Source organism: Tolumonas lignilytica (genome assembly GCF_000527035.1).
GTDB lineage: Bacteria > Pseudomonadota > Gammaproteobacteria > Enterobacterales > Aeromonadaceae > Tolumonas > Tolumonas lignilytica.
Genome location: NZ_AZUK01000001.1, coordinates 2,094,701 through 2,152,371 on the forward strand (window position 1 = coordinate 2,094,701; position 57,671 = coordinate 2,152,371).

Genomic DNA, 57,671 nt, shown 5'->3' on the forward strand with positions numbered 1-57,671 from the left:
ATGTCATCGGCCTGTCGTTCTACACCTACTGGAACGGCCCGATCAGTGCCCTGAAATACAACATGGACGACATCAGCAAACGCTACAACAAAGATGTGATCGTCGTTGAAGCGGCTTACGGTTACACCACCGACAACTGTGACAATGCCGAAAACAACTTTGGACAAAAAGAAGCAGACGACGCGGGTTATCCGGCAACCGTACAGGGGCAGGCCAACTTCTTACACGATCTGATCCAGAGCATTGCCTCAGTCCCTGATCAGCATGGGAAAGGCATTTTCTATTGGGAACCGGGTTGGTTGCCAACACCGGGTGCCACCTGGGCGACGAAAGCGGGCATGAAATACAACAACGATGACTGGAAAGAAGGCAACGCGCGTGAAAATCAGGCGTTGTTCGACTGCCAGGGTCATGTGCTGCCTTCCATCAAGGTCTTCAACTAATTAAAAGCGCTGCGCCGGCAGGAGAGAGGCCGGCCAGCCACCATTTTGTTTTTCTGGGAGCAATGAGATGCAGAAGTTTCCTCCTCTGAGCCACAAGATCCCGGCATTGCTGCACGGTGCCGATTACAACCCGGATCAGTGGCTGGATTGTCCGGAAATATTAGAAAAAGACATCGAAATGATGAAGCAGACCCGCTGTAACATCATGTCGGTCGGCATTTTCAGTTGGGTCAAACTGGAGCCGGAAGAGGGGCGTTATGAGTTCGGCTGGCTGGATCAGGTGTTAGATCGCCTGTATGCCAACGGCATTTATGTGTTTCTGGCCACCCCCAGCGGGGCACGCCCTGCATGGTTATCTCAGCGTTTTCCGCAAGTGTTGCGCGTCAGCAAAGAAAAAGTACGGGCGCTGCACGGTGGTCGTCATAACCACTGCCTGACCTCGCCGGTCTATCGCGAAAAAGTCCGTCAGATGAATACCGCCCTAGCGAAGCGCTATGCTCATCATCCGGCGGTCGTAGGCTGGCACATTTCCAACGAATACAGTGGCGAATGCCATTGTGATCTCTGCCAGAATCAATTCCGCGACTGGCTGAAGGCGCGTTATGGATCGCTGGACGCGCTGAACCATGCCTGGTGGAGCGATTTCTGGAGCCATACCTATACCGATTGGGCACAAATTGAATCACCGTCATCAATTGGTGAAACATCGATCCACGGTTTGAATTTAGACTGGAAACGCTTTAACACCGCACAGGTGACCGATTTCTGTGCCGAAGAGATCAAACCGCTGAAGGCGGAAAACCCGGAGTTGCCAACCACCACCAATTTCATGGAGTATTTCTATGACTATGATTATTGGCAGCTTTCCAAGGTCATCGACTTTATCTCCTGGGACAGTTATCCACTTTGGCATAACGACAGCGATGACTGCACGCTGGCAGCGTACACCGGGATGTATCACGATCTGATGCGTACTCTGAAGGGTGGCAAACCGTTCTTTTTAATGGAATCAACCCCCAGTCTGACCAACTGGCAGCCGATCAGTAAACTGAAAAAACCGGGCATGCATATCCTGTCTTCACTTCAGGCAATCGCCCATGGTTCCGATTCCGTGCAATATTTCCAATGGCGCAAGAGCCGGGGTTCGGTCGAGAAATTCCACGGTGCGGTGGTGGATCATGTCGGCCATATCAACACCCGTGTCGGTCAGGAAGTGCAGGCGCTGGGTGAGATCCTGGCTTCGTTGTCGTCGGTCGTCGGTTCCCGGGTAGACGCCGAAGTGGCGATCATTTTTGACTGGGAAAGTCGCTGGGCGATGGACAACGCACAAGGGCCTCGCAATGCCGGTCTGTTCTATGAGAAAACCGTGACCGAACATTACCGTTCGTTCTGGGAACAGGGGATTGCCGTTGATGTGATCAACGCCGACTGCGATCTGAGCCAGTACAAACTGGTGATCGCACCGATGCTGTATATGGTGCGCGATGGTTTTGCCGAGCGTGTCGCTGCCTTTGTGAAAGCAGGAGGCAATTTTGTCACGACCTACTGGTCTGGCATCGTCAACGACAGTGACCTGTGTCATCTCGGTGGTTTCCCCGGGCCGTTACGTCCGATCCTAGGCGTGTGGGCGGAAGAGATCGATAGTCTGTATGACCATGAAACCAATAGCATCAACGGTCTGAGCGGCAACGAACTGGGCTTATCCGGTCCTTACACCGTGACGCATTTGTGTGACCTGATCCAGCTGGAAGGGGCTCGAGCACTGGCTGCGTATGGTTCCGATTTCTATGCTGGTCGTCCAGCCGTGACGGTGAATGATTACGGGCAGGGTAAAGCGTATTACATTGCTTCGCGGAATGATCTTGCGTTCCAGCGTGATTTCTTCGGGCAGTTAAGTAAAACACTGCAGCTGAAACAGGCACTGCCAACCACATTGCCGTTGGGTGTCACCGCACAACGGCGTACGGATGGTGAGCAGGAGTTTATTTTCCTGCAAAACTACACCCAGAATGAATGCTTTGTGACGCTGCCTGCAACCTATCAGGATATGGTCACCGAGAAAACGATTTCCGGATTAGTGGCACTGCCACCATTCGGCATCCGAATTCTGAATAACGCCCTATAACCCATGATGGTAAACAGCCTGCCGTGGCAGGCTGTTTCAGATCGGTGAAATCTATTTAAGGATAAATGCATGGTAAATATGAAGGATTTTAAACGTTTGTTTACGCAGGCTTTAGGTCGTAAATCAGAAGAAAATGAAATTGTCACATTTGATTCTGATGTTTTAGCCTTAATTTCCGCGTTTGGTGGTAAAGAAAATATATTTAGTTTTGATGCCTGCCTGACACGCCTGCGTGTTGAGGTCAATAATCTGGCATTAGTGAATATTGATAAATTACAGCAGGCTGGGGCAATTGGCGTCGTGACGGTCGGCCATGAGGTACAGGCAATATTCGGCACCCGTTCTGATAATCTGAGAAAAGATTTGGAAAACTGGTTCGGTTTGTGGCAGGAATAATTCTGTTTCACAGAAATGCCTTTTTATAGCATTTATTACTAATGTTTGCTTATTTCTCCTTTCGGTATGTGGTTGTAGTGTCGAACCAATAAAATAATTACTGGTGAATCGATTAATCTATATGGGCTTTTTGAGATTGATTCACTCCTTCTTTTACTGCTCAATCAGAGTCTTGCTTATTTCCCGCTTTTTGATGCCCAATCCTGCATCGGCAAATGCCACAAGCTGTAGCATCAATAATCTGCCGTATTCCTATGTAAATTATCAGCTTTTTAATATCGATGATATTTGAACGGACGTTGTTTAGGGGCTTTCAAATAACCCAAGAAAGACACCAGATATTATCGAGACAATGAGGTGTTTGTTAATCGTGAATCTTGTATCAGAATGCAAAAAATGAATTCGGAGGGATTCACTTTCGGCTTAATCATTTGATTTTGGTCATTATTAATCAAGATTTTAAGGTAGATCGCTTTTATTGTGTAAACGTTTACTCATTTGGTCTTTCAAATATATAGAAGCATGCTATCATGACCACATACATATCAATGTATCTCATAGCTGGATTTTATTTGCATGATTCATATTGCTTTAACTTTCGTATGCTATGGAAATAGCTATGTATTTTGGTGTCATTGAGTCTCTTTGTTTTTATGCAAAGAGGAATGCATTTGCGTTGAATGATCGATGTCGTATACGTAAGGTTTACGGGATAGCTTAAATAAGATGGCCACAATAAAAGATGTAGCTCTGTTATCTGGAGTTTCAGTAGCAACAGTATCAAGAGTCATTAACAACTCACCGAAGGCGAGTCAGGAATCACGTGACGCTGTATTTAAAGCTATGGCGGAACTTCAATATCATCCGAACGCAAATGCCAGAGCACTTGCCCATCAAAACGCCCAGACACTCGGCATCGTCGTCGCAGATGTGTCGGATCCTTTTTTTGGTGCGATGGTAAAAGCCGCAGAGCAGGTGGCGCAAGCGGCCGGCAATTTCCTGCTGGTGGGCAATGGTTATCATGATGCCCAGAAAGAAAAGCAGATGATCGAGCAGTTAATCAGACATCGCTGCGCGGGTTTGATTGTTCATGCCAAAATGCTTTCTGACGATGAACTCAAGCTGTTTATGAGCCATGTCCCTGGCATGGTGTTGGTCAACCGGGTATTGAAAGGTTATGAAACGCGCTGCATCTCGTTAGATGACCGATATGGTTCTTGGCTGGCCACACGTCACTTGATCCATGAAGGGCACACCCGAATTGGTTTTTTATGTTCCAATCACGACATCTCTGATTCGCATGATCGGCTGCAAGGCTATATCGATGCGCTGCAGGATCACTCCATTCCGGTGGATGAACGCCTGATCTCTCGTGGCGAACCGGATGAAACCGGTGGCGAAGCCGCGATGACCGATCTGCTCGGTCGTACCCATAACCTGACCGGTGTGGTCTGTTATAACGACTCCATGGCTGCCGGTGCGTTGTCGGTCTTAAATGACAATGGGATTTCAGTACCCAAAGATATCTCGCTGATCGGTTTTGACGATGTGTTGATCGCCCGATACCTGCATCCGAAATTGACCACCATTCGCTATCCGGTCGTGGCAATGGCGACGCAGGCGGCACAACTGGCACTGGCGTTGGCTAATGGTGAAACCTTACCGGATGTCACCAACATGCTGACACCGACCCTGGTTCGACGGCACTCGGTTGCCAATCTGGATTATCGTAACGCCTGACTAGCCAGCGCTTCTTAACCAAGCCCGCCATCTGTGCGGGCTTTTTGTTTTCCGAAATACTGAGGGAGTTGGCAAAAAGCCATTGTAACAATCATTACACACAATTTGATGTTGTTGTGATTTATTGTGAAATTATTACACTGGCGTGATGTTCCTCAATTTCGTTCAATGGTAATAATAATTACCTCTTAGATCAAAAAAACCTCATATATCAGCATTTACAGACTCTAATAAGTCTCATTTTCTGTGCTTTTAAAACAAAAAGTAAGATTGAAAGCCAAATTTCCGTTTAATAATTTAGTGTAAGCGATTACACTGTTGTGCGTTAGATCACGGTCTGCCGGTATAGATTTCGCTATTCTGGCTAACAATTACCGTAACCAGAAATTTTGATTGTCATGAAGGAATGTTGCATGAAGATTCTAGTGACCGGCGGAACAGGGTATATCGGCAGTCATACCTGCCTGGCCCTGATTGCGGCAGGGATCGAACCGGTGATCCTCGATAACCTCTCCAACAGCAAGTTGGCTGTCTTGAACCGGATCGAAGCCGTCTCCGGCCAGCGCCCGCTGTTTTATCAGGGTGATATCCGCGATGCGGCCCTGTTGGATCGTATCTTTCAGGAACAGCCCATCGCGGGCGTTATCCATTTCGCTGCCCTGAAAGCGGTCGGTGAATCCACCCAAAAACCGTTCGAGTATTTCGAGAACAATATCGCCGGTACGCTGACTCTGCTCGGTGCCATGCGCCGTGCCGGTTGTTTCCGCTTCATCTTCAGCTCGTCGGCCACCGTCTATGGCGACCCGAAGACCGTGCCGCTGCGTGAAGATTCACCGCGCGCCAGCTTAAGCCCGTATGGCCGTACCAAGCTGATGATCGAGCAGATGCTGGAAGATATGCAGCAGGTCGATCCACGCTGGAGTATCACGCTGCTGCGCTATTTCAACCCGATCGGGGCACATGCCTCCGGCCAGATGGGTGAAGATCCGCAGGGGATCCCGAATAACCTGATGCCGTATATCACGCAGGTGGCGATTGGCCGCCGCGATTGCCTGAATATCTTCGGCAATGACTACCCGACGAAAGATGGCACCTGTGTGCGCGATTACATCCATGTCATGGATTTGGCCGAAGGGCATGTCAAAGCCTGGCAGGTCTGTGGCGAACAGGCCGGATTGCACATCTACAATCTTGGCACCGGACAGGGCGTGAGCGTGCTCGAGATGGTGCATGCTTTTGCCCGCGCCAGCGGTCTGGAAATCAATTACAAAATCGTGGCACGACGCCCGGGCGATGTTGCCGAATGCTGGGCTGACCCAAGCAAGGCACAACGCGAACTGGGTTGGAAAGCGACCCGCACCCTGGATGACATGACCCGCGATAGCTGGTGCTGGCAGCAGGCAAACCCGAATGGTTACGAGGAAGAAGCCCATGTTTGATCCGATTGATCATCCCCATCGTCGTTTTAATCCGCTGACCGGCCAGTGGGTGCTGGTTTCGCCACACCGTGCTAAACGGCCGTGGCAGGGACAGGTTGAGAAAGCCGCCCCGGACGATCGTCCGGCGCATGATCCGGAATGCTTCCTGTGTGCCGGCAATACCCGCGTCAACGGCGAGCAGAACCCGGATTATCAGGGCACCTTTGTCTTCACCAACGATTTTGCGGCGCTGATGACCGATACCCCGGCTTCGCCGCCGTCAGCCGACCCGCTGTTCCAGTGTGAATCGGCCCGCGGCACCAGCCGGGTGATCTGTTTCTCCCCGGATCATAGCAAGACCCTGCCGGAGCTGCCGGTTGCGGCGATCCGCCGGGTGATTGATACCTGGTGTGAACAGGTGGCCGAACTGTCGCAAACCTACCCGTGGGTTCAGGTATTCGAGAACAAGGGCGCGGCGATGGGCTGCTCCAATCCGCATCCACATGGCCAGATCTGGGCCAACAGCTTCCTGCCGAATGAACTGGCCCGTGAAGCGCAGACCCAGCAGCAGTGGCTGGCGGAAAAAGGTACGCCGATGCTGCTGCAATATGCGCAGCAGGAGTCGCAGTCCGGTGAGCGGACCGTGGTGGAAACCGAGCACTGGATCGCCGTGGTGCCGTACTGGGCGGCCTGGCCGTTTGAAACCCTGTTACTGCCCAAGGCCCACGTCACCCGTCTGACCGAACTGAGCGAGGCCCAAAAGCAGGATCTGGCACTGGCGCTGAAGCAACTGACCAGCCGTTACGACAACCTGTTCCAGTGTTCGTTCCCGTATTCGATGGGCTGGCATGGCGCGCCGCACACTGCGGACGATGCCCGTCACTGGCAGTTGCATGCCCATTTCTATCCGCCGCTGCTGCGTTCAGCGACGGTCCGTAAATTCATGGTGGGGTATGAAATGCTGGCGGAAACCCAGCGTGATCTGACCCCGGAACAGGCCGCAGAGCGTCTGCGTGCCGTGAGCGATATTCATTACAAAGAACAGGCTTGAGGAACGCGCGATGTCATTAAAAGAGAAAGTACTGGCTGTCTTTCAACGCAGCTTTGGTGGTGAGCCCGATTTGTTTGTCCGGGCACCAGGGCGGGTGAATCTGATTGGGGAACACACCGACTACAACGACGGCTTTGTGCTGCCGTGTGCCATCGATTACGAGACCGTGGTGGCCGTACAGCGCCGCGATGATGACCAGGTCGTCGTGGTGGCGGCCGATTACGCCAATCAGCGCGATGAGTTTTCGCTGACCCAGCCCATCACGGCGCACGCCGACCAGCTGTGGAGCAACTACATCCGCGGTGTGGTGAAGTACCTGCTGGAGAAAGGGCTGGCGCTGAAGGGGCTGAACTTAGTGGTCTCCGGTAACGTGCCACAAGGCGCGGGATTAAGCTCATCGGCGTCTCTCGAAGTCGCCATTGGCGAAGCGTTCAATCAGGCGTATCAGCTGGGTTTAACCCCGGCGGCGATTGCCCTGAACGGTCAGGAAGCCGAGAACAAATTTGTCGGCTGTAACTGCGGCATCATGGATCAGATGATCTCCGCCAGTGGTGAGAAAGACCACGCGCTGCTGCTGGATTGCCGTTCCCTGGAAACCCGGCTGGTGAAAATGCCGGAAGATCTGGCGGTGCTGATTGTGCACTCGAATGTGAAACGCGGACTGGTTGACAGTGAATACAACACCCGGCGGGAACAATGCGAAGCGGCGGCCCGGCATTTTGGGGTGAAAGCCCTGCGGGATGTGAATCTGGCGCAACTGCAAAGTGCGGCGGAGCAGGGCAAGCTGGAACCGGTGGTGTATCAACGGGCCCGGCATGTCATTACCGAAAATGCGCGGACGCTGGCGGCGGCGGATGCGCTGGCAGTGGGCGATTTGGAGAAGATGGGCGTGCTGATGGCTGAATCGCACCAGTCGATGCGCGATGATTTTGCCATCACCGTGCCGGCCATTGATACGCTGGTTGAGATTTTACAGCAGGCAATTGGTCGCGAGGGCGGTGCCCGTATGACCGGCGGTGGTTTTGGTGGTTGTGTGGTGGCGCTGCTGCGTCCGGCACAGGTAGACGCGGTCATTGCGGCGGTGGCGGAAGAATATCCGGCGAAAACCGGGCTGAAACCGACTTGCTATGTGTGCAAAGCGCGGGCCGGCGCTGGGATCTGCTAACGCCACAGGAGGCGAAGATGCAACACATCAGGTTACATAATCCGCAAGGGATGACGCTGGAACTGATGACCACGGGGGCGGCCCTGTTGTCATTGCAGGTGCCGGTGGGAAACGGTCAGCGTAACGTCCTGCTGGGTTGTCGGCCGGAGGATTATGCCCGCCAGCACTGCTATCTCAATGCGATGGTCGGGCGTTTCGCCAACCGGATCGCCGATGCCCAGTTGACGCGTCAGGGGACGACCTATCCACTGACGGCCAATCAGGGAACAAACTGCCTGCATGGCGGGGTGGAGGGGTTTGACCGTCGCGAGTTGCAGGTTGTAGACCAGCAGGCCGACCGGGTCACGCTGCAGCTGCATTCGGTGGACGGCGACCAGGGTTTTCCGGGTGATTGTGACGTGACACTGACCTATGCGCTGGAGCAGCGTGAGCTTGTGATTGATATCCAGGCGACTGTAAACCAGCCTTGTCCAGTGAATCTGACCAGTCACGCGTACTTCAATCTCGATGGCAAACGCAGTGATATTCGACATCACCGTCTGCAGGTGAACGCCAGCCATTATCTGCCGATTGATGCGGCGGGTATTCCGCTGTCGGCCGCACAGCCGGTGGAGGGGGCGCTGGATTTTCGTAGTGAACGGCAATTAACTCAACAGTGGCTGGCTCATCCACAACTGATTTGTGCCAAGGGGCTGGATCACTGTTATCTGCCGGATATCAGCGAGGCTGACCCGGTGGCGGCCCGGCTGACTTCGGCAGATGGGCAACTGGTGATGGAAGTGCGGACCAATCAACCGGGGCTGCAGATTTACACCGGCAATTATCTGGCGGGAGAACCCAGCTGTGAGAATGAACCCTATCATGACTATGAAGGGATAGCGCTGGAAGCGCAGCAGCTGCCGGACAGCCCGAACCGGCCCGAGTTAGGCGACCCATGGCTGCTGCCCGGACAAATCTACCATCATCAGACCCGCTATAGCTTTTTGACTCACGTCAACAGTTAACCAGTCTCATGAATATACCGCCTGTCTGAGCGTCAGGCGGTTTGGTTGCGTCTTCTTGAACTTGGTGAACATAATTTACTGTATTTATATGGATTTAAAATGCTGAGAAGAACCAAGATTGTAACCACCCTAGGTCCGGCCACAGATCGTGAAGGCGTGCTGGAAGGGATCCTCCAGGCCGGTGCCAACATGGTACGTATGAACTTTTCCCATGGCACCGCCGAAGATCATATTGCCCGCGCCAAAGAAATCCGCGAACTGGCCGCCCGTCTTGGCAAATCCGTGGCCATCCTCGGTGATTTGCAGGGCCCCAAAATTCGTGTCTCTACCTTTAAAGACAACAAGATCCAACTGAAAGTCGGTGATAAATTCCTGTTAGACGCCGAATTGGGCAAAGGCGAAGGCACGCAGGAACAAGTCGGGATCGATTATAAAAAACTGCCGGAAGATGTGGTCGCGGGCGACATTCTGCTGCTCGACGACGGTCGTGTGCAGTTGAAAGTCGACAGTGTTGCGGGCAGTAAAATTTTCACCACTGTGACCGTCGGTGGCCCGTTGTCAAACAACAAGGGCATCAACAAGAAAGGCGGTGGCCTGTCTGCTCCGGCACTGACCGACAAAGACAAAGCCGATATCAAAACTGCTGCGCTGATGCAGGTTGATTATCTGGCCGTTTCCTTCCCGCGTAACGGCGCTGATCTGAATTACGCCCGTGAACTGGCGCGCGAAGCCGGTTGCAACGCCAAAATCGTCGCCAAGGTGGAACGCGCTGAAACGGTAGCCACCGATGAGGCCATGGAAGACATCATTCTGGCTTCGGATGTCGTGATGGTGGCGCGTGGCGATCTGGGTGTCGAAATCGGTGACTCTGAGCTGATGGGCGTACAGAAAAAACTGATCCGCACCGCACGTAAGCTGAACCGCGTTGTCATTACTGCCACCCAAATGATGGAATCGATGATCAAAGCACCGATGCCAACCCGTGCGGAAGTCATGGACGTAGCGAACGCCGTACTGGATGGTACCGATGCGGTGATGCTATCTGCTGAAACAGCAGCGGGTGACTTCCCGATTGAAACCGTGACTGCGATGGCCAGCGTCTGTCTGGGTGCGGAAAAACACCCGAGCGTCAACGTGTCCAATCACCGCATGACCTATACCTTCAACTCGATCGAAGAAACCGTCGCCATGAGCACCATGTATGCGGCTAACCACATGCAGGGGGTTAAAGGGATCGTTGCGATGACCGAATCAGGCACCACGCCACTGCTGATGTCACGTTTAAGCTCCGGGCTGCCAATTTTTGCGTTGTCCCGCCACCAGCAAACCCTGAACTGGTGTTCGCTGTATCGTGGTGTCACACCGGTCTTTTTTGATGCCGATGAAACACAACCCGTGATCCTCAATTGTCTGGATGCCATTGATGCTCTGAAACGCCGGGGCTATTTCGAATCCGGCGATCTGGTGCTGATGACATATGGCGATCAAATCGATGTGGAAGGTGGCACAAACACCTGCAAACTGCTCACCGTGAAATAAAATCAGGTTCCACGTCTCCGTAATTGGAGGCGTGGATCTGCAAAAATCACAATTAAACCGCCTTCCTTTTTCTCTTCTGCGTTTTGCCGTGTATGATGTGGCGCTTGCCAGATGAATGAATTTATACGCGATATTGACCTAAATCATCTACATGGATTGAGTTGATACCGTGAAGAGTTATGATCGTATCTGGATGTGTTTGATTATTGCAGATGGGTTGATAGGGTCACAGAAGCATGAAATTTGCTGTTTTGATTTCCGGTTTATTGCTTGGATTCTCGGTTCACGCTACCGGCATAATGCCGAAAGCGGATTTGGTTGTCGTAAAAAAATCACAGTATAGCCTTACTTTATACTCGAAAGGCGTAGCGCTGAAGCGCTATTGGATTGCACTGGGGCCGAATCCGAAAGGAACCAAAGTTCGGGAAGGCGATATGAAAACGCCGGAAGGCCGGTATTTATTAGACTATAAAAAAACGGATTCGAATTACTACAAAGCCTTTCACATTTCCTATCCGAGTGTGGCAGATATGCAGCGGGCGAGAAAGCTGGGCGTTGACCCAGGTGGTCAGGTTTTGCTGCATGGTCAGCGCAAGGGCTCTATCATGAGCAATGAAACCTTGCAAAACTCTAACTGGACCAATGGTTGTATCGCATTAATCAATGCCGACATGGATGAGCTGTGGCAATCCGTGGCACCTGGAACACCAATCGAGATCCGGCCCTGATTTTTTTGATGAAAAAGCCAGCAACGCTGGCTTCTTTTTTCATTAGTGTTGTAACATTTTGTCGCAATTATCATTAAATCAGACATAAATTTACACGGTTTCTCCGTTAATTTGTCTGTGCTCGAATAATCGGAGAGATATACATGAAAGTGATGGGCGCTACGCTACTGGCAACAATACTGTGTGTACCTGTTTATGCTGCTGAAGCTCCGCAGGCCAAACCGGCTCCGGTGAAAGCGGATACCCTTTTTAATCAGGCCGATAAGAATCACGATGGTAAATTGGATCCGCAAGAATTTGAAGTTTACAAAAAGCTGCAGGAAGAACGTCTGATAGCGCAAATCAAGCAGCGTATCGACAGCATGCAGTTCTCATCATTTGATAAAGATGGCGACAAATTTATCACTAAGGATGAGTTAAAAGCGGCACGCATGGAAGCACAACAAAAGATGATGCAGAACATTCGTAATCGCCAACAGTTACAGATCAAGTCGGTGACATCAACACCGGCATCAGCACCCGCCGCAACAGATTCTTCCAAGAAATAAGCAAAAAGCCCCGTCAGGGGCTTTTTGTTGGGCTATTTATTTTGTAACCAGCCAGCAGCCCGTTTTGCAAAATAGGTCAGAATGCCGTCAGCCCCCGCGCGTTTGAAACAGAGCAGTGATTCCATGATGCATTCCTGTTCTTTCAACCAGCCATTCTGAATGGCTGCCATGTGCATCGCATATTCGCCACTGACCTGATAGGCAAAAGTGGGGACGCCATATTGCGATTTCACCCGTTGCACGATATCAAGATAAGGCATGCCCGGCTTCACCATGACCATATCGGCACCTTCCTGTATATCCAGCCCTACTTCATGCAAGGCTTCATCGCTGTTGGCCGGATCCATCTGATAGGTATTTTTGTTGCTCTTACCCAGATTGGCAGCCGAGCCGACCGCATCCCGGAAGGGGCCATAGTAATTAGACGCGTATTTGGCCGAATAGGCCATGATTTGGGTATTCACCAGATTCTGCCGTTCCAGTTCGTGCCGGATAGCAGCGATACGGCCATCCATCATATCGGAGGGCGCCACCACATCCGCCCCGGCCTTGGCATGACACAACGCCTGACGAACCAGAATATCGCTGGTGATGTCATTCAGAACATAGCCCTGATCATCAATGACACCATCCTGACCATGTGTTGTGTAGGGATCCAGCGCGACGTCGGTAATGATCCCCAGTTCCGGGAAATGCGCTTTTAATACCCGGACGACACGCGGGACCAGCCCGTCTTCGTTATAGGCTTCTTCTGCGAGCAGACTCTTTTGTTCTGCAGGAATAACCGGAAACAGCGCAATAGCCGGGATGTTCAGCGCAACCAGTTCTTCCGCTTCCTTGAGCAGCAGATCGAGAGATAAACGCTCAATCCCCGGCATACTACTGATGGTTTCCCGGCGATTCTCACCTTCCAGAACGAACATCGGATAGATCAAGTCGTCGACGCTCAGTTGGTTTTCCCGTACCAAACGGCGGCTGAATTCATGTTTACGCACCCGGCGCAGACGGCGCAGCGGGAATGGGGAGGAAACAAATTGTGGCATGAAACGCTCCTGTAACTGTCCAGTTAACGGCGGGAAATTTTCCACCAGCCGTTTATCCAGCAAAGAACACTGATCGTTAATCCTACGGTGGCTAATTGTTCATGCGCTGACAGCAGCAGAATGCTGCCCAGCATCAAGGTGGCCCCCGTACCTAATAAATAACGCGCCTGTGCATGGCGGCGGTGTTGCTGATGGTATTGCTGATACAACCCCTTCACCATGTGGTGCTGGTGTTGCACCTGAGTCAGGGTATCAAAAATCAGATCCGGCATTTCGGGCAGTTTTTCCACCCAGAACGGGCCTTTTTCTTTTATCGCCCGCCAGGCGGCCTGTGGCCCGATCTGCTGTCGCATCCAGTGTTCGAGGAACGGCTTGGCGGTCTGCCACAGATCCAGTTGCGGATAGAGATGCCGTCCCAATCCTTCGATATACAACAAGGTTTTTTGCAGCAAAACCAGTTGTGGCTGCACATGCATATTGAAGCGGCGGGCAGTATTAAACAGATTCAGGAGCACATGGCCAAATGAGATTTCGGCAAGCGGTTTGGCAAAGATAGGCTCAAGAACTGTGCGCAACGCTGACTCAAACTCTTCTACTTTGGTATCGGGCGGCACCCAGCCGGATTGCACGTGCAACTCGGCCACCTTGCGATAATCGCGATTGAAAAAGGCCAGAAAATTCTCGGCCAGATAGCGTTTATCCTGCCGGTTCAACGTGCCGACAATGCCGCAGTCAATGCCGATCCACTGCGGATCATGCGGATGTTCATAAGAGACAAACACATTGCCCGGATGCATGTCGGCATGGAAAAAGCTGTCACGGAACACCTGAGTGAAAAATACCTCGACCCCGCGTTCGGCCAGCAGTTTTAAATCCGTGCCGTTGGCTTCCAGTGCGTCACGGTCAGAGACCGGGATCCCATATATGCGCTCCATGACCAGTACATTTTCCCGGCAATAGTCGGAGTAGACAAACGGGACGTACAGATGCGGTGAGTTTTCAAAATTGCGGCGTAGCTGAATGGTGTTGGCGGCTTCACTCATCAGATTGAGTTCATCCAGCAAGGTCCGGCGATATTCCTCAACGACCTCCACCGGGCGTAACCGGTTATTCGGCATCAGGAACGCAATCATCCGGGCAACTAACCGCATCAGGCGGATGTCATCGCCAATGACATGTTTGATATCCGGGCGGATCACCTTGATGACAACATCCGCCTGATTGGATTTGAGCCGGGCCGTATGCACCTGCGCCACTGATGCCGAGGCCAGCGGTTGCAGGTCAAAATCGGTAAACAGCGCCTCGATGGGCTGACCCAGTGCCTGTTCGATTTGCTGACGGGCCAACTGCCCGTCAAATGGTGGCACACGGTCTTGCAACAGTGCTAATTCTTCCGCCAAATCAGGAGGCAGTAAATCCCGACGCGTCGACAGCATCTGGCCAAATTTGATAAATACGGGGCCTAAATTTTCAAAGGCATGGCGTAATCGGGCACCACGTGATTGTGTCGGATAACGATTACGAAGCCAGAACAAACTTTTCCGACATAAACGTACGGGCCAGGGTTGCCACTGGCGTGGAATTAATTCATCCAGCCCATGTTGCAGTAAAACCCGTCCAATTTTATAAAGACGTCGCCATTCACGTAAGATCATGCCTGGCTCCGCTGCAATAACCGCGCGGCGCGTTGTAATAGCTGCTCGCTCTCCTGCGCCAGCTCCGTGACGTCATCGCAGAAGGCTGCAACCTGTAAGGCACCGGGGGCCAGTTGCCATTCCTCGGTGATGGCTTCCCGGAGATCCTGCCGGGTCAGCTGTCCCTGATTGCATACCGCTTGTTTGACCTGACGGACACCGCGGCAGAACCAATGGGCCAAGACATCACCGGTATAGGCCGATAAATGTTCTTCCCAGTCGATATCTAATGCATTGAATAAATGGCTGAAGGCATGAAACAAGGCGGGATCGCCTTGCATGTCGAGGCGTTCTTCGCGGATATAGCGGCTCAGATTTTCTGGCTGGCGCAAGACTTGTAATCCCTGCCATTTGAGACTGATGCTGGCATGTGCCGGATGCTCAAAATGCGTCAGCACATCGACCCGTTGCGCTGAAAAACAGAGCCACAGAGCAGGGATCCCTTGAAGTTCGAGTTTCAGTATTTTGCCAAATAGAGCCTTACTGCGTTCCCTTGATTGCGGATCAAGAGACAATAACTGATTCAACCCGGTTTCCAGCAAAGCGGCTAAGGTGACGCTCAGGGGGGACGGAGTCATAATGTGCTTCCCGTTCATGCTCTTTTTCAGAATTTAAAGCCACGGTGCAGGGCAACAACACCCTGAGTCAGGTTGTGATAAGTCACCTGTTCAAAACCGACTGTTTCCATCATGGTTTTCAAGGTTTCCTGATCCGGATGCATGCGGATCGATTCTGCCAGATATTGATAACTGTCGCTGTCTTTAGCAACCAGTTGACCCATTTTGGGCAGCACTTTGAAAGAATAAAAATCGTACAGTTTTGACATGACGACGTTAGTCGGTTTGGAGAATTCCAAGACCAGCAAGCGTCCGCCCGGTTTGAGTGCCCGATACATAGAAGCCAGCGCCAGTTCCTTGTGGGTGACATTCCGTAAGCCAAAACCGATGGTGATCAAGTCAAAATAGTTATCCGGAAACGGTAAGTTTTCGGCATTGGCCTGCACATAGCGGATATTGTTGACCAGACCCAGATTCCGCAGTTTTTCACGCCCGACCTTCAGCATCGAATCATTGATATCGGCCAATACGACTTCGCCGGTTTCACCCACCAGTCGAGAGAATTTGGCAGTCAGATCACCGGTACCGCCGGCCAGGTCCAGCACTTTCTGGCCTGGGCGAACGCTGGCACAGTCAATCGTGAATCGTTTCCACAGACGATGAATACCGAATGACATTAAGTCATTCATCAGGTCATATTTTTCCGCAACAGAATGAAATACATCTGCAACCAGCTGTTCTTTTTCAGTTTCCGGGACGGTTTTAAAGCCGAAATGAGTATTGTCCGACATGTGCAACGATTCCTTATGCCAATAACATGAGCAGTGTAACGTAATTTTAACCAGACTTCAGAAGCGATTTATCATTGGGGTAGGTAAAGAAATCATTGGCATGAAAAAATGCAGAAATTAAAAGGGGCCCGGTGGATGGGCCCCAAGAAAGCGGTTTTACTTTGCTAACTAACTAACTAACTAACTAACTAACTAACTAACTAACTAACTAACTAACTAACTAACTAACTAACTAACTAACTAACTAACTAACTAATAACTAAAACGCATTCACACTTACTAGCTAATAATTAACACTGGATAACTCTTAAAAGATGTATCAGGGTGCTGCCTCCTTAGTTTAGGAAGAGCCGTCCTTACTCGTTGCAATGCTATCCGGTCTTTCCCGACAGCCAACTTTGTAAAGCGCTCCCAGATTGTCTTTCTGATTGTTATTGTGACTGTGCATGGCATCATCATGTGGCCTGATCGGGTCTGGCATAAAGCCTGCTCACCAGAACGTTTGCGACAGAACGAATAACAACCACCCAGTCGGTCAACAAGTCGGTGCGTTGTGAACGATTCACTTCGTCATCCTTCGGGTGCGAAATGGAATCCTGACGCCCGAAAAGCTTGTTGCTCGCTTAAATTAAGCATGGTCCTGACCCACTGGTTTCGCAAGTCCGAGGCTTATATTTTATGAGAAGTTTGATGTGTGGCTTGTTTCTGGTTTCTTTATCGGTATAATCCCGCGCCTCGCTATGCGCCACCGCTATTTTGTGTGCAAAATAGTGAGCTTAACGCGAACGTTCATGGGTTCCCTCACCCCATTTGTTATCCAAAAAGGAAAAAATCATGTTGCTGACTGAAAGCCAATCACGCTTTGCGTTGTGGCGTTTATCGCTGTTCCACATTTTGATCATTGCCTCCAGTAATTATCTGGTGCAATTGCCGATAGAAATTGTTGGTGTGCATACCACCTGGGGAGCTTTTAGTTTCCCGTTTATATTTCTGGCCACTGATCTCACGGTGCGTATTTTTGGTTCTGCCTTGGCCCGGCGCATTATTTTTTGTGCCATGCTGCCCGCACTGGTGATCTCATATTTGCTGTCGGTGTTGTTCCATGCCGGTCATTTTGTGGGTCTGGCTCCGGTCATGCAGTTAAACCTGTTCGTAGCCAGAATCGCCTGTGCCAGCTTTATGGCTTATTTACTCGGGCAGATCCTGGATATTTCGGTGTTCAGTAAATTACGGCAACTGCCCCAGTGGTGGGTGGCTCCAACGGCCTCTACGATCATTGGCAATATGTTGGACACCGTTGCCTTTTTTGGCATCGCGTTTTATCACAGCCCTGATTTGTTTATGGCTACACATTGGGTTGAAATTGCGTGCGTTGACTATGCGGTGAAGCTATTCATCAGCATTGGCTTGTTTGTTCCGGCTTACGGAGTGTTGTTGCGTTATCTGACCAAGAAATTGCTGGGGCAGCATCAATCTGACTGGCAGGCCATCTGAATCAAATGATGCCAAAGATCAAGTGTTTTTGGCATCAAATTGGTAATTTTTTTAAAAAATCTCATATTTTTTCCACATTGACATAAATCATATTTCTTGTTAATTCATGTTTTGTTTTTGTGTAACTTATTGATATTTAAGTTAATAAATATTGGTTTGGTGAGTTTTACAGAGTGCTTAACAGCTTCTACCAATTTCTTCAACAAACTTATCCACAATATGTCTTAGTTATCCACAGATTTCGGACATGGAGCTGAATGGTCAGCTGTGGCATGCTATCGCGATTCTCTTTCATCGATTGAAATACAATGACACAGACACCTCCTTTGATTCTGGTTGATGGTTCTTCTTACCTTTACCGGGCTTTTTTTGCCTCGCAACAGGCCGATTTACGAACCTCGCTGGGTGAACCGACCGGCGCAATTCGCGTCGTCACGAACATGCTACGCAGTTTGCTGAAACAATATCCAGATTCAATTGTTGCGGTCGTGTTTGATGCCAAGGGCAAAAGTTTCCGCAATGACCTTTATGCGGAATATAAGGCGCATCGTCCGCCAATGCCGGATGACTTACGCAGCCAGATTGAGCCCATTCACCAAATCATTCGGGCCATGGGGCTGCCGTTATTGGTGATTGATGGCGTGGAGGCCGACGATGTGATTGGCACCTTGGCGCGACAAGCCACCGAGTCGCAGATCAATACGCTGATCAGTACCGGCGATAAAGACATGGCACAGTTGGTTTCTGAACATGTCACCCTGATGGATACCATGAAAGATCAACTCACCGATCGTCAGGGGGTGATCGATAAATTTGGTGTGCCTCCGGAACTGATCATTGACTATCTGGCCCTGATGGGCGACAGCTCAGATAATATCCCCGGCATGGCAGGGGTCGGTGAAAAAACGGCAGTGGCTTTGCTGCAAGGGGTAGGGGGCATTGATACCATTGCGGCCCATCCGGAACGTATTGCCGAGCTGAGCTTTCGCGGCGCCAAAACCTTTGCGGCCCGCTTCAAAGAACAGGAAGCGATGGTGCGTTTGTCACAACAACTGGCCACCATCAAAACCGATGTCGAATTGCCCGTATCCCTGACAGAACTGCGCCGCGGTGAATTACAGAAAGAGGCTTTGCTGGCGTTATACCGTCAGTTTGAGTTCAAAAATCTGGTTCAGGAACTGGAAAGTGCCGTCGACGTGACGACGAATGTGCCTGAAACGCCCGTTATTGTCGCTGCCTATGAAACTATTCTGATCGAAGAACAACTGACGGACTGGATACACAAATTACAGCAAGCCGCACTTTTTGCTTTTGATAGTGAAACTGATTCACTCGACTATATGCAGGCAAAAATTGTAGGGTTGTCGTTTGCCATTACCCCCGGTGAAGCGGCTTATTTACCATTAGCCCATGATTATCTGGGCGCACCGGAACAGTTGGATCGCGAAGCGACATTACTGCGGCTAAAACCACTGTTGGAAGATCCGACCTGTTTGAAGGTTGGACAACACCTGAAATTTGACCGGAATGTGTTACGCAATCACGGTATTGAACTGCGCGGTATCGCATTCGATACCATGCTGGAATCCTATGTGCTGAATTCGACCGCTTCACGGCACAACATGGATGATCTGGCGAAGAAATATCTCAACTACACCACGCAGACATTTGAGGATGTGGCCGGGAAAGGGGTCAAACAACTCACTTTTAATCAGGTCGAACTGGAAAAAGCCGCATTCTATGCAGCGGAAGATGCCGATATCACCTTAAGGCTGCATGAAGTGCTCTGGCCACAAGTGAAAAAAGAACCGGCACTGAAATCACTGCTGCTGGAGATGGAACAGCCATTGGCACTGGTGCTGTGCGATATGGAGAGAACCGGTACACTGATTGATCCATTCCTGCTGCAAAATCAGAGTCAGCAAATTGAAATCCGTTTAGCCGAACTGGAGGCCGAAGCACATACTCTTGCGGGTGGGGCCTTCAACCTCAGTTCGACCAAACAATTGGGCGAAGTTTTGTTTGAGAAACTGCAGTTACCTGTGATCAAGAAAACACCGAAAGGGGCACCTTCAACGGCGGAAGAGGTGTTGCAGGAACTGGCATACGACTATCCGTTGCCCAAATTGATTCTGGAACACCGCAGTCTTTCCAAGTTGAAATCGACCTATACCGACAAATTGCCATTAATGATATCGCCGGTTACCGGACGGGTTCATACCTCTTATCATCAGGCTGTTACCGCGACCGGACGTTTGTCTTCCACGGATCCTAACTTGCAGAATATACCGGTACGGACGGAAGAAGGCCGTCGGATCCGTCAGGCTTTTGTGGCGGCTGACGGCTTTAAGATCGTGGCGGCTGACTATTCTCAGATTGAGCTGCGGATCATGGCGCATCTGTCAGAGGATGCTGGCTTACTGGATGCCTTTGCTCACGGCAAGGATATCCACCGGGCTACGGCAGCGGAGATCATGGGAGTAGAACCGGAGGCGGTCACCAGTGACCAACGACGCAACGCGAAAGCGATCAACTTCGGTTTGATCTATGGCATGAGTGCTTTTGGTCTGGCCAAACAGTTAGGCATTCCTCGCGGTGAAGCACAGCGTTATATGGATCGCTATTTCGAGCGTTACCCGGGCGTGCTGACCTACATGGAACGTACTCGCCAGCAGGCAGAAAGTGCGGGTTATGTCGAAACCCTGTTTGGTCGTCGCCTCTACTTGCCTGATATTAAAGCGAAAAACATGGGGCTACGGAAAGCAGCAGAACGTGCTGCGATCAACGCACCGATGCAGGGAACGGCTGCGGATATTATCAAACGAGCGATGATTAAACTGGCCGATTGGATTAAATCCTGTGATGCTGACACCATCCGCATGGTGATGCAGGTACACGATGAATTGGTGTTTGAAATCCGCGAAGACAAGTTGGATGCCTATCTGCCCATGATCAGACAATACATGGCGGAAGCGGCCAATCTGAAAGTGCCGTTGGATGTAGGAATTGGCGTCGGCGATAACTGGGAGCAGGCCCACTAACCCCGAAAGAAAAACGCCGATGGCTTTCGCTATCGGCGTCAGATTATTCCTCTTCAGGTAAATCTTCTGGAGTATCTTCTGTCTGATACCACTTTGAAAGAATACGGGTGACCTCTTCCACGCCAGTTCCTTTCAACGATGAGAAGGCTTCAACCAGCACATTATCACCGAATACCTGAGTCGCTTTACGTACCTGCAGGACGACGTTTTTCCGCGGCCCCGGGTTCAGTTTATCTGCTTTCGTCAGCAAGACCAGGATCTTAAGATCGCTGTTGGAAGCCCATTCCAGCATTTGTAAATCCAGATCTTTGAGCGGATGACGGATATCCATCAGCAGCACCAGGGCTTTCAATGATTCGCGGCGTTGCAGATACTCCGACAGTGATGCCTGCCATTTCAACTTCATATCCAGCGGAACTTGCGCATAGCCATAACCAGGGAGGTCGACCAGCCGCTTACCCGGCTCGAGCTCGAACAGGTTGATTAACTGGGTACGTCCCGGTGTTTTACTGGTACGGGCTAATTGTCGATGTTGCGTAAGAGCATTCAGTGCAGATGATTTACCTGCGTTGGAACGACCGGCAAACGCGATCTCAATGCCACCGTCATTGGGTAGATGACGAATGTCTGGTGCACTGGTAACAAAATGCACCTTACGAAAATTCAGCAGCGGTGTGTCCAAAGTCGCAGTCCTGACTAAAAAATGATTTAAGGGCTATGTTATCACAGACTACAGCATAGCCCCAATGATAGGAGGAGTGCGAAATGAAGAGTTATAAACCCAGTGAGGCTAACAGATCATCGGAATCACTGTTGGCATTGGTATAGGTGTCTTTACTCTCAATCGTGTCTTGCTTTGAGGCTTCAGCGGCCAAAATGGCATCCGGATCCAGTTCTTGGTCAGTCTCAAAATCATGTAACTGGAGAAATTCAGTCTTATCAATCGCCAGCTCCAGATAGAAGATATTGTTTTTGCCGGTATAAAACGACACTCGGCGTGCCTGCGGGCGATCCAGATTCGTATCGATAGACAGCAGAACCTGTTTATTGATGGTCAGCATTTTCGGCTGACTTTGGGTGATGTGGGTTTTTAATTCATGGCTCACTTTGCCGGTAAAGTCACCCAGGATCTGGTTCATCAATTCACCCATGACGTTCCCGACTTCATCCGAGGTATGTTGGGTTGCCAACTCCTCTTTTGGGATACCCATTTGCATCAAATAGCTCTGATAGACTTCCAGTGCTGCATCGGCGGTAAAGTTGATCACGACTAACCCGGAAAAAGCACCATCAAATAACACAAAACAGCCAATATCTGGTTTCAAGCTGGTCTTACTGATCCGTTGGATCATCGGTGAATAATCTATGGGGGTTTGTGCGGCGGTGGAGAGCACGTTTTTTACTGAATTACATAGCTTGATCAGAATGTCTTCGGTGGTGATGGGTTTATTCTTTTTCATCGTAATGCCCTGTTTACAGCGAATTGACTATCAGAAATCGGAATGATACCGCTTACTTTATTCACAATCCTGCACTTTGCCTGCAGGATGTGATGCTGTCCAGTTGGGAATGAAATTGATGTGGAATAAATCCATTACTGCTGTGTTTTTTTCACTTCTTGAATCTTACGCATCACGGCCAGCAATAACATAACCTGATAAGGCGTCATCATAAAGAAACCGACCATCATGAGTAACAACTCATAGTAAGGATAGTGCCAGGCTGCAGGCCACAGATGTAACCAGCCGAAATATTCCATTCCTCCCCACATGACCAGCAAAATACCCGCCATATCCAGTAACAGCCAAGGAAGAGGCACCAGTAATTTATTTTTATTCATCAGACAACCCCAAGAAGACATTATTGAGTCTCAGTATTCATTTGACCAATCATTATGAATTCTATACATTCGCGTCGGCTTTTTTTCTGAGCCTGGATAAATTAACTGGAAATATATCAATGAAAAAAATTATTTTTGCGGGATCATTACTGGTCATGACAGGTGTAGTGCATGCGGGATTGCTGGATGCCGTCACGGATACGGCTACGGCGATCACCTCAGCGAAGAGCTCAGGCGTGTCTGCTGATCAAGCGGTAACGGCATTACTGAAAACGAAATTTCAGGAAAATGTCACGACCAAAGCACAAGTGAAGGCGAGCCTGGGCGAACCGAAAGCAACCGTGAAGGAAAATTCGCTGGATGTCTGGACATACGACATGGACAGCGTTAACAAAAAATTGAGCACGATTACCGGGGTTGCTAAAGCATTTGGACAGAACACGTCCAACGCTGAAAAAGTGGTTGAACTGAGATTCGATGGTGATGTCATGAAAAGCTATGCCGTGGTCGATGCTACGGCGGGTTAAGCTCCTTCCTTAAGTTATAAGGCGAGCTGTTCGGGCTCGCTTTTTTATTGCAGCCTTGGCCTGTGCCGGATGCCATTTACGCATGAGGTGTCACCACGAAATGCAGAAAATCAAGCAGCCGCATTGGTTTGGCAAATAAAAAGCCTTGTACATAATCACACTCAATCTGACGTAGTAAGTCATGCTGTGGTGCAGTCTCAACTCCTTGGGCCATGACTTGTATACCCAGCTTGTGAGCCATGGAGATGATGGCTTCTATGATGGTCAGATCTCGGGGGTTCTCAGCTAATTCACTGATAAATGAGCGATCAATTTTCAAATAATCAACATCAAATTTTTTAAGATAAGACATGGCAGAATAGCTGCTGCCAAAATTATCAATACTGAGAGACACACCGCCTTCACGAAACAAGAGCAGACGTTGAATGACATCGGGCCGATCATCAAGTAATAAATCCTCGGGAACTTCCAGAATCAATGACTGTGTCGAGACTCCCATCTGCTTCAGATGATCAAGCCAATAACTATCCGTATCCGTCATAAATTGTTTTGCTGAAATGTTGATACTAATCTGTAGCGCGTTGTGATCTGTTGCGTCTTCCTCAATGGGCTGAGGTTGTTGTGCTTGCCAAAGGCTTATTGCACTGATGACCTGTTCAAACACCCAGTTATTGATTTCACCGATCAAACCGATTTCTTCTGCGATGGGGATAAATTCGATCGGGCCGATCACACCCAGGTGCGGGTGATTCCAGCGGATCAAGGCTTCAGCCTTGAGGATGTGGCCCGTGGGGATATCAAGAATGGGTTGATAATACATTTCAAACTGGTTTTCGAGTATGGCTTGCCGTAATGCGCTGCTTATTTCAAGACGACGAAGCGTCTGTGCCTGCATGGCACTGGCAAAGAGGCAAAAGCGACTGCGACCGAGAGATTTGGCTGCATACATGGCCTGGTCGGCATAACGGATCAAGGTTTCCATTTCTGAGCTATCATCGGGATAACAGGCAATACCGATGCTCGCAGAGATGTGTGCTTGCTGGCCGTTCAGGTCATAAGGCATGGTTAATGAGCTGATAATTCTTTTGGCAACCAGTTCCGACATGGCGGTATCTGAGATGTCAGGCAGTATTACAATAAATTCATCGCCGCCTTGTCGCGCAACGGTATCTGAAATTCGCAGCACGGTCCGGATACGTTGAGCGGCCTGGATCAGTAGCTTATCGCCTTCATTGTGTCCCAGCGTATCGTTGATCTCTTTGAAACGATCAAGATCAATAAACAATACCGCTAATTGATGATTGTTGCGGTGAGCTCGTTTTAACTCCTCGTTTAACCGATCTTGCAAAAGGCGACGGTTGGGCAAACCGGTTAAGGCATCATAGTTAGCGTCATGCCAGATGGTTTCCTCCATCTGTTTACGCTCGCTGATGTCGAGGATCACGCCCACCAGCCCGCCAAGATTGCCATCACTTTTATTGAAGGTTGCTTTATAAAAAACCACATTATGTCTGCTGCCGTCAGCGTAGGTTACAGAGGCTTCATAGTTTTGTGTGCCGGGATGCTCAAGCAGTGTTTTATCGGCGGCAAAATAGATATCGGCCAAGTCTTTAGGCGATATATCGTAAACGGTACGCCCAGTCAGATAATGTCGGTCATAGCCAATATAATGTTCAAAAGCGGCGTTACAACCGAGGTAACGGCCCTGTTCATCTTTGTAAAAAACCGGATTTGGAATGGTTTCTACAAGTTTTTCAATGAAATGCAGTTGATCCAGCACCTTCCGTTCCGCATTTTTTCGTTCTGAAATATCATGCAAAATACCAATAATGGCGGGTTGCCCCGCAAACTGGGTTACGAAGCCATACACCTCAATTTCAAACATATAGCCATTTTTACGGACTGCACGAAAAACGTAGCTGCTGGAACTGATCTCGCCGCGTAAACGGCGATCTATTTCACGTTGTACTATGGGTTGGTCTGCTGGCATCGCTACATCAAGAGGGCCTTTACTGGTGCATAATTCGTCTTGGGTGTAGCCCAGCATGTCGGCGAACCGCTGATTCACAAAAATAAAATGCTCACGCTGGATCAGATAAACACCAAATAAAGGGTTGTTCAATAGCCCTAGCAATAACACATCTGATTCATTCAGTAGATCTGTGACGATGGATTTCATCTTGCTCATATATGCCACTGATTACGTAAGAAGTGAATTTAAGTAAACCGTACACGTATTTATTAGCCTTTCAGCATTATTATAGTGTGTCTGCAATCAGCTGTTTTTTCCCCATGCTCTTTCCTGTTCTTATCTTGTGTTTTTTGATTATTTTTCGCACAGGGTGGTCGGCAGTAACGTGTCTGCCAGAGATGGTGAGTGAGCGGGCGATGCTGCTCCACCAGAATTAATGCGGATGCTAGGCCCTTGCAGTTGAATGCTGTTGCTGTTAATCAGTAAGGTGCTGCCTCCGGCATCAAAACTCATCGCTGAACCCGCTTCAAGAATCATCATTTGCCCTGCTTTGACATGCAGTTCCTGATCAATTCTCGTCAGCCATTTATGGTCGATATGCAGGTGTTTGTTCTGCATAACATGCAGCTCCTGATTGCCAGTGATTTCAAACAGCCGGTTTTTATCGACCGTCAGATGTTCTGCACCGGCAATTTGGCGTTTATCCTCACTACCAATCCACAGATGTTCATGACCACCGATATCAGTGCGGCTGTTACGTTTGACTTTGCGATACCAGTTACGCTGCGCGTGCAGCACAATTTGCTCTTTCCCTTTTTTATCCTCAAAACGAAGCTCATTGAAACCATCACCCCCAGGGCTGGAGCGCGAACGGAAACCACTTTGAGAATGGTTCGCCGGATATGACACCGGAGACGTGTTGGCGACGTTGTAAACACAACCGATCACCTGTGGACGGTCAATATCCTGCTCCTGGAAAGCGACAATGACTTCCTGCCCAACCCGGGGCAGAAAATATTGGCCATAAGAAGCACCGGCCCAGCCTTGTGCCACACGCAACCAGCAACTGCTTTTTTCATCATCGGTGTCGGCTCTGTCCCAGTGAAATTGGACTTTGATACGGCCATATTCATCGGTATAGATTTCTTGCTGTTCCGGACCTGTCACCAGTGCTGTTTGAAAACCAATGACCGAGGGTTTGTCATGTGTTCGAGGGAGAAAAAAAGGGACATCTCTATGATGTAACACCAACTGATTTTGATAGTGACTGTGGCCGTTTGCTAACTCCTGCAAGACTTGTGGTTGCTCACCGCTATGCCAGATACTCACCACCAGCCAGTCGGTGTTTAAGTCTGCCAGCGGATGCCCGCTTACAGGTAAGAAATCGCCAGGACAGACACTACGGATGTTGCCCGATGCATAGGTACGCTGACGTTCATGTTGTTGCTGATCCAGAAACAGGGTAGCACGCGAGCTTGCTTGCTGTTGCGAGCCCTGTTGGGTGGCATATTCATACCACTCCGATAAGCAAGGTCGGGTTTGTGCGGTCAGACTGAATGTGGGGCGGGTAAAATCATATTCTCTGATTTCTACCCCATCAGTTGTTGTCTGAAATTGCCAATCCAGTTGATGGAGTACCGGCTTGTCCGGATTCAGCCCGGTGTCTGGCTGATAACTAACCGGATCGGTTTTAGGGCAATTTTCTTTGCCATCCACAAAGACCATGATGTGCTGGGTGGCCGAATGTTCAAAATAATAGAAGAAGCCATGAAACTCACACAGACGCTGAATAAAATGCATGTCGGTTTCATTGTATTGCACACAGTAGCTTAACGGAGAAAAGGGTTTATTGAGTTGGAAACGGATAGCGTCAGGATTCAATCCTGAGGTCTGCCAGACTGCCCGGATAATATCGATGACAGATTGCGTTTGAAAAATACGCTGGTTGGTTCGATATTCCAGCAGTTGTGTTTGTGGTCCGAGATGAAACCGGTAGTGTTGATAACGATCGTCCTGTTTGAGATGAGCTGCCCCTAACACCACACCATGGATATAGCGTGGCCCTGCCGGGCTTTGGAGTGTCAAACAGGCGGTCTGGTGCTGTAAGGCATTGATATCGAGTGATTCTGAATCACTGACGATGTCAATTTCAAATTGATAATTAGAGCCGAGTGCTTCATGACCGGAAAATCGAGCAACGCCAAGTGTTGCGGAACAACCATCAATCGAAAATAGAAATTGTGCATCATTGGCAGAAAGAAACCACATGCAACCTATCCTCAGTAAAAAACAAACCGCATTTCAGGTGAGTCAATGCGGCGTTGACAACGGGCGGCGATCCGCCCGTCTGGTTTCTTAGGCAGAGACAGGTGAGCGCCAGTCATCTGAGCCTGAAGTGCCTGATACTTCGTGAGTCCATTTAATGGCACGATAGGTCATGTAGACATCTTCGAGATGAGTGAAATGCGCCAGAGCCGGATCCTGACAATTTGGCATGCGAGCCTGAACATCAACAATGATGGCATCGGTCAGTTCGGTGGTGTAGTAATGCTCCTGAGTACCCGCGGCAGAGGTGCGATACCATTTGATTTTCACGCTGGGCAGACGTTCGCCGGAGGTTAATGAGTTATAAATCAACGGTGATGCTTTATCGAATACCTTGGTGATTTTGACCGGTTTATGGACGCGCTGACCTGATGGCTGACCTGACTGTGGGTCACGAGGAAGAACCACCTGGTGTTCAAACCCCTGTACTAATACTTCATCTTCGTGTCCTTCCTGATAGATATTGCCGACAGAAGGTTCGGTGAAGGTACCGGCTGTGATCAGTCCTTGTTTTTCGCCGTTAATGGTCATATACGCGGGAGTTGGCATGTTAGTGCTCCTAATATCGTTATAGTGATATGCCGGAATTGGCATGCGACATAGAAGGCAGGGAGTGTGCCAACCCATTTTATTTTTATAACCACATGATATTAAATGGTTTTTATAATGTCAGTGCTAATATGTTGAGGCTGTGGCTGGAAAAAGACGGCAATGAGTTGTTACGCATTTATCGCGTAATATATTGTTATTAAAGCAGTTTCGTGGCATGTGCATGATTTCTGGCAGGGTGCAGTAATTTGCACCTGATCAGGGGAAAAATCCGACGGTGATTTTTCCCCTGTCAGTTAATACGGTTATTTCGGTTTTTTCTTGTAACCGCTCAGCATGGCATGCACCAGATTTTCGCGGGTCAAATGGCTGACTACCACTACGGCCGTGATATGGATACCGGCCCCCAGCATGGTCAGATTGGCAAAAAAGCTGTGTACATCGCCCCAGTTGATGAAGTCGGTGGCAGAGGCCACGGTGGCCTGCCAGCCATCGATCGCGTCACCCAATGTTGCCAGCCAGCCTGTGAGACCGGTCAGCAATAGCCCGCTCAACAAGCAGATAATCATAACGGCGCCAGCCGGATTGTGCCCCTCGTAGTAAGGATGTTCTCCCCGCAGCATGGCACGCATGTAATTTTTAAATTCGGTGAGATTAGGGATGAAGTTTTTGAAGCGGGCATTCTTCGTACCAATGATGCCCCACACCAGACGCGCTAATACAAAACCGATAATGATATAGCCGGCATAACGATGCAGAGTATTGCCACGCGCAAATGGCATTCCTCGATCAGACAGCACATAGTTACAGAAAAACAGCGTAACGACTGTCCAGTGGAAGATACGCACAAATATATCCCAAACTTTGACTTTTTCTGATGAAAATTCCATAGATGACTCCGTTACGAACGAAAGACCAGATGTGTTTATTTAAGCAGATAGTGATTAACTTAACAAAGTTGCATTAAATTAACATTAATTTGGTTCGACTGAATACTTGCTCATAAAATGAGCATAGTGATGAAAGATTGAGTAGGTTAATATAGCGACAGGCCAGTAGTAATAGGATCGCAACATGAAATACAAGTTCGGCATTTTTGTGGGTTTGCTTGTTTGCGGACAAGTGGTACACGCGGAAGAGGACAATACTTCACCACTGTTGAAGATTGTTCATTCACAGGTGAATTATCAGTTAAATGCCGACGGCTCTTACACTAAAACAGAAGAGCAAGTTATCCAGCCGCTGACGAAAGAAGGGGTTGAGATGGTTGCGAGCGATAGCCTCGGTTTCAGTAGCAAGCGGGAGCAGTACACTGATATCCATGCCTATACCCAAAAAGCCGATGGCCGGAAGCTGATGGTGAGCAATGACAAGATTTTCACGCAGGAAGATCCGGCTGCGCAGGGTGCACCCCAATATTCTGATTACAAATATCGCTCTTTTGCCTATCCCGATGTCGAAGTGGGCGATCAGGTGGTGTTGCAATCCAAACTGAAGGTAACGGAAGGCGCCTTTAAGAACCACTTTACGGAAACGGAGTCGGTGAACCCGTCCGTCGTGGTTGATCTGGCCGAAGTTTCGGTATCTCAGCCTGTTTCTATGCCGGCATTAAAACTGGATGTTCGCGGTTGGAAAGCGGCGAAAGTGACAGAAGAAAATGGGATGCGCCATTATTACTGGAGTTATCGTCAGCCCCAGGCCAAACAAATTCACGGCGATGATTACGTTTCTGCCGTTGATTATGCGCCGTTAATTGTCATGAGTTCTTTCGCTGATTGGAAACAACTGGCAGATGCTTACCATTCTGGCGTTGTGGATAAGGCGTTGCCAACTCCGGCGATTCGTCAACTGGCGGATAAAATTACGGCTGGCCAGACGGATCGCGATGCACAGGCGAAGGCGCTTTACGATTGGGTGAGGATGAACATCCGCTACGTGGGGATCTGGTTGGGTAACGGTGGCGTCGTGCCGCACAAAGCGGAAGATATCTTGCAAAACCGTTACGGTGATTGCAAAGATAAAGCTACATTACTGCAGGCCTTGTTGGCGGCGAAAGACATTCCGAGTCAGCAGGTGTTAATTAATCTGGGCAATAGTTTTTACCGTGCCAAAGTGGCTAATTCCGTCAGTTTTAACCATGCCATCTTATATGTGCCTGAGATGAAAACTTATCTGGATGCGACAGCGGAGCTGATCCCATTTGGTTCGCTGCCTTTTGATGACAGCGGAAAACCGGTGTTACGCGAAGACGGGACATTGGCAACCACTCCACTGACGACTACACAGAATGATGCATTGCAGATCTCTAGCAATTTTGACCTGAATAGTGCTGGTAAATGGACGGGTGAAACCAAAATCCATGCCTCTGGCGCGTTTAATCTGGCATTACGCGGCATGGTGCTGGGCATTGATCCGCATCGTGAAGATCAGTTTGTGAAACAGCATCTGCGTTTCGGTTTGCAACGGGGCAGCGGTATTTTGCATAAAAGTGACCCTTATGCGCCAAATGATTCTTATCAAATCAGTTCAGACTACCATCTGAGTAACAATATGCCGATGAAACATTATGGTGCGTTCCCTGTTCCTGCCGGTTTTGCCGCACCGGTGAATCTGGTGGACTATCTGTATCTGACCGAGGCACCAATGCGTCAGTTGGAACGTGTTTGTCATCCGGCCTCTGTGATGGAAAAAACAACGATTCATTTGCCCGATAATTTGAAGGTGAATTTTTTACCTCAGGATCAGGATATTGTCCGCGGACGTTTCCGTTATATCGCCAAATACACACAGAAGGGTAATCAGATCGAAGTCGTGCGCCAGACGCAGGACAACGGTAAGGTCAGTGTTTGTACACCGCAGGAAGTAGCGCAGTTACACGAGGTGGCACAGGTGTTGAGTGAAGATCTGAATGCACAGATTGGGTATCAGCCAGTCGCCCAATAACCGGCAGAGTAAATACGAAGAGCCACCACTAGGTGGCTCTTTTGTTTAGCGACGGGCTAATTGCTCTTGAAACTCGTCAATACAGCGCCGAGCCAGATCCACGAATTCATCAACCTGTTTCCGGGTCATGATGAGTGGCGGGGCTGAGATCATACTGTCGTTGGTGGCTCGCATGATCAGGTTATTCTTAAAGCAGACATCCCGACATTGCAGTGCCAGTGCATCACCATGGGCGAACCGTTTCCGGCTGGCTTTTTCTTCCACCAGGGTGACGGCGAAAAAGTAGCCCAAACAACGGACATCATCGACCAAAGGATGATCATCGAACGCGTCATGCCAACGCTGATGGGCATAGGGCATCACGTCACTTTTCATTTTTTCAATGATGCGCTCTCTTTGGAGGAGACGGATGTTGGCTGCTGCAACCGCACAAGCAACAGGGTGGCCGGAATAGGTGAAGCCGTGGTTGAAATCGCCTGCCTCCATCAAGACTTCCGCAATGCTGTCATGGACCAACACGCCGCCAATCGGCATATAACCCGAAGAGAGGCCCTTAGCGATGGTCATCAGGTGCGGCTTGATGCCGTAATAATCGCTGCCAAACCATTCACCGGTACGACCAAAACCACAGATCACCTCATCGGCAATCAGCAGGATGCCGTAGTGACCACAGATCCGCTGGATCTCCGGCCAATAGGTGGTGGGCGGAATGATGATGCCGCCAGCGCCCTGTACCGGTTCGCCGATAAAAGCGGCGACGTTCTCCACTCCAAGTTCGAGGATCTTGTTCTCCAGTGCCCGAGCGGCTTTGATGCCATATTCTTCCGGTGATAGCTCCCCGCCATTTGCGTACCAGTAGGGCTGTTCTATGTGCGCAATGCCTGGGATCGGCAGGTCGCCCTGTTCATGCATGTAATTCATGCCACTCAGGCTGGCGCCCCCGATGGTGGAGCCATGATAGGCATTGGTGCGGGAGATGATCACTTTCTTTTTTGGCTGACCCAGACAGGCCCAGTAATGGCGAACCATCCGGATCACGGTGTCATTGCCTTCTGAGCCGGAGTTGGTATAGAAAATATGGTTAAACCCCTGCGGCGCCACTTTCGTGACCAGTTCAGAAAGTTCCACCACTGGGGGATGCGTGGTTTTGAAGAAGGTGTTGTAAAACGGCAATTCCATCATTTGCTGATAGGCTGCATCAGCAAGTTCTTTGCGGCCATAGCCCACATTCACACACCACAGCCCGGACATGGCATCGAAGATTTTATGGCCTTCAGAATCATAAAGATAAACACCGTCCCCTTTAGTGATCACCCGGCTACCTTTGGCATTCAGTGAAGCGGCATCAGAAAAAGGATGCAGATGATGGGCGGCATCGAGTGCCTGCCAGCGCTGGGTTTCGGGATTGCCATTACGCGGTGTGGTCGAATAAATAAGCGGATTGTTCATGATGGGCGCTCCGATTCGGTGTGGGACTAAACGTGTAAGAGCAAATGCTTACGTTCCCATGGGCTGATCACCCGTTTGTATTCAATATATTCGGCTTCTTTTACCGCACAGAAGGCTTCGACAAACTGCTCGCCTAACACGGCCTTAATCGCTTCACAGCGGCGTAAATTACTCACCGCCTCATCAAGATCGTGGGGAAAGACACTGGGCAGACCATACGCATCGGTGGTCAGTGGTTCCGAAGGCGATAATTGCTCTTTGATCCCCAGATAGGCGCAGGCCAGTGTCGCGGCCAGTGCCAGATAGGGGTTGCTGTCGACACCGGGTAATCGGTTTTCAATGCGGCGTGCCGCCGGGGTGGAATGAGGGATCCGTATCCCGCAGGAGCGGTTATCATAGCCCCATTGCACATTGATAGGTGCGGCCCAGTAACGGGTTAAACGCCGGTAGCTATTGACGAACGGGGCGAACAGCGCGATGGCTTGCGGCAGATATTTCTGCATACCGCCGATGGCATGGTAAAAATGCGCATTGGCCTGGCCGTCGGCATTAGAAAACACATTCTCGCCGGTAGCTTTATTCTTGATGCTCATATGAATGTGCATTGCGGAACCGGGTTCATTTTCCATCGGTTTTGCCATGAAGGTGGCATACATGTTTCTGCGGATCGCGGCTTCACGCACGGTACGCTTAAACAGAAAGACCTGATCGGCGAGCTCCAGTGGTTCCCCATGCAGAAAGTTGATTTCCATCTGACAGGCCCCAATCTCGTGGATCAGCGTATCGATCTGTAGATTCTGGATGTCGCAGTAGTCATAGACGTCTTCGAACAGATCGTCGTATTCGTTGACGGCATCAATCGAGTAGGCTTTTCGCCCCGTTTCCGGGCGACCAGTTCGACCCACTGGCGGCTGTAAGGGCAGATCGGGGTCCCGGTTGACGGCCACCAGATAAAACTCCATTTCCGGGGCTACCACCGGTTCCCATCCCATTTCATCATAAAGTGCCAATACACGCTTTAAGACATAACGCGGTGCAATCTCTACGGGGGATCCATCAAAATGGAAGCAGTCATGGATCAACTGGGCGACCGGATCTTTCGCCCACGGCACCAGTCGCAGGCTGTTGGGATCGGGCAACAGGATCATGTCAGGATCGGTATTCGGAATGATGTTATCGGCATACTCTCCGGTGACGGTCTGGGCCAGCACCACCTGCGGCAGCCGCATGCCTTCTTCTTCACTGAATTTCTCCTTCGGGATAATTTTCCCGCGGGCAATGCCCGTGAAATCCGGGGTAATACACTCCACTTCGGTAATGCGGTGTTCACGCATCCAGTCACTGATGATACTCATAGTTCATCCTCCAGTCCGTTGCGATGCGCATGACGTTCGCGACAGGCGTTGCCGAATGCCTGAAAGATAGCACGCGACAGCGCACTCTCCTGATGACGCCATTCAGGGTGCCACTGCACGGCCAAACTGAATCCGGGCGTATCGCGGACACTAAAGGCTTCGACTAAACCGTCGGGTGCCACCGCTTCCACTTTCAGGTTGGGGGCCAGGGTTTTAATGCCCTGATGATGCAAGGAATTGACAGCAGCTTCGTGTAGGCCGCTCCATTGGGTCAGCAGCCCGTTATCACTGAAACGGACAACATGAGCCAGCCGGGTGTATTTTTCATCGGCACTATGGCCGATATCGCGGTGATCCAACATGCCCGGTTCATCATGGACTTTTTGATACAGCGAGCCGCCGAAGGCGACATTCATTTCCTGAAAACCACGGCAGATGCCCAAAACCGGCACGCCCTGCGCCACCGCCGCCCGGATCAACGGCAAGGTAGTCGCATCCCGGATCGGATCGTTGAAATCATTATCCAGCGGTAAACCGCCATAGTGATGCGGTTCAATATTCGATGGACTGCCGGTAAACAACAGGCCGTCCAGCGCTAAGAGTAATTGTGAAACGGGCAGACGCTCTTGCAGTGCCGGGATCAACAGCGGAAAACCGCCGGCACCGACCCGGACGGCATCTACATACTGATCACTTGCCAGATGGAAATAGCGTTCATCTTTGATCTGCCAATGACAGCAGATCACGCCAATCATAGGTAATGCCATACGCTTTCTTGTTTGTCTTTAACAGGCAAACACCCTTGTCACTTGCGAGATACACGTCATGTATGAGTTTTAACCGACAACAAAAGTCATTTTGATGACATGGGTAACGACCGTCATGTCGTTGTAGGAATAATCAAACGCTGATGGAACGGCGCAGGCAGGAAATAGGCGGGATGCTGGCTGACGAAAGACATAGCAATAATGTCGGGACATCGGGATATGGTTGGATGCGTTCGCATAGGTTCCCCCTTGAGTCGCAGACTGGAAAAGCCGCTTCATTCCTTAACCAGCAAATTTGGTGCCACATGGAAAACCAAAGAATGGATCGCACCTGTGGCTGTTAATAATGCGCTGTTGTTTTGTCTTGGTGCATTTTGCCCAAATTCTGTGCTGTCGGAATGTATTATCCGGTCAGTCTGATGTCATTGGCATGACCTGAATGGCGCTGGCCTGAAAGCTGCTTGGCATGTCAGTAATCAATAGGGTGAGGGGGCGCTATGCGAACGAAAGCAGAATGGCAGGCCATGGCCGCGTCGTTGGTGATTGAGTCGCGAGCTTTTATTGCCGGCGAATATGTGACTTCTCAGAACTCACAAACGTTTACGGATATCAACCCTGCCACGGGTGAGGTGTTGGCTCAGGTGGTTGCCTGTCATGAAGCCGATGTCGCGCATGCCGTGCAGGTCGCGAAACAGCAATTTGAAGCCGGATGCTGGTCGGCACTGCCGGCACGAGAACGTAAACGTATCCTGCTGGCCTGGGCAGCATTGCTCCGGGAACATGCTGAAGAGCTGGCCTTGCTGGAGACACTGGACACTGGAAAGCCGATTGGTCATGCCCAGGCCATCGATATCAATAACACGGTCTATTGCGTGCAGTGGTTTGCTGAGGCGATCGACAAGATCAGTGGCGATGTGCCGGATATCGCTGCGAATTTACACGCCGTGATCAGCCGCGAACCAATGGGTGTGGTTGCGGCCATTGTTCCCTGGAACTTCCCCCTGATGATGGCAAGCTGGAAGTTTGCGCCCGCCTTAGCGGCGGGAAATTCCGTGATCCTCAAGCCGTCTGAAAAATCCCCCTTAACGGCGATCCGTGTCGCGGGGCTGGCCAAACAGGCAGGGATCCCGGATGGGGTGTTTCAGGTGTTGCCGGGAGATGGCTCGGTAGGAGCCATGCTGGCGCAACACATGGACGTGGATTGTGTGACCTTTACCGGCTCCACGGCGGTCGGGCGTAAGATTGCACAGGCCTCTGCCAGTTCGAATCTGAAACGGATCTGGCTGGAGTTAGGCGGGAAGTCGGCCAACATCGTGATGGCCGATGCCGATCTGCAGGCGGCCGCAGAGGGGGTCGCCGCCGGGGTTTTCTTTAATCAGGGCGAAATGTGTTCTGCCGGTTCGCGTGTCCTGGTGCAACGTGCTGTCTATCCGCAATTTATCGATCTGTTAGAACACGCGGCTAAAGCCTGGCAACCCGCAGATCCGCTGGAGCAAAATACCCTGATGGGAGCCATTATTGATCGCAGTCAGTTTGACAAAGTGATGGGATATATTGCAGTCGGGCGCGAGGAAGCCGAACTAATTTTTGGCGGGGAAGCGGTGTCAGGAACGGCAGGCTGGTTCATTCAGCCGACCCTGTTTGTCAGCTCGCCGGACACCAAGATTGCCCGTGAGGAAATTTTTGGCCCGGTGTGTACGGTGATCCTGTTTGATGATGAAGCGCAGGCGTTGCAGATAGCCAACGATTCCATTTACGGATTAGGGGCCGGGATCTGGACACAAAACATCGGTACGGCCTATCGGATGTCACGTAAACTGCGCGCCGGTTCAGTATGGATCAATTGTTATGAAGAAAGTGGCGATCAGAATCTGCCGTTTGGTGGCTATAAACAGTCAGGCAACGGACGGGATAAATCGTTGCATGCATTAGATAAATATATGGAAATTAAAACAACTTTGCTGAAAATCTAACACGCGGATGTCAGACGTGCGGTGATAGGAAGGAGCACCGGAATGCTCCTTCAGCAGAGGCAAAAGCAGAGATCAGGCAATATCCACTTCTTCCTGAAGATTATCTTCACTCAGTGAAGCATCTTCTGCCATACAAGCCGCAGCGGTAAACAGCACATCGGTTGAACTGTTCAGTGCGGTTTCTGATGAATCCTGTAATACACCGATGATGAAACCGACGGCAACTACCTGCATGGCCACGTCGTTGCTGATGCCGAACAGACTACAAGCCAGCGGGATCAGCAACAGTGAACCGCCCGCAACCCCGGAGGCGCCACAAGCACTGATGGTGGCAACGACACTCAACAAGATTGCTGTTGCGATATCAATATGAATACCCAAGGTATGAACGGCGGCCATACTCAACACGGTAATGGTGATCGCCGCACCTGCCATATTGATGGTGGCACCCAGAGGAATAGAAACGGCATACGTTTCTTCTGGAAGGCGCAATTTTTCACACAAGGCCATATTTACCGGAATGTTGGCGGCTGAACTGCGGGTGAAGAAGGCGGTAACGCCACTTTCTTTCAGGCACATCCATACCAGTGGGTAGGGATTTCGTTTGATTTTAAAGAAAACAATCAACGGGTTGACGACAAAAGCGACAAACAGCATACAGCTAATCAATACCACTAAGAGATGCGCGTAACCTAACAGTGCACTGAAGCCGGTTTCTGCAAATGTTGACGCGACCAATCCCATAATGCCCAGTGGTGCACACTGGATCACCCCTTTCACGATCGACGAAACGGCATGAGAAAGATCGGTCATCATGAGTTTGGTCGTATCACTGGCATGGCGCAATGGCAGACCGAGCGCAATAGCCCAGGCTAAGATGCCAATATAGTTGCCTTCCTGCAGTGCTTTAATCGGGTTGGCTACCACGTTAAAGAGCAGGGTGTTCAATACGTCGGTAATACCTCCAGGCGGTACGATATCCGAACTTTGTGTTGTCAGATGTAACACCGACGGAAACACAAAACTGGCAACCACCGCCACTACGGCAGCGCAGAATGTGCCGAACAGATATAACACTAGCAAGGGACGGATACTGGTCTTCTGGCCTTGTTTGTGTCCGGCAATGGATGTTGCAACCAACAATAGAACCAGTACCGGTGCTACGGCCTTCAGGGCACTGACGAACAGTGTTCCCATCAGTCCGGCTGTTTTCGCCGCTGATGGCATTAAGGTGGCCAGTAAAATACCAGCAATCATGCCAATCAGGATCTGGGTGACCAGACTGGTATTATTGATGAGTCGAACAACAAATGGGGATGGTTGGTTCATATAAAGTCCCTGACACTTCTCGTGTATTGATTATTTACTCCATGGAGCCGTGTTCGCAGAATTAGTTGTCGTGCAAACAAGAGATGTCGCAATATCTCACTCGAATTAGCTGAAAAACGAGTCTTTTCTGCGTGAGTCACTGGCTGGCTGAGAAATATCCCATTCATTTTGTCGTTTTACTACTAAAAAGCGCAAAAAAATAGCGTTTATGTTCAGTTTTTGGGCTTATTGGTGGTGCAACGTGCTCTACTTTAGGTACGAACGCAGCACTTTAACCAACTCTTCTGTTGCCTGAGGTTCATCCTGTTCCAGTAACGGTTGCATGTGTTCACGGATATGCCCCTCAATGACCGTAGCCATTAAGCCATTGATGGCTCCCCGGATCGCCGTGATCTGTTGCAAAATCGGGTAACAGCCGGTTTCTTCATCGAGCGCTCTCTCCAATGCCTCTAACTGACCTTTCAGACGTCTGACGCGATTCAATAGCGGCTTTTTCTGTTTCAGCGTATGGCTCATGCCTAATCCTTGATTATACTGGGGGGGAGTATATACTTAAGAATAACTCTCAATTTCATTTTTGCTAGATTCATGTCAATGTCATTCAGTGAGGATGCTATGTCAAGCGCCAAGGAAATTATGCAATGCTGTCAGGCTGCGGCTTTTCAACGCCCCATTCAAGGTGCTGAAAAGCGCATTCGTGGCGTGGTGATTCTGACACTGGTCATGATGGTGATCGAAATTACGGCTGGCTGGCTGTTTCACTCCATGGCCTTATTGGCGGATGGCTGGCATATGAGCACGCATGCGCTGGCGCTGGGTATTTCCCTGTTGGCCTATGCGTTATCACGTCGCTGGGCCGGTGACCATCGGCTGGCTTTCGGTACTTGGAAGATTGAGGTGTTAGGTGCCTATACCAGTGCCTTGATTCTGGCTGTGATCGCATTTTCGATGGTGATTGAGTCGGTATCTCGTTTGAGTAATCCGGGTGATATTAACTATGTTGAATCGATGTGGGTGGCTGTCATCGGATTAGCTGTGAATTTGTTTAGCGCCTGGTTGCTGGGGGATCAGCATCATCATGGTATTGGACATGATCATTCGCATGGCCACCATGCTGACGACCACGACCACGACCACGACCACGACCACGACCACGACCACGACCACGACCACGACCACGACCACGACCACGACCACGACCACGAGCATCATGATTTGAATAAGAAAGCGGCCTATATTCATGTGCTGACTGATGCGGCAACTTCGGTCTTGGCTATTCTGGCGTTAGCCGGGGGATTATTGTGGGGCGCCGCATGGTTAGATCCCCTGATGGGGATCGTCGGTGGGGTGGTGATTTTGGTCTGGGCTTGGGGATTGGTGAAAGAAAGCAGCCTTATCCTGATTGATGCCGACCGACAGAGCAGTATGCGAGACTCTATTCTTAAAACAGCGTCAAACCATCAATTAAAAATCAGTGATTTGCATGTCTGGCGGATTGGCGAACAGCGCTATGCCGCCATTGTTGGCTTAACATCGCCACAACCGGAGACCATTTCTGCACTACGTCATTCATTGTCTCATTTAGAAAGTCTTGCTCATTTGACGATAGAGCAACGTTAAAATCGCAAACTAATTACAGGACGTTACGAGATGCTGCTTGTCTGTTGATGATGGCTGAGTGATCATATGCCCGTTTTTTAAGATGGTTACTACTAGGCCTGAGTTGGGATATCAGAATGGCGCGTCTGCGTGGTTGGTTAAGTATCATTGTCAGCTTGTTATTATTGGGGCTGGCTCTAAGTGTTTTATATAATTTGGATCATGAATACCGGTGGCATGATGTTGTGACACACGTGCAAGAAGTGCCGGTGTCAGTATTCCTGAAAACGTTATTCTTTACCTTCCTGAATTACGTATTGCTGACAGGCTATGACTGGATGGCTATCCGGCAGGTCGGTGCAAAAGTGCCTTATCCGAAAATAGCGCTGACCTCCTTTATCGGATACACCTTTTCCAATACGCTCGGGTTTTCATTATTAACCGGAGCCTCTGTCCGTTATCGTTTCTATACGGCGGCAGGTTTGACACCCGGTCAGGTTGCCAGAGTGATTGTATTTTGCTCCGTCACCTTCTTTCTGGGGCTGTTTCTGGTGGGGGGCATTGGTTTACTGCTGGGGGTGAAAACACTACCGGCGGCGCTGCCTATTCCAGTCTGGATCTCGTCTTCCCTTCAGGCGATTGGTGGCATTTGTGTTGCCATTGCACTGGGTTATTTCTTGCTGGCACGGTTTTACCGTAAACCGCTGGTATGGCGGAACCATAGCTGGCGGTTACCGACTGCCAAGCAGGCGGTCAGTCAATTAGCCGTAGCCAGTTGCGACTGGCTCTTGGCTGCGGCTATTTTTTATACCCTGTTGCCTGCCGATTCCGGTGTTTCTTACTGGTTTGTTCTGGCGGTTTTTGTGGCGGCCAATTTGATTGGCGTACTGGCGCATGTGCCGGGCGGGCTGGGTATTTTTGAATCGATTGTCACTTTGGTACTGAGCCCTTTCATGGTGCCGGGACATATCCTCGGTGCATTGATTCTGTTCCGGGTTATCTACTATTTAATTCCATTTCTGATCAGCCTGTCATTGTTTGTCGGCATTGAGTTATTACGTCACAAACATAAATTGAAACAGTGGGTCGCACCTTTCCAGGGGCTGAGCCTGATGTTGCCACCATTGCTGAGTCTGGCCGTCTTTATCGTCGGTGCGGTATTACTGTTCTCTGGGGCGACACCGGAAGTGGCGACACGCCTGTTCTGGCTTGAAGATGTCTTGCCGTTACCGTTGCTGGAAGTATCCCATCTGGCGGGGAGTTTGATCGGCTTTGCGTTGTTGTTACTGGCCCATCGGTTACAACGCCGGTATGACACGGCCTATATTCTGACCGCATTACTGCTGGCGGCCAGTATGCTGTTCTCGTTATTGAAAGGTCTCGACTGGGAAGAAGCCATTTTATCCGGGATCATTCTGGCGTGTTTGTTGCCGTGCCGACATCTGTTTTACCGCAAAGGAGCATTGCAGAATGAGCCGTTTTCTCTGAACTGGACCTTGGCGATTCTGGCTGTCTTGCTCGGCACCTTCTGGCTGATTTTCTTCTCCTACAAGCATGTGGAATATCGTAATGAGCTGTGGTGGGAATTCACCCTGTTCCACAATGCACCGCGAGCCATGCGGGCCGGGGTGTTGGTTGCCATTGCTGCCTGCGGTTACGGTTTACATCATCTGATGCGCCCTTCTCGTATGCAACCGGATTTACCTACCGATGAGGAACAGACCCAAGCGTTCAATTTAGTACAGAAATACGGCCGGACCCAAGGCTATCTGGCATTGCTGGGGGATAAATACCTGTTATTTCATCCTAGCCGCGAAGCATTCCTGATGTATGGCATCGAAGGCCGCAGCTGGATCGTGCTGGGTGATCCTATCGGTCCTGAATCGCATTACGATGAGTTGCTGTGGCAATTCCGTGAATTGTGCGACAGCTATGATGCTTGGCCGGTATTTTATGAAGTGAGCAGTGAATATCTGCCACATTATCTGGATCTGGGGCTGTCACCGCTCAAATTGGGTGAAGAGGCCATTATTGATCTGGCTACCTTTACGCTGGAGGGAAGTTCCCGTAAGAGTCTGCGTCAGACCTATGCGAAGACACAGCGGGATGGTTTGCGCTTCCAATGGGTGGACGCAGACGATGTGCGGCAGTACCTGCCTCAGTTGCAGATGATTTCTGATGCCTGGATGGGTGAAAAACAGGTCAGAGAAAAGGGTTTCTCGGTTGGCCGGTTTGATGAGAATTACCTTTGCAGCTGCCCTCTGGCCTTAGCCTTGTGTAACGAGGAACCGATCGGGTTTGCCAATGTCTGGACGACCAATAGTAAAACCGAATTGTCGATTGACCTCATGCGCTATGATCCGGAACGTTCGCCGGGCGGGGTCATGGATTTCTTGTTTATCGAGCTGTTGCAGTGGGGGAAAAAGCAGGGGTATCAGACCTTCAATCTGGGGATGGCGCCTATGTCGGGCTTAACCCGGCATCCACTTGCTCCGTTCTGGAATAAACTGGGGCAATTAATGTTTGCTAAAGGAAACCGCTTTTATAATTTCCAGGGGTTAAGACGTTTTAAAGAAAAATATCAACCACTCTGGCGTCCTTGTTATTTAGTCAGTCAGGGTGGCTTACGTCTGCCGGCCATTTTAGCTAACACGGCTTCGCTGATCAGTCGAGGCATGTTGGGTACTATCCGTAAGTAGGGGGTTTCATGAAAAAGCGCGGGTCAATGACCGCACTGATAATTTCTGGGCTACTGTTGCTATCAGGCTATACTTCAGCGGCAACACCGGTGGATGATCTGCAACTGGATACCGTACCTGTCACGCAGGTAAATCCAGCCGATGCCGATAAACCCATGATCATCTTTTTTACCGGTGATGGCGGTTGGGCTGAATTAGATAAACGAGTATCGGCCAGCCTGATGAAGCAACAAGGTATGCCGGTGGTTGCCTGGAGTACGCTCACCTATTTCTGGAGCTTTAAGTCACCAGAGCAGACCACGAAAGATCTTGAACGGATACTGCGCTACTACACCCAGCAATGGCATCGTTCGCGGGTGATCTTGATTGGTTATTCATTTGGTGCGGAAGTGTTTCCATTCGCCGTGAACCGGTTACCACCCGATTTACGACGTATGATTGTAGGCGGCGTTATGCTGGTGCCATCGATCAGCTCCAATTTTGAAATTCACGTTTCAGATTGGTTGAGCAATAATGCAAATGGCAAATATCCAACATTACCTGAGTTGCAAAAAATCCAAGATATTCCGTTACTGTGCCTCTATAGTGAACTGGAAGATGGTGACTTGTGTCCATTATTAAAGGATCAGAAGAATGTCACCACCGTTCAGCTCTCTGGCGGACATAATTTCGGTAAGCGCTATTCCTTGGTAACCAGCCAGATCCTGAAAGCGATGGCATCGGTCATCACACCGACGAAACCATAGTGATTGCCAACCAAACAACAGCGCCTTAGAGCGCTGTTGTTTTATCCCGAGCCAGGATCTGCGGTGGCGGCAGAGGACAATCCAGGCAATATGCCAACATCTGATAAATACCTGCTTCCTGCTCGGTGATCTTGCCGTCCCATTCAATGGCTTGCACTATCGTTTGCAAGAACTGACAGCGAAGGGATGGGCTGCTTTGTTGCAGCTGATCCAGCGTAATCCCCAGCATTTCCAATGAAGGAGTGGTTTCCGAATAGGAGGCATTCAGGGAAAGGGCTGTTGCACACTCCAGAAACAAGCGTTCTGCGGCCGCTATATCTTCGTTGAGATGTGCCAGATAACTCAGCCATTGGGTCATCGCAGAAGAGAGTTCGCTCAGCTCCCGATATTGGATCACACGCCGGGCTTCGCCGTTGAAATGAGGCTGCAATTGATGTCTCAGCATCCGGTATAACAGCCATTCATGCAACGATACCTGTTGATCGGCCTTTATCAGTTGCCAGAGTGTCTCGTTGAATTGTTGGTATTGTTCGCTGGTTAACTCCTTCAGTGCCGGAATAGCCAGCTCCACCAGCGCCAGTTGCAAACCGGAAGGGATCGGGTATTGCGCGAGCGATAACACGGGCGACTCCTCCGGACCGAGCAAATGCCGCTGGTATAGCCGAGTGGTTAAATCATTGGCCAGCAACAAACGGAAAATCAGTAACCGTGCATCGAATGGACTTCGGGCTGCCTTTACCAACGCTGGCGGTAAGCGGGGTAACCATTCGCTGGGGCTGGTCGTATCGTAGACGATAGGTTCTGTCCCGGTGGCAAGTGGCAATAAAGGTTCCGGTTTCGGACGTTTGGGCATGTCGACAGGCGTGGTGGCAGAGGCCTGCTTTGCCAGTAACAAGGTGGCGAGATCCTGGCTGCCGGCGGCTTTCAGTTGCACCGCCGCAGCATACGAAGGGGGTAATGGTGGCGGCGGCTCATCGCTCCAGGGGCGTAAATCAGCGCAATATTTTCCATCCCAGTTGGGATCCAGTCGGCGAATTCGCTCCTGTAACGGGGGATGGCTAGCCAACCAGCCGTGGAAATTCTGTGTTAAACCCTGACTAAAAAACAGATGACTGAAGGTTTCTGCTTGTGGATGGAAGATCAGCGATGCGTAACGGTGTCCGCCCACTTTCTTGAGGGCAGTGGCCAGCGGGGCTGCATAACGGGTAAATTGCACGGCAGAGGCGTCGGCCAGAAATTCACGTTGTCGGTTAAGCGCCGATTTCATTAAACGTCCCCAGACTGTGCCGGCTGCGCCCAGCAACATCAGTGTCAGGCCGAAAAAGGGCAATAAGGTGCGGTTTTTATTCTGTGATACCGCCTGTCCCCGAGGGTGACCAACTCCTTGCGATAACCAGCGGCCTAATTCGCCGAGAAACATCAAACTACCAATGAGCGCCGCCAGTTGTTGATTGAGCCGAATATCACCATATAGGATATGGCTGAACTCGTGCGCCACCACGGCTTGCAGTTCATCCCGGCTGAGATAACTGATAGCGCCTTGTGTGACGACAATGACGGCATCATTGATACTCATGCCGGCAGCAAAAGCATTGATGCCGGGTTCTTCGTCCATGACATAGATGCTGGGTACGGGGGCGCCTGCCGCCAGAGCCATCTCCTCGACGACATTTCGTAATCGCCTATCTCCGGGATCTTGAGTGTTGGCATGCACATAACGTCCACCTAACGCTTCGGCCACCACGCGCCCACCTTTGCAGAGACTGGTGTATTTTAACAGCGTGATCAGGAGCAATGCGGCAAAAATGCCAATGTTACCGATGATATACCAATGCCAGAATTGACTGTCAGTATTGATATAAACAACCTGGCTGGTCAGTTTCCATAACAGAAAACCCATGAAAGTGATGACGGCAGACAAGCTGATCAGGCCGGCAAAAAACAAAAATAATAAGCGGGCACTGAGTTTTTTCGCCTGATCCTGATAGCGATAAAAGTCCATACTTTATCCGTGACTAAAAACTGATTTTGGGTGCCTGACGGTATTCCTGCGGATTTTCTATTTCGAGCAGCGACGCATCGGTGGTATGCCCGAAACGCTGCGCGATGATGTTGTTAGGGAATTGATTCCGGTAAATATTGTAGCTAGTGACACCATCGTTAAACCCTTGACGCGCAAAAGCGACCCGATTTTCGGTGGCCGTCAGTTCTTCGGAGAGTTGCAACAAGGTGTCATTGGCTTTCAGCTCGGGATAGGCTTCGATCTGGATGTTGAATGCCTGTAATGCCTGATGTAATTGTTGTTCTGCATCTGCCAACTGACTCATCGCGGCGGGATTCCCCGGATTGATTGTGGCGGCTTTCAATCCGGCTAAAGCTGCATTACGCGCTTCGGTAACGGCAATGAGGGTTTTATTTTCATGTTGCAGATACCCTTTGGCGATTTCAACCAGATTGGGGATCAGATCGTAACGGCGTTTGAGTTGTACCTCGATTTGTGCAAAGGCATTCTGATAGCGACCTTTCAACACAACCAGTTGATTATAAATAGAGACGAACCAGAAGACAGCAAACAACAGTATTGCCAGAACGATGAGTAATCCAAGCATGATCGACTTCCCTGTATGAATAATTCATGCACAGAGTGTAGTGTAATGATAGGGCGGGAGTCGTGTCTTTTAGTCAGGAACGATATCTGAATTCACAAAAGAAAGGGCCCGGGAGGCTCAGATGAGTTGGTTACACTGGTCAGGGGTAATATAAGTCTGACCTCCCGGATCACAGATAAAAAAGGGGAAGTTTGCTTCCCCTTCGTCTAATGACCTGCACTGCAGGTCATCTTCAATTATTGAGCTGGAGTAGCTGCTGGTTTGACTTCAGCTGGTTTAACTACTTTTTTCTTGGCAGCGGCTTTGTGCATTTTTTTCTTAGCAACGGTTTTGTGAACTTTAGTTGCTTTTTTGTGGATTGCTTTTTTCATTGGCGCTTTAGCAGGGGCTGGTGCAGCTGCTTCAGTGGTTGCTGCAGCAGAAACAGGTGCAGTGTCAGCTGCAGCGGCAGCAAAAGAGGCCAGACCAATAACACCAGCAACAGCAACAGCGATCAGTTTTTTCATATCAGTTACTCCAGTATGCGGAAATTAGGTTATGGCTTGTTTCGTTTAGCCATGAACAAATAGTAATACCTCGCTTTAAACTCTTCCGTGTGTAATTGGTATCTGCGTGTAACTGTTTGTACAAGGGATAGACAGGCGATTGCCTGTCTATTGATAAAGGAATCAGATCGCCTCTAAACGGGCGTAAGCAACCACCAGCCATTTACTGCCGGCATTGGCGAAGTTGACTTGTACCCGGCTTTGCGCACCCACGCCTTCATAGTTCAGCACAACCCCTTCGCCAAAGGTCGGGTGCATCACACGTTGACCCAGTTTAAATCCGGTGCTGGCAAAACTGTCTTGCAGTCGTTCCTGACTGAAACGGCTTTGAGACGGCGAGTTGTTGCTCCAGCTGACATTAGTTCGTAAGCGGATCTCTTCCAGACAGTCACTGGGTAATTCTTTCAGAAAACGACTGGGGCGGTTGAAACTTTCTTTACCATATAAGCGGCGACTTTCTGCATGCGTCAGATAAAGTTTCTGCATGGCGCGGGTCATGCCGACATAACACAGCCGACGCTCTTCTTCCAGGCGGCCGCTTTCTTCTGAGCTTTGCTGGCTGGGGAACATGCCTTCTTCGACACCCACAATAAACACCAACGGGAATTCCAGCCCTTTTGCACTGTGCAATGTCATCAGCTGTACGGCTTCGTCAAATTCGTCAGCCTGTTGATCACCGGATTCCAGCGTGGCGTGTGCCAGAAATGCGGTGAGTGGCGTCATGTCCAGATATTCGTCGGCAGGACGGAATAAGCGGGTTGCATTAACTAGCTCTTCCAAGTTCTCGATGCGGGACTGTCCTTTTTCCCCTTTTTCATTCTCATAATGCGTCCACAGGCCCGACTGGCGGATCACCCGGTCGACCTGGACATGCAGCGGTAAATCGGTGGTGTCATTTTCCAGCTGATTGATCAACGCCAGAAAATGTCGTACCGCGGTGGCTGCCCGGCCAGCGAGGACACCCTGTTCACACAATTGCCAGGCGGCTTGCCATAAATTGACACCCCGATCCCGTGCTGCCTCGCGAATGAGACCGAGTGTGCGATCACCAATGCCTCGGGTCGGTGTATTGACGACACGTTCAAACGACGCATCGTCGCCATGATTGGTCACCAGACGCAGGTAGGCGAGGGCATCTTTGATTTCCTGTCGCTCGAAAAAACGTAAACCGCCGTAGATACGATAGGGCAGTTGTTCCTGCATTAAGGCTTCTTCCAGAATGCGGGATTGCGCGTTATTACGATACAGAATGGCGGCATCCAGCAAACTGTTGCCTTGATCCCGCCAGGCTTTCAGGCGACTGACCACGAAGCGGGCTTCGTCGATCTCGTTAAAGGCGGCGTAGACTGAAATGGCTTCACCGGCGACCCCATCGGTCCAGAGCTCTTTACCAAGACGTGCAGAGTTATTGGCAATGAGCTGATTTGCTGCTTTCAGGATGGTACTGGTGGAACGGTAATTTTGTTCCAGCCGAATGGTTTGTACTGCGTCGAAATCTTGCATGAAGCGCTGGATATTTTCGACGCGCGCACCACGCCAGCCATAAATCGACTGGTCATCATCGCCCACGATCATGACTTTGCTGCTGTCACCGGCCAGCATGCGGATCCAAGCATATTGGATGCCGTTGGTATCCTGAAACTCATCGACCAGAATATGACGGAACCGTTGCTGGTAGTGTTCCAGCAGATGTGGTTTGTGCAGCCACAACTCATGGGCGCGCAATAACAATTCGGCAAAATCAACCAGGCCGGCGCGATCACAAGTTTCCTGATAGGTGGCATAAATTTTCTGATAAGTCCGTCCGACCGGATCATAAACATCAATATGCTGTGGACGGAGCCCTTCGTCTTTTTTGCCATTGATATAACCGGCGACGGCGCGTGGTACCCACTGTTTTTCATCCAGATTCAGGTTGCGCAGAATCCGTTTCAATAAACGTAATTGATCGTCGCTGTCGATGATTTGAAAATCTTCGGGCAGATTGGCATCCAGCGGATGTGCGCGCAACAAACGATGCGCCAATCCATGAAATGTGCCGATCCACATGCCGCCACGGCCAAAACCGAGGCTATTGCCCAGCAGCCGTTCGATACGGCCCCGCATTTCTGCTGCCGCCTTGTTGGTAAATGTCACCGCCAGAATACTGTGTGGCGAGGCTTGCTCTATTTGCAGCAGCCAGGCAATACGATGAACCAATACCCGCGTCTTGCCGCTGCCGGCTCCTGCCAATACCAGCATGTTTTGCAGGGGGGCGGCGACAACATCGCGTTGTTTATCGTTCAGACCATCCAGCAGGTGAGAAATATCCATCACGGCTCCAGAAATTGAGTCTCACCCCGGCAAGCAAGGGTGGGTTTTTATACAGTAATTAGATTATACCTGTTGTTGTAGGCAGACCCAACCAACAAAAAAGCCGGGAAATTCCCGGCTGACAATCGTTCAGGTATCGTTACACTTCGACCTGTACACCCATTTCCACGACACGATCTGCGGGAACATGAATAAAATCATTGGTACGCAATGAGTTTTTACTGAGCCAGATAAAGAGCGCCGCCCGCATTCTGGCCAGAATCGAACGATGCGACGGGATCAAGGTTTCGCGAGACAGGAAGAATGTCGTACTGTTCAGATTAAAGGCCATGCCTTTCATGGCGCACCGGCGGAATACCTCATAAACATCCGGTGTTTCATGGAAACCATAAGTCACGGAAATCCGCCAGACGTTGGGTGACAGTGAATCAATTTGAATATGCTGATCCGGGTCGACATAGGGCACATCTTGTGTTCGGAACGTCATTAAAACGATACGCTCGTGCAAGACATGATTGTGATTCAGATTATGCAGCAATGCGTGCGGTACGCCTTGCTGAGTCCGCGAAAGATAGATCGCCGTGCCCGGAACTTTCTGGGGTACTTCTTTCTCGACCATGGCGACAAAACTTTCCAGTGGCATACTCATCCGACTCAGTTGTCGTAACAGCAGGAAGCGCTCCCATTTCCAGGTCGCCATGATGGTAAACATCAAGGTGCCGAGCATCACCGGCAACCAGCCGCCGGCAAATAGCTTGGTGACGTTGGCCAGAAAAAAGGGAACATCGATGAGCAACAAACCAATCAAAATGACTTTGACCAGGCGCTTGGGCCAGTCCCAGTTATGGGTGGCGACCGTACAGGCCAGAATGGAGGTGATCACCATGGTGCCTGTTACGGCAATACCGTAGGCGGCTGCCAGATTGGATGAGGCCCTGAAGGTCATGACAACGACCAATACGGCGAGATAAAGCATCCAGTTAATAAACGGAATATAAATCTGACCTGCTTCCACTTCAGAGGTATGCAGGATGGTCATCCCTGGCAGATAGCCCAAACGCACAGCTTGGCGTGTTAACGAGAACACGCCTGAGATCACGGCTTGAGACGCGATGACTGTGGCGATGGTGGAAAGCAAAACCATCGGGAACACCAGCCATTCCGGGGCCAGCATGAAAAATGGGTTTTCAATGGCTTTCGGATCGCTGAGCAGCAGTGCACCCTGACCAAAATAGTTTAGTAACAAACCGGGCAGGGCAATGGAAAACCAGGCGAGCTGGATCGGGAATTTACCGAAGTGTCCCATATCGGCATATAACGCTTCCACACCGGTAATGGCTAACACCACAGAACCCAAAGAAATGAAGGCGACTATTTTATGGGTAATAAAAAACTGAATAGCCCAGTGTGGGTGTATCGCGGCCAGTACCTGAGGATTTTTGAAAATACTGATGGTGCCCAGAATACCCAAAGACAAAAACCAGATCAGCATGACCGGGCCAAACATCTTCCCGACGTTACCCGTGCCGTGTCGTTGGATCAGAAACAACCCGGTCAGGACGGAAATGGCGGCCGGTAAAATATAAGGTGTTAATGACGGTGTGGCGACGCTTAAACCTTCCAGTGCCGACAAGACGGACATGGCGGGCGTGATCACCACTTCGCCGTAAAAAAATCCGCCACCAATTAATCCTAACACCAGCAATACCGTCGTGGTGCCGGCATAGGTATTGCGGCCCGCTAATGACATCAGGGTGAGAATACCGCCTTCGCCCCGGTTATCGGCACGCAGTACGAACGCGAGATACTTGATGGATACCACCAGCACCAATGACCAGAAGATCAGCGACAAAAACCCAAAAACCACGGGTTGTGTCGGGGGCAGCCCAATATGCGGAGAAAAGCACTCTTTGAAAGTGTAAAGCGGGCTGGTACCGATATCGCCATATACTACACCAATCGCGGCTAAGGTAATCGCAGGGAGCGATTGCTTCTGATGTGTATCCATGCGTTACCGGCAGTCCTTAACGTTCAATGCGATCAAAATGAATCACAGGTTCCGGATCCTGTTTCGGAGGGGCTGGTTCAGGCTGTTGATGCTCCAGATTTTCCAGATAATCGTGTACGCGGAATCGTTTGTTATGTGCTGGTGACACGGGTTCTGGCGGTGCAGGCGCGGGCTCTTCGGTATAGCCAGAAAGATCTTCCCGATCCCGATTCAGGCGCGGTTTATTGCGCGATGTCGGTTTCGCTGCTTTGTTGCCGGAAGCTCGACGGGACGTCTCTCTCTCTGTTGTTTTCGCTGGCGACTTTTTGCGATTGTTTGTTTGGGGAGATCCCAAAAAAGAGTGCAGCAGCCAACGTAATGACAAGGTACTGATCACAATGATGAGCACGGCAAGCGCAGCATACATTCTGCTGCTGCCCGTGGTTGCGGATGCAATCAGGGGTTGCCAGTCAGGTTGGGAGGCTAAATCCTGATCTAATAAATTAGGGAATAACATGCGCCAGATGAAGAGCACATCGGCCATCAGGGTGATCAACACGCCGGTCTTAAACAAACCGGGGACTAATAACAAGAATACACCGGCGACAAATAACATGACGCCGCCACCAATAAACATGGTATCGACAAATTCATTGACGGGAACAGCATGCGCCAGTGAAGGCATTAGTAATAATCCGCAACTGAATAGGATTTTTCTGATTTTGTTCATACAACCATAACTGACTTATCTAGGGGGGTTGTTAATCATCGCAATATTAGCATAGTTATAGTGTTAAAGTGCACATTGGTGGAAAAACCACCAGGGCATAAGTGCGTCGCGCGTTTATAACTAGATAGAAAAAAGGCTTTATATCAAAGATATAAAGCCGGTGCGGCAACATGCCGAAAAGACCAAAATGGCCTTTGATCAGGCCAGAACCATCCATAAACCGGTATCGATTGTGTTTGGTTCCCTCATTTTGGTTGATGACGATTCATTACATTTTGGACTGCCAGCCACCACCCAGTGCTTTGAACAGACCGACTCGGTTACTGAGCAGCGCAAGGCGGGTACTGACTAATCCTTGCTCGGCCGAGAACAATGAACGCTGGGCATCGAGCAGGGTCAGATAACTATCAACCCCCTTCTCATACCGACTCTGTGCGAGTTGGTAATAGGTTTTGTTGGCATCGACCAGTGCTTGCTGCGCCTGCAATTGTTCACGGTAACCATCTTGTGCCACTAAACCATCTGAAACTTCTTTAAAGGCGGTTTGAATGGCTTTTTCATAGGTGGCGACTTCAATTTGTTTCGCCACTTTGGCTGCATCTAACTGTGCTGATCGGCTGCCAAAATCAAAGATGGGTAAACTGATGTTAGGCTGGAATGCCCATGTTCCCGAATTACCGTTAAACAAACTGCTCAGCGAAGAGCTCATGCTACCTGCTGATGCGGTCAGGCTGAGAGTTGGGAAGAAGGCAGCCCGGGCAGCACCAATATTGGCGTTAGACGCTTTGAGGGCATGTTCTGCGGCCAAAATATCGGGACGGCGGGTCAGCAACGTTGACGGAATCCCTGCTCCCAGCGGCGTTAACAGCATCAGGTCTTGATCTGGCAAACCCGTTGATAAGCCGGATGGGATATTGGTGCCCAGCAACAGTTGTAATGCATTCCGGTCTATGGCCACCTGTCGACGATATTGCGCCAGATTGGCCCGGACACTCTCGAGGTTACTGCGTGATTGACTGAGCTCCAATGATGAGGAAATACCGGCCTGATAACGTTGATCGGTCAGTTGGTAGCTTTGTTCATAACTTTTGGCTGTTTCACCGGCCAAGCGGAATAAATCCTGATCGGCCAGTAAAGTCAGATAAGCGGAGGCCACATTGGCTATGATTGTCAACTGGGTACTGCGTTGCGTTTCTTCTTGCGCCAGATAGGTTTCCAGCGCTTTATCTTTCAGACTCTTGACCCGACCGAAGAGATCCAGTTCATAAGCACTGATACCGACAGTGGCCGAGTCAGTGCTGCTGATTTTGGGGGCTGCACCTGAATAGGCGGTCGGAATTCGTTGTCTTGACTGATAGCCGTCCGCAGTCAGCGTGGGGAACTCTGCTGCGCGTTGAATTTGATACTGAGCCCGGTAGGCTTCAACATTCAGCACGGCAATCCGTTGATCACGATTATTTTTCAGTGCCAGATCGATTAACTGTTGCAGTGCAGGATCGGTAAAGACATCTTTCCAGCCGGTTTCTTTCGCAATCTCGTTGGTATTTACGACGTAATTGGCAGGAATCGGTGCCGCCGGACGTTGATAGTCCGGCGCCATAGAACAACCTGCTAATAATAAGGGAACGATGAACGCAAGAGGGCGTTTAATCATGGTTGTTCTCCGCAGTTGTCAATGTTGTTAGGTTTTTTCGATATTTACTGAAATATTTCATGACCAGCACAAAGAAGCTGGGAACATAGAAAATGGCCAATAAGGTTGCGGCAATCATCCCCCCGGTGACACCGGTACCGATGGCATGACGACCATTGGCCCCTGCGCCCGTACTGATCACCAGCGGTAATACGCCAAGTAAGAATGCCATGGATGTCATCAGAATGGGGCGCAATCGAATTCGAGCAGCTTCGATCACCGCCTGCTTTAACCCCATTCCCTTATCGAACAGTTCTTTAGCGAATTCTACGATAAGGATAGCATTTTTCGCCGATAGACCAATGGTCGTCAGGAGCCCGACCTGGAAGAAAATGTCATTCGATAGCGTGCGCAACGTGGCGGCAGTCAGTGCACCGAACACCCCGAGCGGCACAATCAGCATGACCGAGAACGGTATTGACCAGCTCTCATAAAGTGCAGCCAGACATAGGAATACGACCAGCAAGGAAATGGCATACAACGCGGGAGCCTGACTGCCGGAAACCTGTTCTTGATAGGAAAGTCCGGTCCATTCATAGCCAATACCGGGTGGAAGCTGGGCAATCAGTTTGGATATTTCAGCCATGGCCTGACCACTGCTGTAACCGGCTTTCGGTTCACCCACAATTTCAACCGCAGAAGAACCGTTATAGCGTTGCAAATTGGGCGAGCCAAAGCTCCAACTTCCTTTAGCAAAGGCTGAGAACGGAACCATCTTGCTGGAGGAGTTGCGAACATACCAAAGGTTGAGGTGTTCGGGTTGCATACGGAAAGGCGCATCCGCCTGAACATAAACGGTTTTGACACGACCGCGGTCAATAAAGTCATCCACATATTTAGAACCCCAGGCGATAGACAGTGCATTGTTGATATCATTGACGGTCAAACCTAACGCCATGGCTTTTTCATAGTCGATCGAGATGTTGTATTCCGGAGTGTCTTCCATACCATTCGGACGGACACGGGTCAGAATCGGATCTTTTGCTGCCATCCCCAATAACTGGTTGCGTGCGGCAATTAATTTATCATGACCAAGACCGCCCTCATCCTTCAAGAATAGATCGAAGCCGGTGGCATTACCGAGTTCACGAATGGCGGGCAGGTTGAACGCAAAAATAGAGGCATCTTTCACCTGCATAAAATGCCCCATGGCACGACCTGCAATCGCGGTGGAATCAGTTCCGTCTGCAGTTCGCTGGCTCCAGTCTTTCAGTTTGACGAATGCGAGCCCCATGTTCTGTCCGCTACCGGCAAAGCTGAAACCAGCAATGGTAAAGACTGTTTGAACATTATTCTTTTCCTGGGTGGTGAAGTAATTGGACACGCCATCCAATACCTTCATGGTTCGTTCCTGTGTGGCGCCGGTAGGTAATTGCACCATGACCATCAGTGCCCCCTGATCTTCTTCGGGCAGGAACGACGTTGGTAATTTGGTAAACATGAACGCCAGTGCCGCCAGCAGGGCCGTATAGATGATCAGCATGCGCCCGGTATGTTGCAGTGCTTTTCCAACCCAGGTGCGATAACGGCGGGTGTTGCGCTCGAACATCCGGTTAAACCAGCCGAAGAAGCCTTTCTGGATACCATGATCCCCTTTCGGCACTGGCTTCAGCAAGGTGGCACATAACGCCGGTGTCAGGATCAGCGCCACGATCACCGACAGGGCCATGGCCGACACGATGGTGACAGAGAACTGGCGATAAATTGCGCCGGTTGAGCCACTGAAAAAGGCCATGGGCACAAACACCGCAGAAAGCACCAGTGCAATACCGACCAGTGCTCCCGTGATTTGATCCATCGATTTTCGGGTGGCTTCAAGCGGTGACAAGCCTTCTTCTGACATCACACGTTCAACGTTTTCGACTACGACAATCGCGTCATCCACGAGCAACCCGATCGCGAGTACCAAGCCGAACATCGTGAGCGTATTAATGCTATAGCCGAAGACAGACATGATCCCGAAGGTACCCAGCAAAACCACGGGTACTGCAATCGTTGGGATCAGGGTCGCCCGGAAGTTTTGCAGGAACAGGTACATGATGAAGAACACCAGTACAATCGCTTCAATCAGCGTATGAGCCACTTCGCTGATCGAAATTTTAACGAAAGTAGTGGAGTCATAGGGGTACATCAACTTCAAGCCAGCAGGGAAATACTTGGATAATTCATCCATTTTGGCTTTAACAATCTTCGCAGTATCCAGCGCGTTGGCACCACTGGCGAGGCTGATCGCAATACCGGACGCCGGTTTGCCATCAAGACGCGCAACCGATGCATAACTTTGTGCGCCTAATTCGATGCGGGCGACATCCCGCAAACGAACCTGAGAGCCATCTGCATTGACTTTAAGGAGGATATTTTTAAATTCGTCAACGTTGGTCAAACGGCCTTGTGCTGTAATTGTTGCGTTCAGTTGCTGACCGGGTACGGCAGGTGCTGCGCCCAGCTGGCCTACAGAAAACTGGGTGTTTTGCGCATCAATGGCACTGGTGACATCTGATGGCATCAGGTTGTAACTGTTCAGTTTGTTCGGATCAAGCCAGATACGCATTGCATATTGAGAACCGAATACGCGAACTGAGCCGACCCCTTCCAGACGACTCAGCGGTTCCTTGATATTGGTGACCATATAGTCACTGATATCCGACTGGTTCATTTTCCCATCTTGCGAAATCAGTGCGACCACCATCAGGAAGGCCGAATTTGATTTCTCAACGGTCACCCCTTGATCCTGAACGGCTTGCGGCAGAGAACTCAGCGCTTGCTGGACTTTGTTCTGAACCTGAACTTGCGCGGTATCCGGATTGGTTCCTGCCATAAAGTTCAGTGTCACGGTAACACTGCCACTGGAGTCACTCTGGGAAGACATATACAGCAAGTTATCGATCCCGGTCATATTTTGCTCCAGGATCTGTGTCACGCTGTCTTCGACCGTTTTTGCCGATGCGCCAGGATAGGTTGCCTGGATCCGCACAGAAGGCGGCGCAATGGTCGGGTATTGTTCAATGGGTAGATTCTTGATGGCTAATGCACCAGCCAGCATGATCACTATTGCTATCACCCACGCAAAAATGGGGCGATCAATAAAAAATCGGGACATAATGACTCCGCTGGAAATTATTGGTTATTGGTTGCTGCTGTTTCTAATGAACTAGCATCAACCACACTGGCTTTCACGGTGACACCTGCCGTCACTTTTTGTGTGCCACTGACAATGATTTTGTCACCGGCTTTCAGGCCACTTTTAACCAGCCAGTTATTTCCAACTGTGCGTACCGTTTCAAACGGATGTTGTTCTACCTGATTTTTTGCATTAACCAGCAACACGGTCGCATTTCCTTTCGGGTCATGACTCACCGCTAACTGCGGAACCAGAATGGCATCATGCAATGCGGCTTCCCCTAATTCAGCACGCACAAACATGCCCGGCAGGAGTTGTAAGTCGTGGTTCGGGAAGATGGCGCGGACAGTCACACTGCCTGTGCTGGTGTCTACCGTGACATCAGAAAACTGCAATTTACCGGTTTCGGTATATCGGGAACCATCATCAAACAATAAATTCACCTTGGCAGCCTGAGCCCCGGCTGATTCCAGTTGGCCACTGGCGAGTGCTCTTTTCAGCTTCAATAAGTCGCTACTGGATTGACTGACATCGACATAAAGAGGGTCTAATTGCTGAATGGTTGTCAGTGCAGTGGTCTGCTGGGCCGTGACCAGCGCACCTTCAGTCACCGATGACTTACCGATGCGGCCCGAAATAGGGGCGGCGACTTTGGTGTAATTCAGGTTGATTTTAGCGGTATCAACAGCTGCTCTTGCGGAAGCAACATCGGCTTTTGCCTGTTGCCAACTGGCATCGGCATCATCAAAGTCTTGTTGGCTGACCCCTTTGGTTTTGATCAGGCTGCGGTAACGTTCGGCCTTGATGCGGGCGCTTTTTTCTGTTGCCAGTGCACGGTCATAAGAGGCTTTAGCACTGGCCAGACTGGCTTCATAGCTGGCTGGATCAATCTGGTAAAGTGTCTGTCCGGCCTTAACATCACTGCCTTCTCTAAACAAACGTTTGAGAATGATGCCACCGACCTGCGGACGAACTTCCGCTACCCGATAAGCACTGGTGCGGCCGGGTAGCTGTGTATGCAGAGTGATTTCTTGTGGTTTCAATTCGATGACATTGACTTCAGGTGTATGTGCCGCCATAGAAGACGAAGGTTGATCTGCTGATGGTTTACACCCGGCCAATAATAATGCGGAGGCGAGTAATACGAGTGGAGTAGTACGATACAGGGTAGCGCTGTGCAGCATGTTGACCTCAAATTCATAGTGGCGTCTGGATATATCACTATCTCAACTGATAAATGTCACAGAACTTTGGCGAATTCAGCGGTGAAACGTTAAGTTATGCAAAAAATTGAACGTTCATTCTATTTAGAGTGTCCATTCTAGATTAGAATTTTTTCAGTATCAATCGCAAGACAGGGTAAAATATCAATTCCCTGGCATATGGATAGTTTGATGAGTGAAATAAGTATTACCTCTCCAGAATCTGATCGTGTGACTCAGCGACGAAATCAGGTACTGGATGCCGCTGCGATTTGTTTTAGAAATCATGGCTTTCATGGTGCCAGTATGGCACAAATATCTAAAACAGCAGGGATGAGCCCAGGCCATATTTATCATTACTTTGATAATAAGGAAGCCATTATTGCGGCCATTGTAGAACGCGATATGGAAGAGATGCTGGAATGGACCGAGATATTTTACGCTTCGGACAACATCTTTCAGGCCCTGATTAATGGCGTGGACTGTGGTGTCGAAGCAAACATGAATCGTGATAATGCCGCATTGATGTTGGAGATCATGGCTGAATCTGCCAGAAATCCACAAATTGCTGCCACCGTACAAAAATCGCATGCGGTTGGCCGTGATCGGATGTGCGATCTA

General features: G+C 50.1%; 46 protein-coding genes (2 of these 46 running past the window's edge). 20 read left to right on the top strand and 26 right to left on the bottom strand.

All coding sequences use genetic code 11. The features are described 5' to 3' along the window. From H027_RS0109865 to H027_RS18360, 11 genes are all read left to right on the top strand, one after another. On the top strand, positions 1-443 hold the 3' end of the coding sequence (locus H027_RS0109865; RefSeq protein ID WP_024872289.1) for a glycoside hydrolase family 53 protein. The gene continues 769 nt to the left of window position 1, outside the view; the window shows 443 of its 1,212 coding nt (coding positions 770-1,212); its start codon lies off the left edge, out of view; it ends in the stop codon at positions 441-443. 67 nt (positions 444-510) lie between these two features. Continuing rightward, a complete protein-coding gene (locus tag H027_RS0109870) occupies positions 511-2,568 on the top strand; it encodes a beta-galactosidase (protein WP_024872290.1) in 2,058 nt (685 codons plus the stop codon). Positions 2,569-2,637: 69 nt separating this feature from the next. Further along, positions 2,638-2,964, top strand: coding sequence for a glucose PTS transporter subunit EIIB (locus H027_RS0109875; RefSeq protein ID WP_024872291.1), 327 nt, complete (start codon positions 2,638-2,640; stop codon positions 2,962-2,964). A 726-nt stretch (positions 2,965-3,690) separates the two neighbouring features. Further along, complete coding sequence (gene galR, locus H027_RS0109880) at positions 3,691-4,704, top strand: HTH-type transcriptional regulator GalR (RefSeq protein ID WP_024872292.1); 1,014 nt, start codon at positions 3,691-3,693, stop codon at positions 4,702-4,704. 413 nt (positions 4,705-5,117) lie between these two features. After that, a complete protein-coding gene (galE, locus tag H027_RS0109885) occupies positions 5,118-6,143 on the top strand; it encodes a UDP-glucose 4-epimerase GalE (RefSeq protein WP_024872293.1) in 1,026 nt (341 codons plus the stop codon). Continuing rightward, positions 6,136-7,173 (top strand): galactose-1-phosphate uridylyltransferase, encoded by a 1,038-nt coding sequence (gene galT / locus H027_RS0109890; protein ID WP_024872294.1) that lies wholly within the window; start codon positions 6,136-6,138, stop codon positions 7,171-7,173. Before galE ends, galT begins: the two co-directional genes overlap by 8 nt. 10 nt (positions 7,174-7,183) lie before the next feature. Continuing rightward, positions 7,184-8,338, top strand: coding sequence for a galactokinase (gene galK / locus H027_RS0109895; RefSeq protein ID WP_024872295.1), 1,155 nt, complete (start codon positions 7,184-7,186; stop codon positions 8,336-8,338). Further along, on the top strand, positions 8,332-9,342 hold the full coding sequence (locus tag H027_RS0109900) for a galactose-1-epimerase (RefSeq protein WP_272912563.1): 1,011 nt from the start codon (positions 8,332-8,334) through the stop codon (positions 9,340-9,342). The genes galK and H027_RS0109900 overlap by 7 nt, the downstream gene beginning before the upstream one ends. A gap of 99 nt (positions 9,343-9,441) precedes the next feature. Next, on the top strand, positions 9,442-10,881 hold the full coding sequence (gene pyk / locus H027_RS0109905; protein WP_024872297.1) for a pyruvate kinase: 1,440 nt from the start codon (positions 9,442-9,444) through the stop codon (positions 10,879-10,881). Between the two features lie 299 nt (positions 10,882-11,180). Beyond that, complete coding sequence (locus H027_RS0109910; protein WP_038149681.1) at positions 11,181-11,609, top strand: L,D-transpeptidase family protein; 429 nt, start codon at positions 11,181-11,183, stop codon at positions 11,607-11,609. 143 nt (positions 11,610-11,752) lie between these two features. After that, positions 11,753-12,157 (top strand): EF-hand domain-containing protein, encoded by a 405-nt coding sequence (locus H027_RS18360; protein WP_024872299.1) that lies wholly within the window; start codon positions 11,753-11,755, stop codon positions 12,155-12,157. Between the two features lie 32 nt (positions 12,158-12,189). Here the strand turns inward: H027_RS18360 and hemB are convergent, their stop codons facing one another. Genes hemB through ubiE form a run of 4 tightly spaced genes read right to left on the bottom strand, consistent with a single transcriptional unit; the run spans position 12,190 to position 16,242 of the window. Continuing rightward, positions 12,190-13,200, bottom strand: a complete 1,011-nt coding sequence (hemB, locus tag H027_RS0109920; protein WP_024872300.1) for a porphobilinogen synthase — start codon at positions 13,198-13,200, stop codon at positions 12,190-12,192. A 23-nt stretch (positions 13,201-13,223) separates the two neighbouring features. Further along, positions 13,224-14,855, bottom strand: a complete 1,632-nt coding sequence (ubiB, locus tag H027_RS0109925; RefSeq protein WP_024872301.1) for a ubiquinone biosynthesis regulatory protein kinase UbiB — start codon at positions 14,853-14,855, stop codon at positions 13,224-13,226. Then, positions 14,852-15,472 carry a ubiquinone biosynthesis accessory factor UbiJ gene (locus tag H027_RS0109930; RefSeq protein ID WP_024872302.1) on the bottom strand — a complete coding sequence of 207 codons (621 nt, stop codon included), beginning with the start codon at positions 15,470-15,472 and terminating at the stop codon, positions 14,852-14,854. The genes ubiB and H027_RS0109930 overlap by 4 nt, the downstream gene beginning before the upstream one ends. Before the next feature lie 26 nt (positions 15,473-15,498). Next, positions 15,499-16,242, bottom strand: coding sequence for a bifunctional demethylmenaquinone methyltransferase/2-methoxy-6-polyprenyl-1,4-benzoquinol methylase UbiE (ubiE, locus tag H027_RS0109935; protein ID WP_024872303.1), 744 nt, complete (start codon positions 16,240-16,242; stop codon positions 15,499-15,501). 834 nt (positions 16,243-17,076) lie between these two features. On the opposite strand from ubiE, the gene H027_RS0109940 reads away from it, so the two are divergent. Next, a complete protein-coding gene (locus H027_RS0109940) occupies positions 17,077-17,736 on the top strand; it encodes a 7-cyano-7-deazaguanine/7-aminomethyl-7-deazaguanine transporter (RefSeq protein ID WP_024872304.1) in 660 nt (219 codons plus the stop codon). A 308-nt stretch (positions 17,737-18,044) separates the two neighbouring features. Continuing rightward, positions 18,045-20,777: a DNA polymerase I gene (gene polA / locus H027_RS0109945; protein ID WP_024872305.1), complete on the top strand. Its 2,733-nt coding sequence runs from the start codon at positions 18,045-18,047 to the stop codon at positions 20,775-20,777. Positions 20,778-20,820: 43 nt separating this feature from the next. Here the strand turns inward: polA and yihA are convergent, their stop codons facing one another. From yihA to H027_RS0109960, 3 genes are all read right to left on the bottom strand, one after another. Then, positions 20,821-21,459 (bottom strand): ribosome biogenesis GTP-binding protein YihA/YsxC, encoded by a 639-nt coding sequence (gene yihA, locus H027_RS0109950; protein ID WP_024872306.1) that lies wholly within the window; start codon positions 21,457-21,459, stop codon positions 20,821-20,823. A gap of 91 nt (positions 21,460-21,550) precedes the next feature. Continuing rightward, complete coding sequence (locus H027_RS0109955) at positions 21,551-22,237, bottom strand: DUF3334 family protein (protein WP_024872307.1); 687 nt, start codon at positions 22,235-22,237, stop codon at positions 21,551-21,553. Between the two features lie 134 nt (positions 22,238-22,371). Beyond that, on the bottom strand, positions 22,372-22,617 hold the full coding sequence (locus H027_RS0109960) for a hypothetical protein (protein WP_152536712.1): 246 nt from the start codon (positions 22,615-22,617) through the stop codon (positions 22,372-22,374). 119 nt (positions 22,618-22,736) lie between these two features. Between H027_RS0109960 and H027_RS0109965 the strand changes: the two genes are divergently transcribed. After that, a complete protein-coding gene (locus tag H027_RS0109965; RefSeq protein WP_024872309.1) occupies positions 22,737-23,144 on the top strand; it encodes a hypothetical protein in 408 nt (135 codons plus the stop codon). Positions 23,145-23,220: 76 nt separating this feature from the next. Here the strand turns inward: H027_RS0109965 and H027_RS0109970 are convergent, their stop codons facing one another. The 4 genes from H027_RS0109970 to H027_RS0109990 all read right to left on the bottom strand — a co-directional run bounded on the left by H027_RS0109970 (position 23,221) and on the right by H027_RS0109990 (position 28,880). Beyond that, positions 23,221-25,332: a sensor domain-containing protein gene (locus H027_RS0109970; protein ID WP_051448976.1), complete on the bottom strand. Its 2,112-nt coding sequence runs from the start codon at positions 25,330-25,332 to the stop codon at positions 23,221-23,223. A gap of 138 nt (positions 25,333-25,470) precedes the next feature. Continuing rightward, positions 25,471-27,384, bottom strand: a complete 1,914-nt coding sequence (locus H027_RS0109975) for a type VI secretion system Vgr family protein (protein ID WP_024872311.1) — start codon at positions 27,382-27,384, stop codon at positions 25,471-25,473. An 87-nt stretch (positions 27,385-27,471) separates the two neighbouring features. Beyond that, complete coding sequence (locus H027_RS0109985; RefSeq protein ID WP_024872312.1) at positions 27,472-27,990, bottom strand: Hcp family type VI secretion system effector; 519 nt, start codon at positions 27,988-27,990, stop codon at positions 27,472-27,474. 305 nt (positions 27,991-28,295) lie between these two features. Then, the gene (locus tag H027_RS0109990) at positions 28,296-28,880 is read right to left on the bottom strand and encodes a cytochrome b/b6 domain-containing protein (RefSeq protein WP_024872313.1); all 585 of its coding nucleotides are present in this window, start codon (positions 28,878-28,880) and stop codon (positions 28,296-28,298) included. 184 nt (positions 28,881-29,064) lie between these two features. Here H027_RS0109990 and H027_RS18365 point away from each other — a divergent pair, with 184 nt between their 5' ends. Continuing rightward, positions 29,065-30,933 (top strand): DUF3857 domain-containing transglutaminase family protein, encoded by a 1,869-nt coding sequence (locus H027_RS18365; protein ID WP_024872314.1) that lies wholly within the window; start codon positions 29,065-29,067, stop codon positions 30,931-30,933. 45 nt (positions 30,934-30,978) lie between these two features. Here H027_RS18365 and H027_RS0110000 read toward each other — a convergent pair whose 3' ends face one another. From H027_RS0110000 to H027_RS18825, 4 genes are all read right to left on the bottom strand, one after another. Next, positions 30,979-32,382, bottom strand: coding sequence for an aspartate aminotransferase family protein (locus H027_RS0110000; protein ID WP_024872315.1), 1,404 nt, complete (start codon positions 32,380-32,382; stop codon positions 30,979-30,981). A 26-nt stretch (positions 32,383-32,408) separates the two neighbouring features. Next, on the bottom strand, positions 32,409-33,737 hold the full coding sequence (locus H027_RS0110005) for a glutamine synthetase family protein (RefSeq protein ID WP_024872316.1): 1,329 nt from the start codon (positions 33,735-33,737) through the stop codon (positions 32,409-32,411). After that, positions 33,734-34,504, bottom strand: coding sequence for a gamma-glutamyl-gamma-aminobutyrate hydrolase family protein (locus H027_RS0110010; RefSeq protein ID WP_024872317.1), 771 nt, complete (start codon positions 34,502-34,504; stop codon positions 33,734-33,736). Before H027_RS0110010 ends, H027_RS0110005 begins: the two co-directional genes overlap by 4 nt. Before the next feature lie 69 nt (positions 34,505-34,573). Continuing rightward, positions 34,574-34,783, bottom strand: coding sequence for a hypothetical protein (locus tag H027_RS18825; RefSeq protein ID WP_152536713.1), 210 nt, complete (start codon positions 34,781-34,783; stop codon positions 34,574-34,576). Between the two features lie 218 nt (positions 34,784-35,001). Between H027_RS18825 and H027_RS0110015 the strand changes: the two genes are divergently transcribed. Continuing rightward, the gene (locus H027_RS0110015) at positions 35,002-36,477 is read left to right on the top strand and encodes an aldehyde dehydrogenase (RefSeq protein ID WP_024872318.1); all 1,476 of its coding nucleotides are present in this window, start codon (positions 35,002-35,004) and stop codon (positions 36,475-36,477) included. 72 nt (positions 36,478-36,549) lie between these two features. Here the strand turns inward: H027_RS0110015 and sstT are convergent, their stop codons facing one another. Then, a complete protein-coding gene (gene sstT / locus H027_RS0110020) occupies positions 36,550-37,806 on the bottom strand; it encodes a serine/threonine transporter SstT (RefSeq protein ID WP_024872319.1) in 1,257 nt (418 codons plus the stop codon). Positions 37,807-38,052: 246 nt separating this feature from the next. Further along, a complete protein-coding gene (locus tag H027_RS0110025; protein ID WP_024872320.1) occupies positions 38,053-38,322 on the bottom strand; it encodes a metal/formaldehyde-sensitive transcriptional repressor in 270 nt (89 codons plus the stop codon). Between the two features lie 120 nt (positions 38,323-38,442). Between H027_RS0110025 and H027_RS0110030 the strand changes: the two genes are divergently transcribed. The 3 genes from H027_RS0110030 (at position 38,443) to H027_RS0110040 (ending at position 42,850) form a co-directional block, all read left to right on the top strand. Then, positions 38,443-39,426, top strand: coding sequence for a cation diffusion facilitator family transporter (locus H027_RS0110030; protein WP_038149247.1), 984 nt, complete (start codon positions 38,443-38,445; stop codon positions 39,424-39,426). Positions 39,427-39,542: 116 nt separating this feature from the next. Then, positions 39,543-42,104: a bifunctional lysylphosphatidylglycerol flippase/synthetase MprF gene (mprF, locus tag H027_RS0110035; RefSeq protein WP_024872322.1), complete on the top strand. Its 2,562-nt coding sequence runs from the start codon at positions 39,543-39,545 to the stop codon at positions 42,102-42,104. An 8-nt stretch (positions 42,105-42,112) separates the two neighbouring features. After that, a complete protein-coding gene (locus tag H027_RS0110040; RefSeq protein WP_051448977.1) occupies positions 42,113-42,850 on the top strand; it encodes an AcvB/VirJ family lysyl-phosphatidylglycerol hydrolase in 738 nt (245 codons plus the stop codon). 25 nt (positions 42,851-42,875) lie between these two features. Here the strand turns inward: H027_RS0110040 and H027_RS0110045 are convergent, their stop codons facing one another. The 9 genes from H027_RS0110045 to H027_RS0110085 all read right to left on the bottom strand — a co-directional run bounded on the left by H027_RS0110045 (position 42,876) and on the right by H027_RS0110085 (position 57,029). Next, on the bottom strand, positions 42,876-44,852 hold the full coding sequence (locus H027_RS0110045; protein ID WP_024872324.1) for a M48 family metallopeptidase: 1,977 nt from the start codon (positions 44,850-44,852) through the stop codon (positions 42,876-42,878). 13 nt (positions 44,853-44,865) lie between these two features. Then, entirely contained in the window at positions 44,866-45,459 is a 594-nt protein-coding gene (locus H027_RS0110050; protein ID WP_038149248.1) for a LemA family protein, read from the bottom strand. A gap of 236 nt (positions 45,460-45,695) precedes the next feature. Then, a complete protein-coding gene (locus H027_RS17725; protein ID WP_024872326.1) occupies positions 45,696-45,965 on the bottom strand; it encodes a hypothetical protein in 270 nt (89 codons plus the stop codon). Positions 45,966-46,127: 162 nt separating this feature from the next. Next, positions 46,128-48,317, bottom strand: coding sequence for a DNA helicase II (gene uvrD, locus H027_RS0110060; protein WP_024872327.1), 2,190 nt, complete (start codon positions 48,315-48,317; stop codon positions 46,128-46,130). A gap of 139 nt (positions 48,318-48,456) precedes the next feature. Continuing rightward, positions 48,457-50,325 carry a low affinity potassium transporter Kup gene (kup, locus tag H027_RS0110065; RefSeq protein ID WP_024872328.1) on the bottom strand — a complete coding sequence of 623 codons (1,869 nt, stop codon included), beginning with the start codon at positions 50,323-50,325 and terminating at the stop codon, positions 48,457-48,459. Between the two features lie 16 nt (positions 50,326-50,341). Further along, on the bottom strand, positions 50,342-50,989 hold the full coding sequence (locus H027_RS0110070; RefSeq protein WP_024872329.1) for a hypothetical protein: 648 nt from the start codon (positions 50,987-50,989) through the stop codon (positions 50,342-50,344). Between the two features lie 313 nt (positions 50,990-51,302). Further along, entirely contained in the window at positions 51,303-52,688 is a 1,386-nt protein-coding gene (locus H027_RS0110075; protein ID WP_024872330.1) for an efflux transporter outer membrane subunit, read from the bottom strand. After that, complete coding sequence (locus H027_RS0110080; protein WP_024872331.1) at positions 52,681-55,827, bottom strand: efflux RND transporter permease subunit; 3,147 nt, start codon at positions 55,825-55,827, stop codon at positions 52,681-52,683. The genes H027_RS0110075 and H027_RS0110080 overlap by 8 nt, the downstream gene beginning before the upstream one ends. A gap of 17 nt (positions 55,828-55,844) precedes the next feature. Further along, on the bottom strand, positions 55,845-57,029 hold the full coding sequence (locus H027_RS0110085; RefSeq protein ID WP_420804657.1) for an efflux RND transporter periplasmic adaptor subunit: 1,185 nt from the start codon (positions 57,027-57,029) through the stop codon (positions 55,845-55,847). Between the two features lie 213 nt (positions 57,030-57,242). Here H027_RS0110085 and H027_RS0110090 point away from each other — a divergent pair, with 213 nt between their 5' ends. Continuing rightward, positions 57,243-57,671, top strand: the 5' portion of a protein-coding gene (locus H027_RS0110090) for a TetR/AcrR family transcriptional regulator (protein WP_024872333.1). Its footprint extends 180 nt past the window's final position; only the first 429 of its 609 coding nucleotides appear in the window; it begins with the start codon at positions 57,243-57,245; the stop codon falls past the right edge of the window.

What these genes read in the sequence shown, in the direction of transcription:
- hemB (WP_024872300.1), bottom strand. Translation starts at nt 13,200, where the DNA reads ATGCCACAATTTGTTTCCTCCCCATTCCCGCTGCGCCGTCTGCGCCGG.
- H027_RS0110025 (WP_024872320.1), bottom strand. Translation starts at nt 38,322, where the DNA reads ATGAGCCATACGCTGAAACAGAAAAAGCCGCTATTGAATCGCGTCAGA.
- uvrD (WP_024872327.1), bottom strand. Translation starts at nt 48,317, where the DNA reads ATGGATATTTCTCACCTGCTGGATGGTCTGAACGATAAACAACGCGAT.
- H027_RS0109930 (WP_024872302.1), bottom strand. Translation starts at nt 15,472, where the DNA reads ATGACTCCGTCCCCCCTGAGCGTCACCTTAGCCGCTTTGCTGGAAACC.
- kup (WP_024872328.1), bottom strand. Translation starts at nt 50,325, where the DNA reads ATGGATACACATCAGAAGCAATCGCTCCCTGCGATTACCTTAGCCGCG.
- H027_RS18365 (WP_024872314.1), top strand. Translation starts at nt 29,065, where the DNA reads ATGAAATACAAGTTCGGCATTTTTGTGGGTTTGCTTGTTTGCGGACAA.
- H027_RS0109990 (WP_024872313.1), bottom strand. Translation starts at nt 28,880, where the DNA reads ATGGAATTTTCATCAGAAAAAGTCAAAGTTTGGGATATATTTGTGCGT.
- mprF (WP_024872322.1), top strand. Translation starts at nt 39,543, where the DNA reads ATGGCGCGTCTGCGTGGTTGGTTAAGTATCATTGTCAGCTTGTTATTA.
- H027_RS0109985 (WP_024872312.1), bottom strand. Translation starts at nt 27,990, where the DNA reads ATGCCAACTCCCGCGTATATGACCATTAACGGCGAAAAACAAGGACTG.
- H027_RS0109970 (WP_051448976.1), bottom strand. Translation starts at nt 25,332, where the DNA reads ATGAGCAAGATGAAATCCATCGTCACAGATCTACTGAATGAATCAGAT.
- galE (WP_024872293.1), top strand. Translation starts at nt 5,118, where the DNA reads ATGAAGATTCTAGTGACCGGCGGAACAGGGTATATCGGCAGTCATACC.
- H027_RS0109940 (WP_024872304.1), top strand. Translation starts at nt 17,077, where the DNA reads ATGTTGCTGACTGAAAGCCAATCACGCTTTGCGTTGTGGCGTTTATCG.
- H027_RS0110010 (WP_024872317.1), bottom strand. Translation starts at nt 34,504, where the DNA reads ATGGCATTACCTATGATTGGCGTGATCTGCTGTCATTGGCAGATCAAA.
- H027_RS18360 (WP_024872299.1), top strand. Translation starts at nt 11,753, where the DNA reads ATGAAAGTGATGGGCGCTACGCTACTGGCAACAATACTGTGTGTACCT.
- H027_RS0110000 (WP_024872315.1), bottom strand. Translation starts at nt 32,382, where the DNA reads ATGAACAATCCGCTTATTTATTCGACCACACCGCGTAATGGCAATCCC.
- H027_RS0110040 (WP_051448977.1), top strand. Translation starts at nt 42,113, where the DNA reads ATGAAAAAGCGCGGGTCAATGACCGCACTGATAATTTCTGGGCTACTG.
- H027_RS0110050 (WP_038149248.1), bottom strand. Translation starts at nt 45,459, where the DNA reads ATGCTTGGATTACTCATCGTTCTGGCAATACTGTTGTTTGCTGTCTTC.
- ubiB (WP_024872301.1), bottom strand. Translation starts at nt 14,855, where the DNA reads ATGATCTTACGTGAATGGCGACGTCTTTATAAAATTGGACGGGTTTTA.
- H027_RS0109965 (WP_024872309.1), top strand. Translation starts at nt 22,737, where the DNA reads ATGAAAAAAATTATTTTTGCGGGATCATTACTGGTCATGACAGGTGTA.
- H027_RS0110080 (WP_024872331.1), bottom strand. Translation starts at nt 55,827, where the DNA reads ATGTCCCGATTTTTTATTGATCGCCCCATTTTTGCGTGGGTGATAGCA.
- sstT (WP_024872319.1), bottom strand. Translation starts at nt 37,806, where the DNA reads ATGAACCAACCATCCCCATTTGTTGTTCGACTCATCAATAATACCAGT.
- H027_RS0110070 (WP_024872329.1), bottom strand. Translation starts at nt 50,989, where the DNA reads ATGCCTTCACTGGCGCATGCTGTTCCCGTCAATGAATTTGTCGATACC.
- pyk (WP_024872297.1), top strand. Translation starts at nt 9,442, where the DNA reads ATGCTGAGAAGAACCAAGATTGTAACCACCCTAGGTCCGGCCACAGAT.
- H027_RS0110015 (WP_024872318.1), top strand. Translation starts at nt 35,002, where the DNA reads ATGCGAACGAAAGCAGAATGGCAGGCCATGGCCGCGTCGTTGGTGATT.
- H027_RS0109960 (WP_152536712.1), bottom strand. Translation starts at nt 22,617, where the DNA reads ATGAATAAAAATAAATTACTGGTGCCTCTTCCTTGGCTGTTACTGGAT.
- H027_RS0110075 (WP_024872330.1), bottom strand. Translation starts at nt 52,688, where the DNA reads ATGATTAAACGCCCTCTTGCGTTCATCGTTCCCTTATTATTAGCAGGT.
- H027_RS0109975 (WP_024872311.1), bottom strand. Translation starts at nt 27,384, where the DNA reads ATGTGGTTTCTTTCTGCCAATGATGCACAATTTCTATTTTCGATTGAT.
- H027_RS0109870 (WP_024872290.1), top strand. Translation starts at nt 511, where the DNA reads ATGCAGAAGTTTCCTCCTCTGAGCCACAAGATCCCGGCATTGCTGCAC.
- H027_RS0109875 (WP_024872291.1), top strand. Translation starts at nt 2,638, where the DNA reads ATGGTAAATATGAAGGATTTTAAACGTTTGTTTACGCAGGCTTTAGGT.
- H027_RS0109910 (WP_038149681.1), top strand. Translation starts at nt 11,181, where the DNA reads ATGCCGAAAGCGGATTTGGTTGTCGTAAAAAAATCACAGTATAGCCTT.
- H027_RS0110045 (WP_024872324.1), bottom strand. Translation starts at nt 44,852, where the DNA reads ATGGACTTTTATCGCTATCAGGATCAGGCGAAAAAACTCAGTGCCCGC.
- galR (WP_024872292.1), top strand. Translation starts at nt 3,691, where the DNA reads ATGGCCACAATAAAAGATGTAGCTCTGTTATCTGGAGTTTCAGTAGCA.
- H027_RS0110030 (WP_038149247.1), top strand. Translation starts at nt 38,443, where the DNA reads ATGCAATGCTGTCAGGCTGCGGCTTTTCAACGCCCCATTCAAGGTGCT.
- ubiE (WP_024872303.1), bottom strand. Translation starts at nt 16,242, where the DNA reads ATGTCGGACAATACTCATTTCGGCTTTAAAACCGTCCCGGAAACTGAA.
- H027_RS17725 (WP_024872326.1), bottom strand. Translation starts at nt 45,965, where the DNA reads ATGAAAAAACTGATCGCTGTTGCTGTTGCTGGTGTTATTGGTCTGGCC.
- H027_RS0110005 (WP_024872316.1), bottom strand. Translation starts at nt 33,737, where the DNA reads ATGAGTATCATCAGTGACTGGATGCGTGAACACCGCATTACCGAAGTG.
- galT (WP_024872294.1), top strand. Translation starts at nt 6,136, where the DNA reads ATGTTTGATCCGATTGATCATCCCCATCGTCGTTTTAATCCGCTGACC.
- polA (WP_024872305.1), top strand. Translation starts at nt 18,045, where the DNA reads ATGACACAGACACCTCCTTTGATTCTGGTTGATGGTTCTTCTTACCTT.
- H027_RS0109955 (WP_024872307.1), bottom strand. Translation starts at nt 22,237, where the DNA reads ATGAAAAAGAATAAACCCATCACCACCGAAGACATTCTGATCAAGCTA.
- H027_RS18825 (WP_152536713.1), bottom strand. Translation starts at nt 34,783, where the DNA reads ATGAAGCGGCTTTTCCAGTCTGCGACTCAAGGGGGAACCTATGCGAAC.
- galK (WP_024872295.1), top strand. Translation starts at nt 7,184, where the DNA reads ATGTCATTAAAAGAGAAAGTACTGGCTGTCTTTCAACGCAGCTTTGGT.